Raw genomic sequence first — 56,581 nt, 5'->3', positions numbered from 1 at the left:
AAGTTGCAGGCTGCTGAAATAGCGGATGACTCGGTACGGATCGGGCAGGTAGGAAGCGGAATGATGAACATCGAACAGCGTCTGGCCGAAGCCATATCCATCACCGAAGCCGCGGCCCGCGTGGCGCTCGGGCATTTCCGCAGGGATCCCGATGTCGAGACCAAGGCCGACCAGAGCCCGGTCACCATCGCCGACCGCGAGACCGAACAGGCGATCCGCGCCGGGCTGGAGCGGGCCTTTCCGGGCGAGGCGATCTTCGGCGAGGAATACGGCCGCACCGGCGATGCCGCCGAGATGTGGATCATCGACCCGATCGACGGCACCCGCTCGTTCATCGCCGGCCTGCCATTGTTCGGAATGCTGCTGGGCCACCTTGCCGACGACGGGCCGCAGCTCGGGGTGATCCGGATGCCGGCGCTGGGCGAGGTCTATGCCGGCGGGCGGGGCCTGGGCGCCACCTGCAACGGCGCGCCGATTCGGGCGAGCAGCTGCAAGACGCTGGCCGAGGCGCGGCTGTTCCTCAATGAGGGCGACAAGCTGGCCGCGCGCGAACCGGCGGCCTTTGCCCGGATGATCCGCGCCGGCAGCCTGCGGCGGATGGGGGCCGACTGCTATCCTCACGCGCTGGTCGCGCGCGGGCTGGTCGACGCGGTGATCGACTTCGACCTGCAGCCCTACGACTACCTCCCCGTAAGCGCCGTGGTCGAGGCCGCCGGCGGGCTGATGACCGACTGGCAGGGGAGGCCGCTGTCGATGGAGTCTGACGGGCGCACGCTCACGGCGGCGACGCCCGAGCTGCTGGCCGAGTTGGTGGCGCTGGTGAACTGAGGGCGCGCCCCCTCACCCTGACCCTCTCCCCCGAGGGGAGAGGGAATCCGCCCACCCCAAAGCGCAACCTGTCCCCTCTCCCCCTGGGGGGAGAGGGCTAGGGTGAGGGGCTCACCCCGCTGAGGGGTTCACCCCCGCGCCACCGCCGCCACATGCCCCTCAAAGGCCGGGTCCTCCATCAGCGCCTTGCAGCGCTCGAACCGCCCTGTCGCATAGGCCCAGAAATCGTCCGCCGGGTTGCCGTCGGAATGCTGGATCAGGCCCCAGAGCGTCCAGAGCAGGTCGCACATCGCCTTGTAGATCACCATGCGCCCGGTCTCGCCCGCCGTCGGCGCGCGGCCGAAATAGGCGGCCATCAACTCGGCGTCCTGCGCGGCGTCCATATGGGCCTCGACCGAGAGGTCGCCGAGGTCCCAGAGCGGGTCGTTCATGCCGGAATATTCCCAGTCGACGATCCACATCTTCTCGCCGTCATCCAGGAAATTCTCGCAGAGGGGGTCGCAGTGGCAGGGCGCCAGCGGCGGATCGGCCTGCGCCAGCGCGGCCTTCACCGGCTCGGCGGCGGCGACCACGTCGTGATAGCCCTCGGGCAGGTCGACGTCGCGGGTCGACAGGACGCGGAGATACTCCTCGATCATCGCGAAGAGCTCGAAGCGGAACTCGAAGGTTTCGCCCGAACCGTGCAACTGGGCCAGCGCCCTGCCGGCCCGCGCCACCGCGCCCGCGCGGGACTTGAACAGCTCCGGCGTCATGGTCTCGATCCCCGGCACGGTGCGCGTCACCATCCGCCCGGTGTCGGGCTCGGCCAGCAGCACCTCGGGCGAGACCCCGGCGCGCTCGGCGGCGCGGGCGTTATGGGCCTCGACCGCGCGGTCGATATAGGCCTCGGTCCCCTCGCCGGGAACGCGCACGATGACGGAGGTTCCGGCAAGGTCGACCCGGTGCACCAGGTTGGTCAGCCCGCCCAGCCGGGTGATGCTGTCCGCCGCCGTGACCCCTTCGAACCCCGGCACCCGGTGCAGCGTGTCGAGAACACTTTCGGCTATTTCCGTCATCCTCCCTCCCTATCCTTTCAATGCAATGTTCTCGGGGTCGTGCAGCGGGCCCTCGACGCAGTCGATCGGGTGGCGCTCGCCGAAGACCTCGATCTCGAAGCCCTCGGCCCCCCAGTATTCGCGGGCGAGATAGCCGCGCAGGATGGTCTGTCCGACGGTGTGGCCGAATCCGACCGAGGTGGCGAGCGAGACGACGCGTCCGTCCAGCAGGATGGTCTCGCCGCCGGTCAGAGGCAGGTTCAGCGGGGTGACGAAGGTGCAGAGCTTGCGGCTCACGCCCTCGGCCTTCTGCTTCTCCAGCACCGCGCGGCCGAGGAAATCGCCCTTGGATTTCAGATGCACGCGGAAGCCGACACCGGCTTCGATGGGCGAATAGTCGGGCGTCACGTCGCCGGACCAGTAGATATAGCCCTTTTCCATCCGCAGGCTGTCGATCGCGCGATAGCCGACGTTGGCGATGCCATGGGCCTGACCGGCGGCCCAGAGCGTGTCGTAGACATGCAGGGCGAATTCGGTGGGGATGTGCAGCTCGTAGCCCAATTCGCCGACGTAACCGATGCGCGCCGCCCGCACCGGGGCCGCGCCGACGACGATCTCGCGCGCGGTCGAGAAGGGGATCGCCGCGTCGGAGACATCGCTCTCCGACACCGCCGCCAGCACCTCGCGCGATTTCGGGCCGACGATGTTGATGACGGCGGTGCCGCTGGTCACCTCGATCAGGTTTACCGAGCCGTCCTCGGGCAGGTGGCGGCGGATCCAGTCGGAATCATGCACGCCGAAGCCCGAGCCGGTGACCATGTAGAACCGCTCGGGGCCGAGGCGGATGAAGGTCACGTCGGCCTCGGTGCCGCCGCGCGCGTTGCACATCTGGGTGTAGATGATGCTGCCCACGGGCTTGTCCATGTTCGACACGCAGAGCTTTTGCAGCAGTTCCACCACACCCGAACCGATCAGCTCGAACTTGGCGAAGCTGGTCTGGTCGATCAGCGCCACCCGTTCCCGCACCGCGCGGTGCTCCTCGGCGGCGTATTGCTTCCAGCCGGGATTCAGGAAGTCGAGCTGGTCTACCGGCTCCACCCCCTTGGGCGCGAACCACAGCGGCCGCTCCCAGCCGTTCTTCGACCCATAGACCGCGCCCATGTCCTTGAGCCGCTGGTAGAGCGGCGAGAGCCGCAGCTGGCGGGCGGTCTCGTGTTCCTGGCCCGGATAGCGTTTCTTGTAGTGGTGGGCGTAATGTTCGACCGCGCGGGGATACATGAAGGCCCGCGTGCCGTGGTGCGGCCCGAACCGGCGCACGTCGAGGGGCCAGAGGTCGAGCGAGGGCTGCCCGTCGACCACCCATTCGGCGATCATCTCGCCCGCGCCGCCGCCCGCCGCGATGCCGTAGAGGAAGCCGGTCGCCAGCATCAGGTTCTTCAGCCCCGGCTGCCAGCCCATGACGAAATCGCCGTCCGCCGAATAGGGGATCGGCCCGTTGATGACCTGCCGGATGCCGACCTCGTTGACCACCGGCGTGACCTTGCCTGCCAGCTCCGCCAGCGGCAGGAATCGGTCCAGGTTCTCGGGCAGCAACTGGCGCACGAAGGCGCCCGGAATGCCTTTGTCGCCAAAGGGCAGGGTGTCGTCCTCATAGCCGCCGATCACCAGCCGCCCGCCCACGTCGGGCTTGTAGTAGACCAGCCGCTCGGGGTCGCGCAGGGTGGGGAAATGGCCGACCTCGGTGCCGGTCGATTCCGTGACGATATACTGGTGTTCGACCGCGCAGGCCGGGATCCGCAGGCCCAGCTTGGCACCGACCTCGCGGCTCCACATGCCGGTGGCGAGGATCACGGTATCGGCCTCCCAGGTGCCTTCCGTGGTTTCGACCCCGGTGATGCGCCCGTTGCTGACGGTGAAGTCCAGCACCTCCACCTTCTGGCGGATGTCCGCACCCTGTTTGCGCGCCGCCCCCGCCACCGCCTGGCAGAGCGAGGCCGGGTCGACATAGCCGTCCGATGGGATGTAGGCCGCGCCGTGCAGCCCCTTCTCGTCGATCAGCGGGAAGAGATCGCGGGCCTCCTCGGGCGAGATGATGTGCATCTCGAGATCGAAGCTGCGGGCCATGGTGGCGAGCCGTTTCGCCTCCAGCATCCGCTCGGCGGTGGCGGCGAGGCGCAGCGAGCCGGTCTTCTTCCAGTCGAACTGCATCCCCTCCTCGTTCTGGAGGCGGTCATACATCTCGACCGACTTCTTCAGCATCCGCGTGGTGTTGCGCGAGCTGCGCAGCTGGCCGACCAGCCCGGCGGCGTGCCAGGTCGCGCCCTCGGTCAGGCCGGCGCGTTCGAGCAGCACCACGTCCTTCTCACCGCGGCGGGTCAGGTGATAGGCGATCGAGCAGCCGAGAATACCGCCGCCGATGATCAGGTGTTTTGCCGCGTGCCGTGCCATGATGTCTTCCGCCTTGGGGTGATGCACGAGTCACCTTACCCAAGATCAACAACGCGGCAACGAAAATGTTGATTTTTGTTGATTTGAGTGGGATTGTGCCCCCCGAGGGCGCTTGTCCGGCGGTCACAATGGTGTAGGACAGGGCATATGTCGAAATACAAGGCACAGATCCTGCAGGCCGTCGACATGCGCGGCACAGTCTCGGTGATCGAGCTGTCGCGGATGCTTGGCGTTTCGGACCAGACCATCCGCCGGGTGTCGCAGCCGCTGGTGGAAAGCGGTGCGCTCTCCAAGGTGCATGGCGCGCTGGTGTCGAACCGGATGCCGACCGACCCGCCCTTCCTGGAACGGATGAACCTGAACCGCGAGGCCAAGGTCGCCATCGCCCGCGCGGCGGCCGAGCTGATCGGCGACAACGCCAGCGTGGCGATCGATACCGGCTCCACCTCGGGCTTCGTCGCCCAGGCGCTGCGGGCGCGCAAGGGTCTGACGGTGGTGACCAACTCGGCCTTCGTCGCCTCGACGCTGGCGATCATTCCGGGCAACAAGGTCTCGATGGCGGGCACCCAGCTGCGCGACCACGATGGCGCGGCCTTCGACCGCTCGGCCTTCGAGGTGATCGAGCGGATGCGGGTCGACTACGTCCTGCTCTCGGCCTCGATGGTCGATGCCGAGGCGGGGTTCCTGGTGCACGAACAATGCGAGGTGGATATCGCCAACGCCATGATGAAGAACGCCAAGCGGGCGATCATGGCGGTGGATCATTCCAAGTTCGAGACCCAGGACCGCCGGCCGGCGCTGCGCCAGCCGGAGTTGAAGCCGGGCGATATCGTCATCACCGACCGCGCCCCGCCGCCGGCCTTCGCGGACCTGTTGCAGGGACTCGACCTGCGGATCGCCTCCTAGGCGCCCTTGAGCCGCTTCAGCACCACATCACAGGCGCCGTCCCAGGCATCGAGCGCCTTGGCTTCGCGCAGGTGGGTCAGCCCGGCTTCGGTGATGCCGCCGGGGGTGACGAGGCTCTTCAGCAGCGCGCGCATCGGCTCGGGGCTTTCGGCCTGCATCCGCCCGGCGGCTGTGAAGGTGCGGGCGACAAGCTGGCGGGCGGTCTCTTCTGGCAGGCCCTGCGCCATGCTCCATTCCGCGCCGCGCGCGATCAGTTCCTGCGCCCAGCCGTAGATCGCGGCGCTGACTGTGGCTGTCTCGAAGGCGGCTTCGCTGGCGACGGGGATCGCGCTGCCGATGGCGTCGAGGAAGGGGTGGGCGGCGGGATGATCGGGCCAGACGACCGTGGGGCTGGCCCCGAACTCGGCGGCGGTGATCGGCATGATGCGCACCATCGCGGCCGGCGCGACGACCCCGGCGAGCGCGGCGGAAGGCACCCCGGCGCAGGCCGAGATCAGAACCTGCCCGTCGCGCCAGCCCAGCCCGGTGACCGCCGCCAGGGCATGGGCCGGGCGCACCGCCAGCAGAACGGTATCGCACCGCGCCACGATATCGGCATTGTCCCGCGCCAGCGCATAGCCGTGATCCTCCGCCAGTTCCGCCCCATGGCCGCGCGGCGAAAGCAGCACCTCGCCCGGCGGCCAGCCGGCCTTGCGCAGCCCTGCAAGCAGCGACATCGCTAGGTGTCCGACGCCGATGATCCCGATGCGCATCTCTTGTCTCTCCCGAAGCCTTCGCTAGTCTTGGCCCATCCCTCCGGCGGTTGAAACCCCGGATACCCTAAGGAGGCGCGCCGATGACCTCGCTGACTGCTCCGACGATGACCCCGGGCCGCGACCTGCTGGAGGCGGGGCGCAAGCTCGCCGGGACATGGACCCTCGGGCGCTGCGCCTTCCTCGAAGGCGAGGGGGTGACATCGGAAGCCGAATACAAGCGCCGCATGGCCGCCGAGGGGCGGATCATGCAGCACGCCCACATCGGGTTCCGCAACATGGACCGCACGGTCGGCGCGATCCGCGAGATCCAGGAGACCGCCGCCGCCGAGGGGGTGAAGGTCGACCGCTTCGGCATAACGCTAGACTGGACCATGGGCTATCCGCCCGACCGCCGCGACGCGGCGCAGCGGGGCACGGGAATCGTGCTCGACGGGCCCGAGGATTTTGCCCGCATCACCAATGCCTCGCCCGCGGCTTCGCATTTCGGTGATTTCATGCTCGGGATGCCGGGCGCGCTGCACAATGTTCAGGCGGCGCTGGCGGCGGGGGCGACCGCCATCGGCAACCTCGGCCAGTATTTCACCTTCCGCCTGCCCTATTGGGACGACGACGTCGCCACCACCGAGGCCACCGTCACCGCCATCGGCCTGATCGCCGCGCAGCCGGCCGAGGTGCTGATCCATTCCAACCTCGACGACGGCTTCGTGGGCCTCTACCGCGACATGACCTCCTCGCTGGGCACCGTGCTGATCGAGAAGCACATCGTCGAAGACCTGATCGGCGCGCGGCTGTCCTATTGCTGGGGCCACCACTTCTCGAACCCCGCCAGCCGGGCGGCCTTCCATGCCGCCATGGCGCGGGTGACGGATACGCCGGGCACCATGCTCTACGGCAACACGGTGGCCTACCGCCGCTCGCCCGCCGCCAATTACGCGAGCCTCGCCAGCTACCTTCTGGCTGACATCACCGCGCTGGGCCGCGCCCATACCGGCCACGCGATCAACCCGGTCCCGGTAACCGAGAACCAGCGCATTCCGGATGTCGAGGAGATCCTCGACGCGCAGCGGTTCGCCGCGCGGCTGGTGGAACATGCGCCCGAGCATGGCGCGCTGATCGACACCTCGAAGATCGACGCGCTGACCGACCGGCTGATGGAGGGTGGGTTGGCCTTCAAGCAACGCGCCATGCAGGGGCTTGCGGATCGGGGCGTCGACGTGACCGACCCCGCCGCGCTGATGCTGGCGATCCGGCGGCTGGGCGCGCATGGGATGGAGACGCTGTTCGGCAACCGCGCGACGAAGCCCGCCGTGCCGGTGGACTGGGCGCTGGAACTCGACCGCGACGCCGCCGCCTGGTGCGCCCGCCAGACCGCGCCCGCCGGGCTCTCCACGCTCAAGGTCGCGCTGGGCACCTCGGACGTGCACGAACACGGCGCCTACCTCGTGCGCGCGGCGCTTTCGGGTCTCGGGGTCGAGGCGGTCGAGGTCGGCACCTCGCTCGACGCCGAGGTGCTGGTCGACCGCGCGCTCGACGCCGGGGCCGAGGTGATCGCCGTTTCCACCTACAACGGCCTCGGCCTGCGCTATGCCCGCGCGGTGCTGGCGGCGCTGGAGCGGCGCGGCGCGCAGCTGCCGCTGCTGATCGGCGGCAAGCTGAACGAAATCCCCGTCGCCTCGAACACCGACCTGCCGGTGGACGTCACCGAGGAGATCCGCGCGACCGGCGCCTATCCCTGCGCCGATCTCGACGAGATGCTGGTCGCGCTTGGCCGGATCATGGAGCAGCGGCCCGCCAGGGCAAGCTGAGGCCCAACGCCCTCGTTTGAATCGCGAGGGCGTGATATATCTGGTTCCGTGAATGTCCTTCCACTGCCCGAGGGGGGTGGCGCGTGAGCCAGGGAGGCGGCAGCGATAGTCGGACGGCAAGAGTGGGTCGCGGCGGCGATATCTCCGCCGAGGCGATTGCGGCGCTGCAACGCCAGCTGACCGAAGCGCACGAGTTCCAGGCGGCCACGCGGGACGTGCTGGCGATCATCGCGAGCTCGCCCTCGAACGCCCAGCCGGTCTTCGAGGCCATCGCCGAAAGCGCGGCGCGGTTGACGGGGTCCTTCTACTGCAACGTCCAGCTCTTCGATGGCGAGGTGATCCGCCCCGGCGCCTCGATGAACTTCTCGTCGAAGGCGCTGAACAACGCCGCCTATCTCTCCGGCCCGCCGACCCGCAAGTCGCTGATCGGGCGGGCCATTCTCGACTGCGCCACGGTGCATTTGACGGATGTGACCAAGGACCCTGAATATTCCTCGGACTATGCCCGCAGCGGCGGCTGGCGCACGGCGGCGGCGGTGCCGATGATGCAGCACGGCAGGCCGCTGGGCGCCATCGCGGTGGGCAAGTTCGAGGCCGAGGCCTTCACGGATACCCAGCTGCGGGTGCTCGAAACCCTGGCCGACCACGCGGTGATCGCCATCGAGAACGTGCGCCAGTTCGAGGAGGCCCAGGCCCGCAACCGCCAGCTGCGCGAGTCGCTGGAGCGGCAGCAGGCGATGTCCGAGATCCTCGGCGTGATCTCCAGCAAACCGACCTCGCCCGAGCCGGTCTTCGAGGCCATCGCCAGGAACGCCCTGCACCTCTGCGACGCGCTCTTCGCCAATGTCTTCGTCTGGAAGGAAGGCCAGCTGCATTTCATGGCGAGCGCCCACAAGGACGTGCCTTTCGCCGAGCTGATGCGCGCCCGCTACCCGATGCGGCCGGATCGGACGCAGGTCTCGGGGCGGGTGATGCTTTCGGGCAAGGTGATCCGTATCGAGGACAGCGGCACCGACACCGAGTATGACCAGAGTTTTCTACCCACCGTGGGCCGCCGCCGGCTGATCGGCGTGCCGATGCTGCGCGAGGGCGAGACGGTGGGAGTCATCGTCATCGCCTGGAGTGAGCCGGGCGAGATCCCCGAGTCGAGCGAGGCGCTGCTCAAGAGCTTTGCGGACCAGGCGGTGATCGCCATCGAGAACGCGCGGCTGTTTCACGAGGTGCAGCTGCGCAACGCCGAACTGACCGAGGCGCTGGAACAGCAGACGGCGACCTCGGAGATCCTGACGGTCATCTCCAACTCGCTCTCCGACACGCAGCCGGTCTTCGACGCCATCGTCCGCAGCGGCTGCACCCTGTTCCCGGATGCCATCGTCAGCGTGGTGATGCCGAAGGAGGACAAGCTCCACCTGATCGCCGTCGCCGCCTCGGGCTCTGCGCGGGTCGAGAGCCTGCGCGGCCGCTTTCCGATCCCGATCTCGCGGGAATATCTGCATGGGGTCGCCATTCTCGACCGCACCTTCCTCGACGTGCCCGACGCGCGCGAGGTGCCCGCCCAGCTGAAACCCGGCGCGAACAGCTTCCTGGTCTCGGGCAACCGGGCGCTGGCGGTGATCCCGCTGCTGCGCGGCGCCGAGGCGATCGGCGCCATCAGCGTAATCCGGGCCGAGCCGGGACGGTTCAGCGACAAGCAGCGGGGAATCCTGAAGACCTTCGCCGACCAGGCGGTGATCGCCATCGAGAACGCCCGCCTGCTGAACGAGCTGCGCGAGTCGCTGCAGCAGCAGACGGCGACGGCGGACGTGCTGAAGGTGATCTCGCGCTCGGCCTTCGATTTGCAGGCGGTGCTCGACACGTTGGCGGAATCGGCGGCGCGGCTCTGCGAGGCGGAACATGCCTGGATCTTCCGCCGCCACGGCGATGTCTACCGCTTTGCCGCCAGCTTCGGCTTTGCCGCGGAACGGCACGAGCAGATCCGCGACTACCTGAAGTCCATGGACGTGGTGGCAAGCCCCGGTACCGCCATCGGACGTACCGCCATGGCGCGCGAGCCTGTCCAGATCGCCGACGTGCTGGCCGACCCGGATTACGGCTGGACCGCGCTGCAGGATATGGCGCAATACCGCTCGGTCATGGGGGTGCCGCTGCTGCGCGATGGCGAAACCATTGGCATTCTCGCGATGACGCGGGGCACCGTGCGCCCCTTCACCGACAAGCAGACCGAGCTGGCGACAACCTTCGCCGACCAGGCGGTCATCGCCATCGAGAACGCGCGCCTGTTCGAGGAGGTCCGCGCCCGCACCGCCGAGGTGCAGGAGGCGTTGGAATACCAGACTGCGACCAGCGACGTTCTGGGGGTGATCTCGCGCTCGCCCAATGCGATCCAGCCGGTGTTCGAGGCCATCGTCAGCACCGCCAAGCGGCTCTGCGAGGCGACCGATGCGCATATCTTCCGGCTGAACGGCGATACCTACGAACTGGTCGCCCACATGAAGAGCCCGCAGGCGCGGATGATAACCCAATACCTGCTCAAGACCCCGATCCGCGTCGGCCTGCGCGGATCGGTGACGATCCGGGCGGCCGAGGCCTTGAAGCCGGTGCATGTGCCGGATTCGACGCTCGATGCCGATTACGATGTCGGGCTGATGCGCCAGCTCGGGCGGCGGGCGATCCTGGCGGTGCCGCTGGTCCGCGACGGCGTGGCCATCGGCGTCATCACCATGCAGCGCCATGCCGACCGGCCGTTCAGCCAGAAGCACATCGACCTGGTCTCGACCTTCGCCGACCAGGCGGTGATCGCCATCAACAACGTCGAGCTCTTCGAGAAGGTCGAGACCCGCTCGCGCGAGCTGAACGAAGCGCTGCGCCAGCAGACCGCCACCGCCGACGTGCTGAAGGTCATCTCGCGCTCGGCCTTCGATCTGGAAAGCGTGCTCGGAACGCTGGTCGAGGCGGCCGCCCGGCTCTGCAACGCCGACCAGGGCACCATCGCGCGCGAGATCGGCGGGCGCTTCATGCGGGTGGGCAGTTTCGGCTTCTCGGCGGAATTCGATGCGCTGGTGCACGATGTCCCGGTCGAGCGGGAACGCGGCTCGGCTGCGGGGCGGGCCCTGAACGACGGCAAGATCGTCCATATCGCCGATGTCCTCGCCGACCCGGAGTATACCTTCGCCGAAGGCAAGCGGCTGGGCGGGTTCCGCTGCATCCTCGCCGTCCCGATGCTCAAGGAGGGACAGGCCAACGGTGTCCTCATCCTGACGCGGACCAGGCCCGAACCCTTCGCCGAGCGCGAGATCGAACTGGTGGCGACCTTCGCCGACCAGGCGGCCATCGCCATCGAGAACGTGCGCCTGTTCGAGAGCGCGGAGCGCCGCTCGCGCGAGCTGGCGCAGTCGCTGGAGGAATTGCGCGGCGCGCAGGACCGGCTGGTGCAGACCGAGAAGCTGGCCTCGCTCGGCCAGCTCACCGCCGGCATCGCGCATGAGATCAAGAACCCGCTGAACTTCGTCAACAACTTCTCCGCGGTCTCGGCCGAGCTGATCGACGAACTGGGCGAGGCGCTGGAGGGCGTCCCCCTGCCCGAAGCGGTGGCCGAGGAGATCACCGACTTGGCGGGTATGCTGAAGGGCAATCTCGACAAGATCGTGCAGCACGGCAAACGCGCCGATTCCATCGTGCGCAACATGCTCATGCACGCCCGGCAGGGCTCGGGCGAGCATCGGCCCACCGACGTCAACGCGCTGGTAGAAGAGAGTCTGACACTGGCCTATCACGGCGCGCGGGCCGAGAAGGCGGGGTTCAACATCACGCTGGAGCGCGACTTCGACGCCGAGGCCGGCGCGGTCGACCTCTACCCGCAAGAGATCACGCGGGTGCTGCTGAACCTCATCTCGAACGGTTTCTACGCCGCGACCAAGCGCAGGACCGCCGAGACCGATGCCTATGAACCGACGCTGCGGGTCGCCACCCGCAACCTGGGCGAGGCGGTCGAGATCACCATCCGCGACAACGGCACCGGGATTCCGCCCGAGGTGCGCGACAAGCTCTTCGCGCCCTTCTTCACCACCAAGCCGGCGGGCGAGGGGACGGGGCTGGGCCTGTCGATAAGCCATGACATCGTGGTCAAGCAGCATCGCGGGCAGCTCGGCGTTCGTTCGGAACCCGGCGCCTTCACCGAATTCCGCATCGTGCTGGCGCGCGACGCGGCAAGGGAGACCGAGACATGAGCCTGCTGATCCTGGTGGTCGACGACGAGGCCGACGTCGAGACGCTGTTCCGCCAGCATTTCCGGCGCGAGCTGAAGGCCCGCGCCTTCGACATGCAGTTTGCCCAGAGCGCCGAGGCGGCGCTGAGCGCCATCGACGGGGCGGTTGATGCAACGCTGATCCTGATCCTGTCCGACATCAATATGCCCGGCACCAGCGGGCTCGACCTGCTGACGAAGGCGCGGGTGGTGCGGCCCGACGTGCCGGTCATCATGATCACCGCCTATGGCGACGGCGAGACCCGGCGCAAGGCACTGGAGCGCGGGGCCGAGGGCTTTCTCACCAAGCCGATCGACTTTGCCCGGCTGCGCGACGAGATCCGCGCCCGCGTGGAGAAGGCCGCATGATCTCGCGCGTGCTCTTCGTGGACGACGAGGAAGACCTGGAGCCGCTGGTGCGCCAGAAGTTCCGTCGCCAGATCCGCGAGGGCGATGTCAGCTTCACCTTTGCCCGCGACGGCATCGAGGCGCTGGAATGCCTCAGCCGGGGCGAGGGGATCGACCTCGTCGTCACCGATATCAACATGCCCCGAATGGACGGGCTGACCCTGCTGGAAAAGCTGCAGGAGGGCGAACAGGGGCCCTCGACGATCATCGTCTCGGCCTATGGCGACATGTCCAACATCCGCACGGCGATGAACCGGGGCGCCTTCGATTTCCTCACCAAGCCGATCGACTTCGCCGACCTCGAAACCACCATCGCCAAGACCATGCGCCACATCGCTTTGCTGCGCGAGGCACGGCAGCGGCAGGCCGAGGCGGAACAGGCCTATGCGGCGCTCTCGCGCTATTTCTCGCCCAACCTGGCCGAGCGGCTGGCCTATGGCGCCGAGGCGGTGGAACTGGCCGGCCAGCGGCGCGAGGTGACGGCGGTCTTCACCGACATCGCCGGTTTCACCTCACTGGCCGAGACGCTCGACCCCTTCGTGCTGGGCGAGCTGCTGAACGACTATCTCAACGGCATGACCGCTGTGGTCTTCGCGCATGAAGGCACCGTGGCCAAGACCGTGGGCGATGCCATCCATATCCTCTTCGGCGCGCCGGGCGACCAACCCGACCATGCCGAGCGCGCGGTGGCCTGCGTGCTGGCGCTCGACGCCTTCGCCGAGGGCTTTCGCGCCACATGGGTGTCGCGCGGCGTGGCGGTCGGCCCGACCCGGATCGGCGCGCACAGCGGCCCGGCCATCGTCGGCAATTTCGGCGGCGGGCGGTTCTTCGACTACACCGCCTACGGCGACACCATCAATACGGCGGCCCGTCTCGAGGCCGCGAACAAGCATCTCGGCACGCGGGCCTGCGTCAGCGCCGACCTGGCGCAGCGGGTCGAGGGCTTCTCGGGCCGCCCGGTCGGCGCGCTGATGCTGCGCGGCCGCTCGGAGGCGCTGCCCGCCTTCGAGCCGCTGCGCCCCGCGGCCATGGCCGAACCCGCGACGCAGGCCTATCTCGCCGCCTTCGAGGCGCTGGAAGCGGGCGAGAGCGCGGCGCTCCCGGCCTTCGCGGCGCTGCTCGGCTCCAAGGCCGACGACGCGCTGGCGAGCTTCCACCTCAAGCGCCTGCTGAACGGCGCCAGCGGCAGCTGCATCCGCTTCGACTGACCTCACATCGGCGTCATTCCGCTTTGGCCGCGCTTGATCGGAAAGGCGCGGGAACATAATGTGAACATCATGCCCGCAAGAACCCTCTCTGAAAAGCTCGCCATCCTGTCGGATGCCGCCAAATACGACGCTTCCTGCGCCTCCTCCGGGGGGCAGCGCCGCGACTCGCGTGATGGCAAGGGGCTGGGGTCGTCGGGCGGATCGGGTATCTGCCACGCCTATGCCCCCGACGGGCGCTGCATCAGCCTGCTCAAGATCCTGATGACCAACTTCTGCATCTACGATTGCGCCTATTGCGTGAACCGCGCCACCAGCCGGGTCGAACGCGCGCGCTTCTCGGTCGAGGAGGTGGTGAAGCTGACGGTGGAGTTCTACCGTCGCAACTATATCGAGGGGCTGTTCCTGTCGTCGGGCATCATCCGTTCGCCCGACGACACCATGGCCGACATGGTCCGCATTGCCCGAACCCTGCGCGAGCAGGAGGGCTTTCGCGGCTATATCCACCTCAAGACCATCCCCGACGCCGCACCCGAGCTGATCGACGAGGCCGGGCGCTGGGCAGACCGGCTGTCGATCAACGTCGAGATGCCGACCGAGGCGGGGCTGAACCGGCTGGCGCCCGAGAAGGACGCCAAGGGCATCCGCAAGGCGATGGCCGAGGTGCGCCTGCGCCGCGAGGCCTCGCGCGAGGCGAGCTATACCGGCAAGCGCAAGGCGCGCTTTGCGCCGGCCGGGCAGTCGACGCAGGTGATCGTCGGGGCTGATGCGGCCGACGATCACGCGATCCTGTCGCAGTCGACCAACCTCTATGCCAATTACGGCCTGTCCAGAGTCTATTATTCCGCCTTCTCGCCGATCCCCGATGCCTCGAAGGTGCTGCCGCTTGCCCGCCCGCCGCTGCTGCGCGAGCATCGGCTGTACCAGGCCGACTGGCTGCTGCGCTTCTACGGCTTCGAGGTGGGCGAGATCGCGTCCAGGGGGATGCTCGACTTGGACGTCGACCCCAAGCTCGCCTGGGCGCTGGAGAACCGCGCCGCCTTTCCGGTCGACGTGAACCGCGCGGCGAAGGAGATGCTGCTGCGGGTGCCGGGCTTTGGCACCAAGACGGTGCAGCGGCTGCTGGCGGCGCGGCGGCACCGGACGCTGCGCTACGAGGATCTGGCGGCGATGGGCGCGGTGATGAAGCACGCCAAGCCCTTCATCGTGGCGGCGGGCTGGTCGCCACGCGGGCTGACCGATGCCGCGGCGCTGCGCGCCCGCTTTGCCCCGCCGCCCGAGCAACTGAGCCTGTTCTGACATGCGCGAGGTGGTGCTTCCGGTGATCGGCACCGTCGCCGCCTGGCGGCGCGAGGCGCGCGCGCTGGCGCGGGCCGGGGTTCGTCCCGAGGCCGTGGTCTGGAGCGTCGGGGCGGAGACGGGCGACCTTTTCGCGGGGGGACCTGTCGCGCCCGCCGCCGAAGGCCGCGAGCTGCGTCTGCCCCGCGCCGCCATCGAGACGATCGAATCCGCGCTCTGCCATTCCGACCCCGAACGCTTTGCCCGCGCCTATGCGACCGTTCTGCGCCTGACCGACGGCACGGTGCGCTGGGGCGACCGGAGTGACCCGGCGATCCGGCGCATCCTGCACCAGGCCAAGGCGGTGAGGCGCGACATCCACAAGATGCACGCCTTCGTCCGCTTCCGCGAGCTGCCCTCGGACAGGCCCCGCCGCGCCTTCGCCGCCTGGTTCGAGCCCGAGCATCCGATTGTCGAGGCGGCGACGCCCTTCTTCGCCAGGCGCTTCGGCGACATGGATTGGCTGATCGCCACGCCCTCGGTCACCGCGCGCTTCATCGGCGGCAGTTTGACCTTCACCGAGACCCTTGACGCCGCACCCCCGCCCGAGGATGCGACCGAGGATCTCTGGCGCACCTACTACGCCTCGATCTTCAACCCGGCGCGGCTGATGGTGCGGGCGATGCAGTCGGAAATGCCGAAGAAATACTGGAAGAACCTGCCCGAGGCCCGGCTGATCTCCGAGCTGATCCGCGAGGCGCCGCGCCGCGCCGCCGAGATGCAGGCCGCCCTGCCGACCGAACCGCCCGCCCGCCGCGCCCAGGTCGCGCGCGAGATGGCGCGGCGGGCCGAAGTGGTGCCGGTTGTGGGAACACTGGAGGAGGTGAAGGCCCAGGCCGACCGCTGCACCCGCTGCGCGCTGCATGGCCCGGCGACCCAGACGGTTTTCGGCGAGGGCCCGCAGGACGCCGCGCTGATGTTCGTCGGCGAGCAGGCGGGCGACACGGAGGACCTGTCCGGCCGCCCCTTCGTCGGCCCCGCCGGGCAGGTCTTCGAGACTGCGCTGCAGTCGGCGGGCGTGGAGTGCAGGGGCGTCTACGTCACCAATGCCGTAAAGCACTTCAAGTTCGTCCCGCGCGGCAAGCGCCGCATCCACCAGCGCCCCGACGCGGGCGAGGTGGAGGCCTGCCGATGGTGGCTCGACCTGGAACGCCGCCATGTCCGGCCCCGCCTGATCGTCGCCTTGGGCGCAACCGCCTGCGCGGCGCTGACCGGCTCGGGCAAGGACCTGCTCAGGCGGCGCGGGCGGATCGAGGCGGCGGGCGATGGCACGCCCGTCCTCGTCACGCTCCACCCCGCCTATATCCTGCGCCTGCCCGACGCGGCACAGCGCGCGGCCGCGCTGGCCGCTTTCCGCGCCGATATCGCCCTAGCGGCCGAAGCCGGCGGCGGTGGGCAGCCAGGTGGCCAGTTCGGGCACCAGGATCAGCACGCCCAGCCCGCAGATCATCAGCAGCACGAAGGGCGCCGCGCCGCGCACGATGGCGCTTAGCGGCGCATCGGTGATGCCCTTGATGACGAACAGGTTCATCCCCACCGGCGGCGTTATCAGCGCCAGTTCCAGGTTGATCATCAGCAGCACGCCATACCAGACCGGGTCGATGCCAAGGCTCAGCATCGTCGGCAGCAGGATCGGCGTGGTTATGAGGATGATGGCGATGGTCTCGAGGAACATGCCCAGGATGAAGATCAGCACCATCACCAGCAGGATGAAGGCAATCGGGCCAAGGCCGAGCGCGACAACCGCCTCGGTGACGCCAACCGGCAGGCGGATCAGCGTGATCGCATGGCCGAACATAGCCGCCCCGGCGATGATCATGAAGACCATCATCGAGGTGCGCATGGTGGCATAGGTGCAGTCCCACAGGTCGCGCAGCGAGAAGTTGCGGTAGACCAGCAGTGCGACAAGCAGCGCGTAGAGCGATCCGGCGGCGGCGGCCTCGGTGGCGGTGAAGATGCCGAAATAGATGCCGCCCATCACCACTGGCGGTGCCATCAGCGCCCAGGCGGAACGGCGGAAGGCGGCGACGGCGCGGGGCCAGCCGGCCCAGTCGGGCGACTCGACCCCGGTGCGCGCACGCGCCTGGATCATGCAGAAGATCGAGAAGACCAGCGCCAGCAGCAGCCCCGGCACCACACCGGCGAGGAACAGCGCGCCGATGGAAGCTTCCGAGACGATGGCATAGAGGATCATCGGCCCCGAGGGCGGGATAAGGATGCCCAGCGTGCCCCCTGCGGCGACCACGCCCAGCGCATCGCGCTCGGGATAGCCGAACCGCTTCATCTGGGGGATCGCGCTCGACCCGATCGAGAGCGCGGTGGCGACGGAAGACCCCGAGATGGCGGCGAAGATGGTGCAGGCCAGCACCGTGGCAACGCCGAGGCCGCCCTTCACGTGGCCAATCACGGTATGGGCGAAGGTGTAAAGGTCGTCGATCACCCGCGCGCGGATCATCACCTGCGCCATGAAGACGAACAAGGGAATGGCGCTGAGCGCCGGCTTGTTGAGGTGGACGTAGACCGCGTCGCCCAGCCCGTCGATGTCACCCTCGGCCAGCCAGAGCACGGCGCTCGCGGTCAGGCCGAGCGCGGCGAAGATCGGGATACCGGTCAGCAGCAGCAGGATCAGCGCGCCGAAGACGAGGAGAATGGTCATTGGCGCACCTCAACGATGGTCCGGAACAGCCGCAGACCGGCCGCGAGGAACAGCAGCACCGCGCCGATCAGCACCGGCACCTGCGGGATCCAGGTCTGGATCTCGATATAGCCCACCGAATAGGACCCGAAGGAGCGCGCGAAGGAGATCGAATCCCAGATCGAGAAGCCCACGACCACCGCAAAGCCCATGACCGACAGGCTCGCCAGCGCCGCCTGAAGCCGCGCCGCGCCGGGGGTCAGCCGCGAGGTGACAAGGTCGATCGAGATATGGTCGCCCCGCCGGAACGCCTCGGCCGCGCCCAGCATGACGATGGCGACCAGCAGATAGCCGATCATCTCGTCATTCCACTGCAGGGGCCGGTCGAAGATATAGCGGCGCACCACCGCGACCACGATCTGCCCCAGCACCCAGAGGATCAGCAGGGTGCTCAGCGCGCCGCAGAGGCGGACCAGCCCGGTGATCAGGCGGTCGGGAAAAAAGGGGGCATTGCCTGCCCCCTCATCCTGTTGCGATCCGTGCATCCGACGGTCACATCTTGCCGAGAAGTTCGAGCAGCTTCTGGCTGTCCGGGTCGCCTTCGCCGAAGGACTTGTCGAACGCCGGGCGCATCACCGCTTCCAGCGCCGAGATTTCCTCGGGCGTCGCGATATGCACCTTCACGCCCTTCTCCTTCAGCTGCTCGGGACCGGCGCCGCCTGCCTCGACCGAGGCTTCGATCGCCCATTCCGACGCGGCGAGACCGGCCTGTTTCAGGGCTTCCTTCGACTTGTCCGACAGGCCGTCATAGAACTTGGGGTTCAGGTAGCCATGCAGATAGGCCGAAAGGACCGGTACCACGGTAAAGGCGTCCTGCACCTCGTAGTATTTCCGCGACACGGCAGCGGCCACGTCGGTGACTGCGCCGTCAACCACGCCGGTGGCCAGCGCCTGGTAGACCTCGGAACCCGGCATCGCGGTCGGCGTCGCGCCAAGCGCGGCAATTGCGGCGTCGAAGGGCGGGGTCAGGCCGCGCATCTTGAGGCCCTTGAAGTCCTCGGGCTTGACCAGCGGCTCGCCCTTGGTGGTGAAGACCGAGGTATTGGTCTGGAACATCCAGACCACGTTCTTCACGCCCTTCTCGAGCAGTTTCTCTTCCAGGAAGGCGGCTGCCTCGGAGGTCGGCCACTTCTTCCAGATCTCGATATCGCCGAAGGCAAAGGGCGCGACGGTGACGTTCATGATCGGCAGCGTCTTGCCCCACTGGAAGTTCAGCGAGAAGGCGCATTCGATGTCGCCCTTGGCGGTCGAGACGATGTTCTCGCGCGCGCCCACCAGGCTGTCTGCGCCGAAGACCTGCACGTCGAGCTCGCCTTCCGACAGCTTCTCGACCTCGGCGGCCCAGCGGTCGACGACCTTGGCAATGTGGTGGCCCGGAGGCAGCTGGTGGCTGCAGCGCATCTCGGTGACGGCCAATGCGCTGGTCGCCGAAGCGGCCAGGAATGCTGCGCCGATGGCAGCGGAAGTCAGGACTTTCATGTTCAGGTTTCCTCCCTAGTGAATTCTCAGGCCATGGCCCGCCACCGCGCGTTGGCCGGCGCTCCCGCCCGCGCCAGCGCGCCGTGAAACTGTTCGCCCGGCATCGCCTCCTCAGCGATGGCGCGGGCCTGCTTCAGGCCGTCCAGGTCAATCCCCGTCGGGTATCCCATGGTTTCGGCCAGATAGACAACATCTTCGAACACGACATTGCCCGTGGCACCCGGCGCAAAGGGGCAGCCGCCCAGCCCGCCGAGCGAGGCGTCGATCACCCGCGCCCCGTTGTCCAGCGCGGCGGCGGCATTGGCGATGCCCATCCCGCGGGTGTCGTGCAGGTGGATGATGAAGGGCCGCCCGGCGCAAAGCCGCTCCATCCGCGCGCAAAGCGCGCCGACCTGGCGCGGCCCTGTATAGCCCACGGTATCGGCCAGCCCGACGATGTCGGCACCTGCCTCAAGGCAGGCCTCTGCCAGGGCGATCACCTGGTCCGGGTCCACGTCGCCCGAGATCGAGCAGCCAAAGGCCATGGCGATCCCGGCATTGACGATCTTGCCCGGCGCCTCGGCATCGCGCCGCGCCGCGACGTGGCGCACCAGGTCGACCGCCGCCGCACGCGGGCGGCGCATGTTGGCCTGGCTGTGCTCCTCGGTGGCCGAGACCACGCAGACCATCTCGCCGATACCGGTCTGCAACGCCGCATCCGCACCGCGTTCGTTCAGGGTCAGCCCGGCGGTATGCACGCCCAGCCGCGCGCCCACCGCCAGCATCTCGGCAATATCGGCGAATTGCGGGAAGCGTTCGGCGGGCAGGAAGGACCCGACCTCGTAGTGCCGCACGCCCGCGCCGGTCTCGCGCTCCAGCCAGGCGGTCTTGGCAGCGGTCGAGGGCAGCGCCTTGGCCAGTTGCAGCCCGTCGCGAAGCCCGACTTCGCGCAGGGTGACGCGGTCGGCGGGGTAGATGGCGGCGAGGCGGCTCATGCGGCGGCCCCCGTCGCGGCGGCGATCTCGGCCTCGGAGAGCCCCGCCTCGGTTAGAACCGCCCGCGTATCGGCTCCGATCGCGGCGATATCGACAGCACCGCCGGCAACAGCGCCGCCGTCCACCTCGAAGGGAAGGCCGGGGGCGCGGAAAACTGTCCCCTCGGGCAGGCGCGAGGAGATCAGCCCGCCGGGGCGCAGCACATGCGGGTCGTCGTACATCTCGGCCGGTCGATGGATCGGCGAGAAGGGGATGCCGGCGTCCTCGAACTTGGTCACCAGTTCGTCGAAGGTGAAGCGGCGCACCGCCTGCGCCACGATGGGAATGGTCCAGTCGCGCGCGTTGATCTGGTCCATGCGGTTCTGCAGCTGCGGGTCGGCCTTCAACACGTCGAGGTGCAGCAGGGTGCAGAGCGTCACCCATTGCCCCTCGGTCACCGCCCCGATGAAAACCTGCCGGGCATCGCCGGTCTCGAAGATGTCATAGACCGGCCAGCTGAACTCGCGTTCGGGCATCGGCGGCGCCTCTCGTCCCTCGATGTCGAATTGCACCATGTGCTGAGCGACAAGGAACAGGCAGTTCTCGAACAGACCGGTGCGCAGCGCGTGGCCCTTGCCGTCGCGCCCGCGCTCCAACAGCGCCGCCAGCACCGCGAAGGCGCCGAACAGCCCGCCCATGATGTCATTGGCCGACGACCCGATGCGCAGCGGCCGCCCGGTCGGGCCGGTCATATAGGCCATGCCGGTCATCATCTGGACGACCTCGTCCATCGCGGTGCGGTTCTCGTAGGGGCCTTTCAGGAACCCCTTGAGCGAGGAGACGATCAGGCGCGGGTACTTCTCGCGCAGCACCTCGGGGGCGAAACCCATCTTCGCCAGCGACTGGTCGCGGAAGTTCTCGACGAAGACATCCGCCGTCTCCAGCAGCCGGTGCATCGCCGCCTTGCCCGCCTCAGACGTCAGGTCCAGCGTGATGCTCTTCTTGCCCCGGTTGAAGGTCGGGTAGAAACCGCGCCCCATGCCGGTCAGCGCGCGGGTCTTGTCGCCCTCGGGCGGCTCGACCTTGATAACCTCGGCGCCCAGAAGGCCCAGGAACATGCCGCAGGACGGCCCCATGATCATATGCGTCATCTCGACAACGCGCAGCCCGGCGAGCGGCCTGAAATCCTCGGTCATGCGGTAGTCCTCCCGACGCGCACCATAGCCAAGCATTCCCCACTCGAATATTATAATGTCTATAAGCAACCCTTCTGGAATCCAGAATGCTCGACACACGCCAGCTCCAGTATTTCGCGACGATCTACGAGGCCGGATCGCTTGCCCAGGCCTCGCAGGTGCTGCGGGTGGCCACCTCGGCGCTCAGCCACCATCTGGCCCAGCTCGAACACCGGGTGGGCGAGGCGCTGTTCCTGCGCAAGCCGCGCGGGATGGAGCCAACCGCCAGCGGCCACCGGCTCTACGAACACGCTCGCTCGATCCTGCGCTCGCTCGCGGCGGCCGAGGCCGACCTGCGCGACCGCGCGGGACAGGTCTCGGGGCAGGTGGCGGTGGGCATGTCCTTCTCGGCGGTCAAGGCGATCGGCGTGCCCTTCATCTCGCAGGTGGTGCGCGACTATCCCGAGGTGCAGCTGGTGCTGACTGAAAGCCTGTCCGCCTCGGCGCTGCCGCACCTGCTGGCCTCCGAGGTCGATCTCGCGCTGGTCTACAACCCGCCGCCCGACCTCGCCGTGCGCACCGAACCGGTTCTGGAAGAGCGCATGGTCTGCGTCGGCCGCCCCGACATCATCGGAGACACCGAGGAACCGATCACCTTTGCCGAACTGCTGGAACTGCCGATCATCCTGCTGCGGCAGGGCGTTTCTGCGCGGGCGATCATGGACGACATCTCGCTCCTGAAGAAGATCGAAGCGCGGGCGCGACTGCAGATGAACTCGGTCCAGGCCATCGCCGGCAGCATCGAGGCTGGGCTGGGCTGCGTCATCGGAACAAGGCTGTTCATGCAGGACCAGTTGCAGCGCAAGACGGTCCATGCCCGGCCCATCATCGCGCCGGAACTCTCGCGCACGCTGCACCTCTGCCATTTCGCGGCGCGCCCGCCGACCTTCGCCAACGAGGCGATCCGCGAGGTGCTGCTGGACAACGTGCGCGCGGCGGTCCGCGAGGGCAGGTGGGAGGCGCAGATCCTGCTGCCTCCCGAAGCGTGACTTACGCCACGTTCTCCAGCCGGACCCGTGGGGTGATCCCCAGCGCGTGGCAGACGTCGCGGGTCATCTCGGGGCGGTTCAGCGTGTAGAAGTGCAGCGCCTCGACACCCTCGTCCAGCAGGTTCGAGCAGAGCTCGGTGCAGAGCGAGGTGGCCAGCAGGTCGTGCCGGTCGTCGCGGATCGCCTTCTCGAAGGCTTCCTCGACCCAGGCGGGGATCTTGGTGCCGCAGCGGCGGGCAAAGTTCGCCGCGCCCTTCCAGTTCTCGATCGGCAGGATGCCGGGCGTGATCACCTTGTCGATGCCGGCCTTGGCGCAGGCATCCCGGAAGCGCAGGAAGGTCTCGGCCTCGAAGAAGAACTGGGTCAGCGCCTCGGTCGCGCCGGCGTCGAGCTTGGCCTTGAGCCAGTCGACATCGGCCTGGGCATTGGCCGCCTCGGGGTGCGGGTCCGGGTAGGCGCCGACGCGGATGGTGAAATCGCCGGTGGCGGCCAGCGCCTCGATCAGCTCGACCGAATTGGCAAAACCCTCGGGGTGGGGCACAAAGCCGCCCGCGCCCTTCGGCGGGTCGCCGCGCAGCGCCACGATCTCCTTCACGCCCGCCTCGGCAAAGCCGCGGGCGATGGCCAGCGTCTCCTCGCGCGAGGCGTTCACGCAGGTCAGATGCGCCGCCACGTTCAGCCCCGAGGACTTGTGCAGCGTCGCCACCGCGTCGCGCGTCAGGTCGCGGGTGGTGCCGCCGGCGCCATAGGTCACCGAAACGAATCGCGGGTCGAGCGGGGCCAGCGTCTGCACGGTGTCCCAGAGGCGGAACGAGGCCGCGAGGTTCTGCGGCGGGAAGAATTCGAAGGAAACGGCTGGGGTCGTCATGGCGGAGTGATCCTTTAGATTTCATCCCTTGTTGCATGACGCGCGTTGTGAGACAATTTCATAATACTCAAGAACAACATGAGCCGCGCCGCAGGATGCACCTGGAATTCCGCCATCTCCGCACCATCAAGGCAATCCATGACGCCGGCGGCCTCGCCCGCGCGGCGGATCAGCTGAACATCACGCAAAGCGCGCTCTCGCATCAGATCAAGGGGCTGGAAGACCAGGCCGGGGTCGAGCTCTTCCTGCGCCGCTCCAAGCCGATGACGCTGTCGGCCGCCGGTTTCCGCCTGCTGCGCCTGGCCGAGCAGATCCTGCCCCAGGTCGAGGCGACCCTGGCCGAATTCGACAACCTGCGCGACGGCAAGACCGGGCGGATGCATATCGCCATTGAATGCCACGCCTGTTTCGAATGGCTGTTCCCGGTGCTCGAAGGCTTCCGCAAGACCTGGGCCGATGTCGACGTCGACATCCGCCCCGGCCTTGCCTTCGATGCCCTGCCGGCGCTGCAGAAGGAGGAGGTCGACCTGGTCGTCTCCTCCGACCCCGAGGACCTGCCGGGCGTCGAGTTCATCGAGCTCTTCGACTATGCCCCGGTCTTTGTCGCCTCGGCTCAGCACCCGCTGGCCAGCAAGCCCTTTGTCGAGGCGGTGGACTTTCGCGGCGAGACGCTGATCACCTACCCGGTCGAACGCACCCGCCTCGACGTGTTCAGCCAACTGCTGATCCCCGCCAAGGTCGAACCGGCGGCGATCCGGCAGGTCGAGCTGACGGCGGTGATTCTCCTGCTGGTCGCCTCGAACCGGGGCGTCGCGGTGCTGCCCGACTGGGTGGTGCGCGAGGTCAAGTATTCCTCGGATTACGTCACCCGGCCGCTGACGGCGCAGGGCATCACCCGCAGGCTCTACGCGGCGATCCGCAGCGAGGACCGCGAGAAGCCCTTCATGCGGGACCTGATCGGACTTGCGCGCACCGAAGCGCGCAAGCTGCAGGCCGTCTGATGCGGGTCGTGGTGGTCGGCATCGGCGCGGTTGGGGGCACGATTGCCGCCGCGCTCTCGCTCGCGGGCGTCGAGGTGGCGGGTATCGCGCGCGGCGCCCAACTGGCTGCGATCCGGGCCAACGGGCTGCACCTGCGCACGCCGGACGGCGCGCATTTCGCCCATTTCCCCTGCTACGCCGATCCCGCCGAGGCCGGGCTGCGCCCCGATGACCTGGTAGTGCTGACGGTCAAGTCGCAGGACAGCGCCGCCGCCCTGGCACAGCTGCGCGCGGCGGGGATGACCGACCAGCCGCTGTTCTGCGCCCAGAACGGCGTCGCGAACGAGGCGCTGGCGGCAAGGGTGCTGCCCAACGTGCACGGCATGACGGTGATGCTGCCGGCGGATTACACCACGCCGGGCGAGGTCATCACCTACGGCGGCCCGCGTTGGGGCATCTTCGATCTCGGCCGCTGGCCCTCGGGCACCGACCAGGCCGACGCGGCGCTGGCCGAGGCCCTGAACCGCGCCAATTTCGCCGCCTTCCCCAGCGGCGAGGTGATGCAGAGCAAATACGGCAAGCTGCTGCTGAACCTGCACAACATCGTCGACGCCGCGATTGGCCGCGGAGCGCTGTTCAAGAAGATCCAGCCGCTGCTGACGGCCGAGGGCGAGGCGGTGCTGCGCGCCGCCGGCATCGCCTGGCAGGACGTCGGCATCGACGACCCGCGCCGCGAATCTCTGATGCGCTTCGCCAAGGTGACAGGCGCGAACCGCGCCGGCAGCTCGACCCTGCAAAGCTTCGCCCGCGGCGCCGGTTCGGTCGAGACCGACTTCCTCAACGGCGAGATCGTGATGCTGGGCGCGCAGCACGGCGTGCCAACCCCGGTGAACGGTTGGTTTTGCCGCCTCGCCGACCGGATGCTGCGCGAAGGCATCGCGCCGGGCGCCATCGACCCGACCGAGGTGGAGCGCGCCCTGGGGCTCTGAGCGGCGCCGTTTTCCGTCACGGAAAACGGCCGAATTCCTCGAAGGAATTCGGCCCTTGGCCGGGGTCAGATCACCTTGACGATCTGCTTGCCCATGTTGCCGCCCTTCAGCAGCGCCATGAAGGCCGCAGGCGCGTTCTCCAGCCCCTCGGCGACATCCTCGACATAGGCGATCTCGCCGCTCGCCACCTTCGGCGCGACCTGCGCCATGAAGGCGGGGAAGCGGTCGAAATGGTTCGAGATGATGAAGCCGTTCACCGAGAGGAACTTCACGAGGATATTGCGCCACAGCGCCGGCGCGGTGATATCCGGGTCCGAGGCCCCGGCACCAAGTCCGCCGGCGTTGTACCACGAGATCATCCCGCAGATCGGGATCCGGCCGAAGTTGTTCATCAGCGGCACAACCGCCGAGAGCACCTTGCCGCCGACGTTCTCGAAGTAGATGTCGACCCCGTCCGGGCATTCCGCCGCCAGCGCCTGGCGCAGGTCGGCCGCCGTGGCATAGGCGCGGTGATCGAGGCAGGCGTCAAAGCCGAAGGTCTCGACCGCCAGCCTGCACTTGTCCGCGCCGCCGGCGACACCGACCGCGCGCAGCCCGAGGCTCTTGGCGACCTGGCCCACCATCGAACCGACCGGACCGGTCGCCGCCGCCACCACCAGTGTCTCGCCCGCCTTCGGCTTGCCGAGCTCGGTCAGGCCGAACCAGCCGGTGAAGCCGGGCATCCCCAGCACCCCGAGCGAGGTGGTGATCGGCACCTGGGTGGGGTCGACCTTGCGCAGCAGGTTCGCCTTCAGGCAGCCATGGGTGGCCCAGCCGAACATACCGAAGGCGAAATCGCCGGGCTTGAAGGCGGGGCTGTTCGAGGCGATCACCTCGCCCACCGCGCCGGCCTCCATGGTCGCGCCGATCTCCACAGGCTTGGCATAGGACTTGGCGTCGTCCATCCGGCCGCGCATGTAGGGGTCGAGCGACATGTAATGCACCCGCACCAGCACCTCGTTCTCGCCGGGAACCGGCATCGGGCGGGCCTCGTAGCGGAAATTCTCTGCCGTCGGCGCGCCGCTCGGGCGGCTGGCGAGGGCGACGTGATACATCTGGTCGGTCATCTTGATCCTCCTCTGCGGGTCGCCGCCGACCGTGGCCCGGCGCGCGCGGCATGGCAAGCCCGCCATTCCGCTGACGTGGCGCCACACCCCGGTTTTGCGAGACCCCGCCCCCGGCTTCTCTTCTTCCCAAATATCTCCGGGGGGGCTGCGCCGAAGGCGCGGCGGGGGCAGCGCCCCCAACAGCCCGCGGCGCCCGCGCCTCGGCGGGGCGAGGCGCCTTCCGCGATTGCCCCTTGATCGCGCCGCCCTGGCGGGCTCCACTGCATCCACCCAGCAGGAGCCCGCCCATGACCATTCCGCCCGACGCCGAGGCCCGCCGCGCCATCCGGCCCGTGATCTGCTATCCGAACGAGACGCTGCCGGTCCCCGACCTGGCGCTCTACGCCCGCGCCCGCGCCGGGGCGGTGAAGGTCTCGGAAACCCTGGCCCCGCCCCGTGACGCCGCCTGTTTCGAGGTGCCCGCCGGCCATTTCTTCCGCATCAGCTCGGTCGAGGGGCCGCAGGTCGGCGACCTGAACCTGTGGAACCGCGACGACCTCTCCGAACGCTTCTATTCCGGCAAGACCCGCGCGCTGCACGGCACCCACCTGACCACGGGCGAGCGGATGTGGTCTACCTTCCCCAACCTGCGCCCGATGGCGACGATCACCGCCGATACGCTCGGCTGGTACGGCATCGACAGCTTTGGCGGCTCGGTGCATGACGTGATCGGCACCCGCTGTGATCCCTATACCGGCAACCTGCTTGCGGGCACGCAGTATCACCACTGCTGCCACTCGAACCTGACCCGCGCGCTGGCCGCCCATACCGGGATGTCCCTGCACGAGGCGGAACCCCATGTGCATGACGTGCTCAATGTCTTCATGTGCACCGGCTTCACCCGCGACACCGGCCAGTATTTCATGAAGGCGAGCCCGGTGCGGCCCGGTGATTACCTCGAGTTCTTCGCCGAGATCGACCTGCTGGGCGGCCTCAGCGCCTGTCCGGGCGGCGATTGCAGCGCCGAGCATTCCAGCGATACCGCCGCCTGCCATCCGCTGCTGGTCGAGGTCTTCGCCCCGGCCCCCGGTGCGCTGGAAGGCTGGCAGGTGCCGGCCCGCAATGGCTATGACCGCAGCCACGGGGCCTGACCCCGCTGGGGGGCAGGGCGCGTGGCCTGGCGCAGGCGTCAGTTCGGGCAGCGATAGGCCGACCCGGTCGCCGTCTGGATCGCGCCGCCCGAATTGAGCGAGCCCCAGACCACGTGGGTTGCGCCCACGCGCGCGGCGCTGGCGAGGACTTTCTCCTGGGCTTTCCTAAGCCCGCTGCCGGCAAACAGCATGCCGGAATACCGGCTCTCGGTGATCGAGGACAGGAAGGTGCATTTGGCGACGGAGTTCTGATCGACGACCCGGACGGAGCCGGAGGCCGTTTGCGCCGTCGCGGCACCGCAGGTCAGGGAAAGGGAGAGAGCGAGAATGAGGTTCTTCATGGGAAAAGTCCTTTGTCAGGGCAAGCAAAAAGGCACAGTTCAATGGGCAATCGTTTCGTCCACTGCGGCGCAGTCTGGCCGCCCGAGCGTGCGCGGTCTGTGAATTACCCCACACCCGAAGGTGAAGCTGACCCCGTGGACAGCCTTCCCGTCAAGTCGGAATTGGATGCAGCCGCGCGGTGGCTATCCCGCGCGGCGATCCGGGCGCGTCAGGCGAAGGCCGCTTCCAGCGCGATCTCGACCATGTCGCCGAACGAGCGTTCCCGCTGGTCCGAGGGCAGTGCGTCGCCGGTCAGCAGGTGGTCCGACACCGTCAGAACCGCCAGCGCCCGCCGGCCATGCCGTGCGGCCAGCGTGTAGAGCTCGGCTGCCTCCATCTCGACCCCGAGGATGCCGTGGCGGGTCATCTGCTCGTTGAGGTCGGGACGTTCGTCATAGAAGGTATCCGAGGAATAGATGCCGCCCACATGCAGGGCGGTGCCCTTCGCCTCGGCCGCCGTCACCGCCGCGCGCAGCAGCGACCAGTCGGCACAGGGCGCGAACTGCAACTCGCGGAAGATCCCGCGCGAGGGGGTGGAGATGGTGCTCGCCGTCATCGCCAGGATGACGTCGCGCACCTTCACCTTTTCCTGCATCGCCCCGCACGACCCGATCCGGATCAGCGTCTGCACGCCGAAGTCCCGGATCAGTTCGTTGGCGTAGATCGAGAGCGAGGGCATTCCCATGCCCGAGCCCTGGATCGTCACCGGATGGCCTTTCCAGGTGCCGGTATAGCCCAGCATCCCGCGCACCTCGTTGACCAGCCGGGGCTCGGTCAGGAAGGTCTCGGCCGCCCAGCGGGCGCGATAGGGGTCGCCCGGCATCAGCACGGTTTCGGCGATGTCGCCCGGGCGCGCCCCGATATGTATCGTCATGAAACGCCCGCTTCAGATCTCGAGCGTCGAGAGATCGGTCCCGTTGGCAATTGCCTCGTGGATCCACTGAGGTTTTCGACCCATGCCAGTCCAGGTTTGTTTGGGATCAGCCGGGTTGCGATACTTCGGGCTCGACTTCGCGCGGCGGTCCCGCGCGGTGCCGCGTTTGTTCCCCGAAACACCCAATTCACCCAGCGAGAAACCGAATTTTGCGACGGCTTCTTCAGCTGCTTTCAGCGCATCGCGACGCTCACGCTCTTCTGCGGCGACGAGTTCCTTGTCGATGTCGTCGCGCAGCTTCATCAGCTCTTTGCGCGACATGCTGGTCAGGTTCATTCCCTATTTTTCCTTTTTTGCCTGGTTTGACGCTAATTAGCGTCAGGGTTGCACAGTTCTGTATCATTACTTGATTATGCCAGAAATAGCAGCCCCCTATTTTGTGTCGACCTATTGGGCGGCGATTAATTCCGGGTTAACCAGAGCAACAATGTCCATCATGATAGTGTTTAGTTCGAAATCTTTCGGTGTGTAGACCCGCGCCACGCCCATTCCGGCAAGTTTCCGCGCATCCTCTTCCGGAATGATGCCTCCGACGATAACCGGAATCTCGGCAAGTCCGGCGGCCTGCATCCGTTTCATCACCTCTTCGGCCAGCGGAACATGGCTGCCCGAAAGGATCGAAAGACCGACGACATGGGCTTTGTTTTCCTGGGCGGCGGAAACGATTTCCTCGGGCGTCATGCGAATTCCGTCATAGGTGATATCCATGCCGCAATCGCGGGCCCGGCAGGCGATCTGCTCGGCGCCGTTGGAATGGCCGTCCAGGCCCGGTTTGCCGACCAGGAATTTCAGCCGCCGCCCCAGCGCATCGCTGGCCGCGTCGACCGCGGCGCGGATCTCGTCCAGCCCCTCGGTCCGGTTCGAGGGCGAGCCGGAAACGCCGGTCGGGCCGCGGTAGGTGCCGAAGGCCTGGCGCATGACTTCCGCCCATTCTCCGGTGGTTACGCCCGCCTTGGCCGCCGCGATCGATGGTGCCATGACGTTGGCGCCGTTCACCGCCGCCTCGCGCAGGGCCGCAAGGGCCGCGCGCACCGCCGCGCCGTCGCGCTGGGCGCGCCAGTCGTTCAGGCGGGCAATCTGTTCCTGTTCAACTGCCGGATCGACAACCAGAATTCCGCCATCCCCGGTCAAAAGCGGCGAGGCTTCGGTGGTGGTGAACTTATTCACGCCGACCACCGTGGTCTGCCCGGCCTCGATCCGGTTCAGCCGTTCGGCATTGGAATCGACCAGCCGCGATTTCATGTATTCGATCGCCGAAACCGCGCCGCCCATGCTGTCGAGATTGGCCAGCTCCGACCGTGCGCCCTCTTTCAGCGCCTCGACCTTGGCAGCGACAACCGGGCTGCCGTCGAAGAGATCGCCGTATTCCAGCAGGTCGGTTTCATAGGCCAGGATCTGCTGCATCCGCATCGACCATTGCTGGTCCCAGGGGCGGGGCAGGCCCAGTGCCTCGTTCCAGGCCGGCAGCTGCACCGCGCGGGCGCGGGCATTCTTGGACAGCGTCACCGCCAGCATTTCGAGCAATATTCTATAGACGTTGTTTTCCGGCTGCTGTTCGGTCAACCCGAGCGAATTGACCTGAACGCCATATCTGAACCGACGCATTTTAGCGTCAGTGATGCCATATCGGGTTTCGCAGATTTCATCCCAGAGTTCGACAAACGCCCGCATTTTGCACATTTCGGTGATGAATCGAATGCCGGCATTTACGAAAAATGAAATTCTACCGACCAGTACGGGAAAATCATTTTCCGGAACGCGATCCTTCAATGCATCCAGAACCGCCTGTGCCGTTGCCAATGCAAATGCCAGTTCCTGTTCCGGAGTCGCACCCGCTTCTTGCAGGTGGTACGAACAAACGTTCATCGGATTCCACTTGGGAACGTTGGTATAGCAATACTCGGCCACGTCCGCGATCAGCTTGAGCGACGGTTTCGGCGGGCAGATATAGGTGCCCCGGCTGAGGTATTCCTTGATGATGTCGTTCTGCACGGTGCCCTGCAGCCTGTTGACATCGGCGCCCTGTTCCTCGGCCACCGCGATGTAGAGCGCCAGCAGCCAGGGCGCGGTCGCGTTGATCGTCATCGAGGTGTTCATCTGTTCCAGCGGGATCTGGTCGAACAGGGTGCGCATGTCGCCCAGGTGCGCCACCGGAACCCCGACCTTGCCCACCTCGCCCCGCGCCAGCACGTGGTCGCTGTCATAGCCGGTCTGGGTCGGCAGGTCGAAAGCCACCGAAAGGCCGGTCTGCCCCTTGGCCAGGTTGCCGCGATAGAGGGCGTTCGAGGCCTTGGCGGTGGAGTGCCCGGCATAGGTGCGGATCAGCCAGGGTTTGTCCTTCTGGGTCTGGGTCATCACGGAGGCCTTTCGACTGGATGGGTAATTTTATTGCGCTGAGAGCTTCTAAGCAGAAATGATCGGTAAATGTCAATTCGCTGCGCTGCGGCATGACGGGGCTGCCCGGAATCCGTCCAAAGCTTGAGCGATAATGGTTTACGGCGCCTGCGCCCCTTGCAACAAACGCATATGGCCACCACCGTCGAAGTCCCGCTCTGGCTCTTCATCCTGATCCTGCTCTTCGCGGCGGTGACATTCGCCTCGCATTTCCTCTTTCCCTCGGTGCGCTGGTTCTTCCGCCGCCGGCTCGAACGTGTGGTGGCCCGGCTGAACCAGCGGCTCGAACGGCCGATCCAGCCGTTCAAGCTGGCGCGGCGCTATGACATGATCCAGCGGTTGATCTACGACCCGCAGGTGATGCAGGCGGTGGCCGATCATGCCCATGCCGAGGCGATCCCCGAGAACGTCGCCGCCGAACAGGCCCGCGCCTATGCGCGCGAGATCGTGCCCTCCTTCTCTGCCTCGGCCTATTTCGGCGTGGCGATCCGGCTGGCCCGCTTCCTGTCGAATGCGCTCTACCGGGTGCGGCTGGGCCATTACGCGGGCGACCGGCTGAAGGATATCGACCCCAAGGCGACGGTGATCTTCGTGATGAACCATCGCTCGAACATGGATTACGTGCTGGTCACCTATCTCGCCGCCGAACGCTCGGCGCTGTCCTACGCGGTGGGCGAATGGGCGCAGGTCTGGCCGCTGTCGCGGCTCATTAGCGCGATGGGGGCCTATTTCATCCGCCGCAAGTCGCGCAACGAACTCTACCGCCGGGTGCTCGCCCGCTATGTGCAACTGGCGACCGAGGCCGGCGTGACCCAGGCGATGTTCCCCGAGGGCGGCCTCTCGCGCACGGGGGCCTTGCTGGAGCCGAAGCTCGGCCTGCTGAAATACATCCTCGACGGCTTCGATCCGGCGAAGCGCGACGTGGTCTTCGTGCCGGTCGGCCTGAACTATGACCGGGTGCTGGAGGATCGCAACCTGATCGCCGCCGCAAATATTCCCGGCCACCGTTTCAACACCGGGCTGGGCGTGGTGACACGGAACGCCCTGCGCCAGCTCTGGCTGCGCGTCACCGGGCGCTATCGCCGCTTCGGCTATGCCGCCGTCAGCTTTGGCGCGCCGCTCTCGCTCGCTGGCTACGAGGGGCTCGCCGCAGCCGACGCCCCCGAGGTGCTGGCCGCCGAGCTGATGCAGCGGATCGGCGCCATCGTCCCGGTGTTGCCGGTGCCGGCGGTCTGCACCCTGCTGCTGCGCCACGGGCCGATGTCGCGGGGTGAACTCGAAACCCTCTTCGCCGCGCTGGTCGACACGCTGCCGGGCGCGCATGTCCACATCCCGCGCGACAGCGAGGCCTATGCCGCCGAATACGGGCTGCGCCTGCTGCTGGAACGGCGACTCGTCACCGAAGAGTCGGGGCTTGTCGCGCCTGTCGAGGCCGAACGCGAGGTACTGGTCTTCTACGCCAACTCGATCCGGCATCTGCTGCCGTCGGGGCAGGCGCACTTTTCTGCGCCTGCAAAGTAACTTTCTGCATCCGCTGGGTCATAAAATTTCAAACAGAGCCAGTCATACTATTGCAATGTTGCGTGACTGTCAGTATCTCGGGCAAAACGCCGCATGATTCTGCGTTGCGGCACAACAGCGAAGGACTAGGAACCGGCATGGCACTGGATACGCATCCCGATATCGCCCCCTACGAGGCGCCCCAGAAGGACCTCTACGAGATGGGAGAGATCCCGCCGCTCGGTTTCGTGCCAAAGCAGATGTACGCCTGGGCGATCCGCCGCGAGCGTCATGGCGAGCCGAATACCGCGATGATCCAGGAAGTCGTCGAGGTTCCCAAGCTCGACAGCAACGAGGTCCTGATCCTCGTCATGGCCGCCGGCGTGAACTACAATGGCGTCTGGGCCGCGCTCGGCCAGCCGATCAGCCCGTTCGACGGCCACAAGCAGCCCTATCACATCGCCGGTTCCGACGCCTCGGGCATCGTCTGGGCGGTTGGCGACAAGGTGAAGCGCTGGAAGGTCGGCGACGAGGTCGTGGTTCACTGCAACCAGGACGACGGCGACGACGAGGAATGCAACGGCGGCGACCCGATGTATTCGCCGAGCCAGCGGATCTGGGGCTATGAAACCCCCGACGGCTCCTTCGCCCAGTTCACCCGGGTGCAAAGCCAGCAGCTGATGCCGCGCCCCAAGCACCTGACCTGGGAGGAAAGCGCCTGCTACACGCTGACGCTCGCCACCGCCTACCGGATGCTCTTCGGCCACCCGCCGCATGACCTGCAACCGGGCCAGAACGTGCTGGTCTGGGGCGCCTCGGGCGGTCTCGGTTCCTATGCGATCCAGCTCATCAACACCGCCGGGGCCAATGCCATCGGCGTGATCTCGGACGAGGACAAGCGCCAGTTCGTGATGGACCTGGGCGCCAAGGGCGTCATCAACCGCAAGGACTTCAAGTGCTGGGGCCAGCTGCCCAAGGTCAACTCGCCGGAATACGCCGAGTGGCTGAAGGAAGCGCGCAAGTTCGGCAAGGCGATCTGGGAGATCACCGGCAAGGGCGTGAGCGTCGACATGGTCTTCGAACACCCCGGCGAAGCGACCTTCCCGGTCTCGTCGCTGGTGGTCAAGAAGGGCGGCATGGTCGTGATCTGCGCCGGCACCTCGGGCTTCAACTGCACCTTCGACGTCCGCTACATGTGGATGCACCAGAAGCGCCTGCAGGGCAGCCACTTCGCCCACCTCAAGCAGGCCAGCGCCGCCAACAAGCTGATGCTCGAACGCCGCCTCGATCCCTGCATGTCCGAGGTCTTCACCTGGGCCGACCTGCCGCAGGCGCACATGAAGATGCTCCGCAACGAGCACAAGCCCGGCAACATGTCGGTGCTGGTCCAGTCGCCGCGCACCGGCCTGCGGACCCTCGAAGAGGTGCTCGACGCCCGCCGCTGATCCTTCCGGATCGCGAACATATGCCCGCGAATCGCTTTGTCGGTTCGCGGGTTTGTTTTATTGGTGCATTCGGTATACACTTTTCAGCAGGTTAGACTCTGGCCGCCCCGCTATTTCTGGGGAGGTGAAACCGGCGAATATTTTGAAATGTAAAGCTGTGATACCTTGTTGCTTAACCACTTGTTAATCATTTCCGGGGGACTCTGGACATGCAATGCGACTGGATACTCGACGTTCTGGCAGACCTGAAGGCCTTCGCAGAGGCCAACAACCTGGCGGCCCTGGCCGAACAGCTTGCCGATACGACTTTGGTCGCAGCTGCTGAAATATCGTCTCGGGCAGGACAACACCAAGTATATGGCGAACTCGGAGAAGCTGGATCAGATTCTAGGGCAGTTGGAGCAGGCCAACGCGCTTGAGGACCTTTTCCGCATTGTTTACGCGATCCGCGACGTGTTCCGGATCGATCACGTGGTCTATCACTGGGTAGATGCGAAGGGCGAACAGTATGGCTGCGGCACCTATTCGCTGGCCTGGGCAGACCGCTACCTCAGTCTCAACTACATCCGCATAGACCCGGTTGTCATCGGCTGCTTCAAGCGCTTCCACCCGGTCGACTGGAAGCGGCTGGACTGGTCCTCGAAGGCGGCGCGCGAGTTTCTGCGCGATGCACACGAGCACGGGGTGGGCAACCAGGGCTATTCGATTCCGATCCGCGGGCCGAACGGCCAATTCGCGCTGTTCACCGTCAATCATACCAGCGATGACGAGACCTGGGCGAAATTCATCGAAATGCACAGCCGCGACCTGATCCTGCTGGCGCATTACATGAATCGAAAAGCCCTGGAATTCGAACCGACCCGCACGCCGGAACAATCGCGCCAGCTTTCCCCGCGCGAGATCGACGCGATGACGCTGCTGGCGATGGGCTACAATCGCGCCCAGGTGGCCGATGCGCTGTCGATCTCGGAACACACGCTGCGGGTCTATATCGAGAGCGCGCGTTTCAAGCTCGGCGCGCTCAACACCACCCATGCCGTGGCCCGCGCCATCGGCTTCGGCCTGATCGTTGTGTGAACCGCCTCCGAACAGGCCGACCGCCCTGCGCAGCCGCCGTTAAGCCCGGCCGTCTATCGGTGTCCCGCCCGGAACCGAAAGGCGCGCCATGCTCCGCTATCTCTACGCCGATCAGTTTGCCAGCCATCCCCGGCTGGCGCAGTCCATGTTCGCCGACCGTGCCACTCAATTCGCAGGGCGGCTTGGCTGGCCGGTCACGGTGGATGCCAAGGGCGAGGAGCGCGACCTCTACGACAGCCTCAACCCGCTCTACGTCATCTGGGAGGAACCGGGCGGCCGCCACGGCGGCTCGATGCGCTTCCTGCCGACGACGGGCCGGGTCATGGTCAACGACATCTTTGCCCACCTGACCGGCGGCGCCATCACCAGCCCGCTGATCTGGGAATGCACCCGTTTCTGCCTGGCGCCGGAGGTCGGGCCGCGCGTTGCGGCGGCGCTGATGCTGGGTGGCGGCGAGATCATGGCGCGCTTCGGCGTGCGCCATTTCGTCGGCGTCTTCGATGCCCGGATGGTGCGCATCTACCGCGCCATCTGTGCCTCGCCCGAGGTGCTGGGCAGCACCGGAGAAGGCCGCGAGCAGATCAGCGTCGGCCCTCTGGTCCTTCACCGAGACGGCCCGCCGCCAGGTCGCCCGCCGCGCCCGCATCTCGCTCGAGCTGTCGCGCCTCTGGTTCGACCGCTCCTTCGGCGCGCCGACCCCGCTCGCCCGTCTCGCCGAGGGCTGAGGCAAGGCCACTGGCGGAGCCGGGCGCGCGCCTGTAGGGTCGCGCCATGTCTGCACCGACCGTTACCTTTTCCGACGACCAGGCCAGCGCCTTCGACAGCGTCACCGAGATGCTCCGCGGCGTCGGCATCAATCTCGACGATGCCCTGCTGATGCCGCCTGCCGCCGCCGGAGGCGGCGTGATGGCGGTGATCGGCAAGGCCGGCTCGGGCAAGACGCTGCTGCTGGCCGAACTCTACAAGGCGCTCCAAGCCGCCGGCCTCGACGTGGTCTCGGGCGACTGGGAGGGGCGACGGCGCAAGGACCGCCGCACGCTGGCCATCCTCGCGCCGACCAACAAGGCCGCCTCGGTGCTGCGCCTGCGCGGCGTGCCGGCGACGACGATCCACCGCATTCTCTATACCCCGGTCTACGACCCCGAATACGAACGCATAGCCGCCTGGCTGGCGGGCGAGGGCGAGCGGCCCGAGGTCGAGGGGCTGACTGAAACCGCGCTCGACCGCGCCTTCGCCTTCTTCCAGGGCAACAAGTCGATCCCCGGCGCGCTGGCCGCCGCCGGGCTGCGCGGCTCGGACTTCATCACCGGCTGGAAGCGGCGCGAGGAGCCGCTGGACATCGGCTTCGTCGACGAAGCCTCGATGCTCGACGAGAAGCAGTTCACCGACCTGCAGGAGATCTTCCCGACCCTGCTGCTCTTCGGCGACCCGGCGCAGCTGGCGCCGGTGAACAGCCCCGGCGGCATGGTCTTCGACAAGCTGCCCGCGCCGCGCCGGCTGGAACTGTCGCGCATCCACCGCCAGGAGGCCGGCAACCCGATCCTCGACCTCGCCCATGCGCTGGCCGACCCCGATCTGGGCTTCGAGCAGTTCGAGCGGATGATCGAGGATGTGTCGCTCAAGGACGACCGGGTCGTCTGGGGCCAGCGGGTCGAGGTCGACCTGATGGCGCGCTCGCCCGTGCTGGTCTGGCGCAATGCCACCCGGATCCGCCTCATCAACGCCTTCCGCACCGTCTACGGCGCGCCCGAGGATGCGCTGCTGCCGGGCGAGCCGCTGATCTGCGACGGGATCGAGCTGCCGATCAAGCACCGCAAGAAGCGCCTCGACCTCGAGGCGCGCGGCCTCATCAAGGGGGCGCAGGTGATCTACCTCGGTCCCGGCCGCAAGCCCGGCTTCTCGCGCCTGCACGTGATCGGCGCCGAGGAGCCGCAGGTGTCGGCGGCCTCGATCGTGCAGATCGAGAAACCGGACGAGGAAGAGCCCTTCATCCCCTTCGCCGCCCGCATGGGCGCGACCTTCCTGCACGGCGCGGCCTGCACCATCCACAAGGCGCAGGGCTCGCAATGGGAGAACGTGCAGGTCTTTGCCCCCGACCTCTATGCCGCAGCCCGCACCGGCCGCAGCGAGGCCGGTCAACCGCTGTGGAAGCGGCTTGCCTATGTCGCCATCACCCGCGCCTCGGACCGGCTGTTCTGGGTGGTGCGCAACCGTCTGTCCAAACCCACCGAGGGCCTGCGCATCGACGACCTGCGCAGCGGTCCCGCCAACCTGGTCCTGGAAAGCGAGGAAATATGAAGACGATCCTGATCACCGGCGCGAGCTCGGGCATCGGCCGCGCCACCGCGGAACTCTTCCTCTCCGAAGGCTGGCGCGTCGGCATCCTCGCCCGCAGCGAAGGCCCGCTGAAGGAGATCGCCGCGCAGCACGGCAACGCCGTGCCGCTGGTGGCCGATGTCACCGACGCGCAGGCAGTGCAGGCGGCCTTCGACAGCTTCGTGCAGCAGGTCGGCCGGCTGGACGTGCTGTTCAACAACGCCGGCATCTTCACCGCCCAGGCCCCGATCGACGAGATCCCGGTCGAGGACTGGCACCGCGCCGTCGCGGTCAATTTCACCGGCATGTTCCTTGCCGCCCGCTGCGCCTTTGCCGCCATGCGCCGGCAGGATCCGCAGGGCGGGCGCATCATCAACAACGGCTCGATCTCGGCCTATGTGCCGCGCCCCGGCTCGGTCACCTATACCGCGACCAAGCACGGGATCACGGGGCTGACCCGCACCATCTCGCTCGACGGGCGGCCGTTCAACATCGCCTGCGGCCAGATCGACATCGGCAATGCCGAGACGCCGATGGTGGCCGACCTCAAGGCCCGCGCCATTGCCACCGGGCAGCAGCCGCCCGAGACGATGGACGTGGCCAACGCCGCCCAGGGCGTGCTGCACATGGCCAGCCTGCCGCCCGAGGCGAACGTGCAGTTCATGACGGTGATGGCGACGAAGATGCCCTACATCGGGCGCGGCTGAGGCCAGTGGCGGCTCAGGCCGCCGCCCGGTTCCACTCGGGCAGCGGGAACAGCCGGTCGTAGGCCCAGTTGAAGATCAGCGCGTAGACCATGTAGAAAACCGCGAAGGACAGGTCCATCACGAAGGCCTGCCAGAGCGAGATCGACAGATACCAGGCGATGAAGGGCATCAGCACCACCAGCAGCCCGCATTCGAACAGCACGGCATGGAGCACGCGGACCAGCCCCGACTTGAGCGTCGTGCCGGTGCTGCGGCGCAGCGCCAGGTCGAAGAGGTAGTTGTAGAGCATGTTCCACAGCGTCGCGATCGTCGCGCTGACGATGCCGACGACGCCGATGTCCTGCATCGGCATGTGAAAGGCGGCCGCGCCCAGGGGAACAATCAGCAGCAGGGCGATGATCTCGAAGCTCAGGGCGTGGCGAAGACGGTCTAAAGGAGAGCGCATGGCAACCTCGGTTCCGGTGCCGGGCCGTCCCGGGCTTTGGTCCAAAATGGGGAGGTCGTCCTCGCGGGGGCGATATGGCACGCCCGGCGCGCGTTTTCAAGCGGGAGGGTGGTTCAGCTCTGCCGCAGCAGCCGGAAGGCCTCGGACGCGCCCCAACCGGCGGCAATCGCGATGGCCAGCGACATCAGCCCGTAGAGCAGCGCGTTCTCCTGCGCCATGCCGTAGAGCCAGCGCTCCATGCCCACCTTGTTGACCACGATGACGGTCCGGTAGGACGACACCACCCGCCCCTCGCGGGTCAGGAAGATGCGCGTCTCGTAATCGCCTTCCACCAGGTTCGACGGCAGCTCGATGGCGGTGCGGAACAGCGTCTGCTCGTCCAGCGCCACCTCGCCCTCGAGCTGCTGATACAGCCCCTGGTCCTGGCGGATGCGGATTACCGCATCGGTGAAGCTGGCCGAATCCATGATGTTCATCGGCGCCCCGACCGAGCGGATCACCCGGTCGATGCTGATCTTCTGGCGCAGGTCCTCGACGTCCTTCAGTACTTCCTTCATCGGCCCTGTCGTCGCCACCGCGTAGAAGCTCGGCGCCGAGTCCACCTCCACCGCATCGCGGTTGATCCAGATGCCGTAGGCCTTCTCCTTGCGGCGCACCAGCACCGGCGCCATCGGCCCGGTGACGGTGATCAGCACCTGCAGCGGCGGGCCCTCCGGGATCGGCGTCTCGCGCTTGACCGCGCCGAAGATCAGGATGTCGGAGCCATCGAAGCTGGTGGTGATCGAGACCTTGTCCTTCGACAGGCCCAGCACGACCTCCTCGCTGCCCAGGGCCAGCCCCGGCAGCAGCATCAGGAAAGCCACGAGCAGCGCGCGCATCAGTGTCCTCCCGGCCGGGTGAGGGAATAGAGTTCCGACGGCATCAGCAGCAGCTCCAGCGCCAGCTTGCCGCAGACCAGCAGCACCAGCAGCGCCAGCAGCACCCGCAGCTGCTCGGCCTTGAGGCGCATGGCGAACTGGGTGCCGAACTGCGCCCCGATCACCCCGCCCAGCAGCAGCAGCACGGCGAGCACCGTGTCCACCGTGTGGTTGGTGACGGCGTGCAGCATGGTGGTGAAGGCGGCCACGAAGATGATCTGGAACAGCGAGGTGCCGACCACCACCTTGGTCGGCATCCCCAGCAGGTAGATCATCGCCGGCACCATGATGAAGCCGCCGCCGACCCCCATCACCGCCGCCAGCGCGCCCACCAGCAGGCCGATCAGCAGCGGCGGGAAGACCGAGATGTAAAGGCCCGAGGTGCGGAACCGGATCTTCACCGGCATCGCATAGATCCAGCTCTTGTGCCGCCGCGACGAGGGCTTGCGCGGCCCGATCGGCTGGCGGCTCTTGCGGATGGCGTTCACGCTCTCGATGAACATCAGCAGGCCGACGACGCCGAGAAAGAGCACGTAGCAGAGCCGCACCATCAGATCGACCTGGCCGATGCTCTTGAGATAGTTGAACAGGATGACGCCCAGGCCCGAACCGACGAGGCCCCCCGCCAGCAGCACCATGCCCATCTTGAGATCGACCGTCTTGCGCCTGAAATGCGCGAGGATGGCCGAGAAGGAGGAGGCGACGATCTGGTTGGCCGAGGTCGCCACCGCCACTGCCGGCGGGATGCCCACGAAGAACAGCAGCGGGGTGATGAGGAAGCCGCCGCCGACGCCGAACATCCCCGACAGGATGCCCACCAGCCCTCCCAGCCCCAGAATGAGGAACGCGTTGACCGATACCTCGGCGATGGGAAGGTAGATCTGCATGTTCGTTCCTAGCCCCCGCACTCCGGGCCAATCAATACGTGTTTCGCAACCGCCGCGAACTGGACCGATACCCCGATGGAATCTGGCCACAATCGGGCCGGCTGCCTGTGCCTTACCGCTCCTTCACATAGGGCTCGCCGCCCGCACGCGGGGCGATGGCCTTGCCGACGAAACCGGCCAGGATCACCACCGTCAGCACATAGGGCAGGGCGTCCATGACCTGCACCGGGATGGTGATCTCGCCCAGCCGGATGTTCTGATAGCGCAGCGCGATCGCCTGCAGGACGCCGAAGAGCAGGCAGGCCCACATCGCCTGCCAGGGCCGCCACTTGGCAAAGATCAGCGCCGCCAGCGCGATGAAGCCACGCCCCGCCGTCATCTCCTTGACGAAGCCGGCCTGCAGCGCGGTCGACAGGTAAGCCCCGGCAATGCCGCAGAGCAGCCCGCAGATCGCCACCGCGGCAAAGCGCAGCCCGACAACCGATATGCCGGCGGTATCCACCGCCGCCGGGTTCTCGCCCACCGCCCGCAGCCGCAGCCCGAAACGGGTGCGGTAGAGCACCCACCAGGTCGCCGGCACGGCGGCCACGGCGAGGTAGACCAGGATCGAATGGCCCGAGATCAGCTCGGCATAGACCGGCCCGATCACCGGCACGCCCGCCAGCGCATCGGCAAAGGGCAGGGTCAGCCCGGTGAACCGCGCATCGCCCCCCAGCGAAGGCGTGCGCCCGCCCTGGGCGAACCAGTCCTGCGCCACCAGCACGGTCAGCCCCGAGGCCAGGAAGTTGATCGCCACGCCCGAGATCAGCTGGTTGCCCCGGAAGGTGATCGAGGCGAGGCCGTGCAGCCCCGACAGCACCATCGAGGCGGCAATCCCCGCCAGCAGCCCCAGCCAGACCGAGCCCGTCACCGCCGCCACCGCCGCCGAGAGGAAGGCCGCCGCCAGCATCTTGCCCTCAAGCCCGATGTCGAAGATCCCCGCCCGTTCGGAATAGAGCCCGGCCAGGCAGGCCAGCAGCAGCGGCGTGGCCAGCCGGACGGAACTGTCGAGGATCTGCAGGATGGTCAGGAAATCCATCAGCCCCGCCCCCGCCGCGCCGCCAGGAAGATCCGCTCCAGCGGCGCCCGCACCATGTTGTCCAGCGCCCCGGTGAACAGGATCACCAGCGCCTGGATCACGGTTATCATCTCGCGCGGGATCTTGGTCCAGAGCGCCAGCTCGGCCCCGCCCTGGTAGAGAAAGCCGAAGAGGATCGCCGCCAGGAAAACCCCGAACGGATGGCTGCGCCCCATCAGCGCGACGGCGATGCCGATGAAACCGGCGCCCTCGGTCGCGTTCAGCACCAGCCGCTCTGCCTCGCCCATGACGTTGTTGATCGCCATGCAGCCCGCCAGCGCCCCCGAGATCACCATCGAGATCAGGATGATCCGCACCCCCGAGATCCCGGCATAGCGCGCGCCCGGCTCGGACTGGCCATAGGCGCGGATCTCGTATCCCAACCGCGTGCGCCAGATCAGCGCCCAGACCAGCACGCAGGCGGCAACCGCTACCAGCAGCGAGACATTGGCCGGCGCCGCCTTCGAGAAGTTGATCCCCAGCGGCGCCAGAAGCTCATGCAGCGTCGGCAGGTGCACCGCCTCGGGAAAGCGGGCACTGGCCGGATCCTGCGAGCCCTTGGGCTTCAGCAGGTTCACCAGGATGTAGTTCAGCGCCGAGGCGGCGATGAAGTTGAACATGATCGTGGTGATGACGACATGGCTGCCCCGCTTCGCCTGCAGCCAGGCCGGGATCAGCGCCCATCCCGCGCCGAACAGCCCGCCCGCAAGGATCGCGCCCAGCAGCCCCAGCGACCAATGCGGCCAGGGCACGTAGAGACAGGCCAGCGCCACCCCCAGCCCGCCGATCATCGCCTGCCCCTCGCCGCCGATGTTGAACATCCGCGCATGGAAGGCCACCGCCACCGCCAGCCCTGTGAACATGAAGTTGGTCGCGTAATAGAGCGTGTAGCCCCAGGCATAGGTCGACCCCAGCGCGCCCTCGACCATCATCTTGACGGCCGCCACCGGATCCTCGCCGATCGCCAGGATCACCAGCGCCGAGAGGATCGCGGCCAGCAGCAGCGAGATCAGCGGCACGAGGATCACCTCGGCCCATTTCGGCATCACGTCCACGTCGCGCCCCCCGGACCCGGTGCGCGCCGCGCCCCTGATTTCTCTTCTTTCCAAATACCTCCGGGGGAGTCGCGCCGCAGGCGCGGCGGGGGCGGCGCCCCCAGGGATCGGATCGCGCAGCGATCCGAGGCCACGACCCCTCCACTCATGCCGCCGCCTCCGACATCCCGGCCATCAGCAGCCCCAGCTCGGTCTCGTCGGTCTGCCCCGGCAGCCGCTCGCCCATGATCCGCCCGTCGAACATCACCGCGATGCGGTCGCTCAGCGACAGGATCTCGTCCAGCTCGACCGAGACCAGCAGCACCGCCGCCCCGGCGTCGCGCAGCGCCACGATCTGCTTGTGGATGAACTCGATCGCGCCGATGTCCACGCCCCGCGTCGGCTGCCCCACCAGCAGCAGCGCGGGGTTCTGCTCGATCTCGCGGGCCACCACGATCTTCTGCTGGTTGCCGCCCGAGAAATTCTTGGCGGCCAGCCAGGGGTCCGGCGGGCGCACGTCGAAGCGCTCCATCTTGGCGGCGGTGTCCTCGCGCAGGGCGCGGTTGTTCATGAACATGCCGGAACGATAGCGCGCATCGTCGTGATAGCCGAAGGCGACATTCTCCCAGGCGTGAAAGCCCATGATCAGCCCCTCGCGCTGGCGGTCCTCCGGGACATGGGCGATGCCCATGGCCCTGCGCGCCTTGCCGTCGGCGCCGGGGTCCATGACCTGGCCCCGCATCCGCAGCACCCCGCGGCCCGAGCGCATCCCGCCCAGCACCTCCAGCAGTTCCGACTGGCCGTTGCCCGCCACCCCGGCAATGCCCAGGATCTCGCCGGCGCGCACGTTCAGCGAGATGCCCTTGACCCGCTCGACCCCGGCCTCGTCGACCACCCGCAGGTTCTCGACCTCCAGCACCGGCGCGCCGGGCTTCGCCGGCGCCTTGTCGACGCGCAGCAGCACCTTGCGGCCCACCATCAGCTCGGCCAGCTGTTCGGGCGAGGTCTCGGCGGTCTTCACCGTCGCGGTCATCTCGCCGCGCCGCATCACGCTCACCGTGTCGGTGATCTCCATGATCTCGCGCAGCTTGTGGGTGATGAGGATGATCGTCTTGCCCTCGGCGCGCAGCCGTCCGAGGACGCGGAACAGCTGGTCGGCCTCGGCGGGGGTCAGAACGCCGGTCGGTTCGTCCAGGATCAGGATCTCGGCGCGCCGATACAGCGCCTTCAGGATCTCGACCCGCTGCTGCTTGCCGACGCCGATCTCCTCGATCACCGCGTCCGGGTCGACGTTCAGCCCGTATTCCCTTTCCAGCTGCACCAGCTCGGTGCGCGCCTTGGCCATCGAGCGGTTGAGCAGCGCGCCGTCCTCGGCGCCCAGGATGATGTTCTCCAGCACGGTGAAGTTCTCGACCAGCTTGAAATGCTGGAACACCATGCCGATGCCGGCACTGATCGCCGCCTGGCTGTCGGGGATCTCGGTCTTCCTGCCCTTGATGAAGATCTCGCCCCGGTCGGCCTTGTAGAAGCCGTAGAGAATGCTCATCAGCGTGGACTTGCCCGCGCCGTTCTCGCCGATGATGCCGTGGATGGTGCCGGGCATCACGCGGATCGAGATGTCCCTGTTGGCCTGCACCGGGCCGAAGGCCTTGGAGATGCCCTTCAGTTCGATGGCCGGAGCGGCGGTCTCCCGCCGCTCCGAAAGGGTTGCCCCGGTCATGCTCAGAAGCTCAGCGCCGGGCAGCTGTCGTTGGTGTAATAGCTTTCGACCTTGAGCGAGCCGTCGATGATCTTGGCCTTGGCCTCCTCGACCTTGGTCTTCATCTCGTCGGTGACCAGCGCGGCGTTGTTCTCGTCCATCGCATAGCCGACGCCATCCTCCTTGAGGCCCATGGTGAAGACGCCGGTCTCGACGTTCTCGCCCGCCGTCATTGCCTCGTAGACGGCGACATCGACGCGCTTGAGCATCGAGGTCAGGACCTTGCCGGGGTGCAGGTGGTTCTGGTTGCTGTCGACGCCGATCGACAGGATGCCCTCGTCGGCGGCGGTCTGCAGCACGCCGACGCCGGTGCCGCCCGCGGCGGCATAGATCACATCCGCGCCCTGGCTGATCTGCGCCTTGGTCAGCTCCGAGCCCTTCACCGGGTCATTCCAGGCCGCCGGCGTGGTGCCGGTCATGTTGGCGACGATCTTGACGTCCGGGTTCACCGCCTTGGCGCCCTGGGCATAGCCGCAGCCGAAATGGCGGATCAGCGGCACGTCCATGCCCCCGATGAAGCCGACGGTGCCGGTCTTCGAGGCCATCGCCGCCAGCATCCCGACCAGGTAGCTGCCCTCATGCTCGGCAAAGCTGACCTGGCGCACGTTCGGCAGGTCCAGCCAGTTGACGTCGATGACCACGAATTTGGTGTCGGGATAATCGGGCGCCACCGCGCTCAGCGGGTCGGCCATGGCAAAGCCCATGGTGACGATCGGATTGGCGCCGCTCTCGGCGAAACGGCGCAGGGCCTGCTCGCGCTGGGCCTCCGACTGCATCTCGATCTCGCGGTAGGTGCCGCCGGTTTCCTTGGCCCATTTCTCGGCGCCGTTGAAGGCGGCCTCGTTGAACGACTTGTCGAACTTGCCGCCCAGGTCGAAGATCAGGGCCGGTTCGGCCATCGCGGCGCCAGCGGCAAGCGCAAGGCCGGCGGCGGCTCCGAGGAGCGTTTTCATCATGGTCATGTCGGTCTCCCGTTGTTGTCGTTGGCCGGGCGCGGGCGGCAGGTCGCCACCGGCCCGGTCGGTTGCGCCCCTGCGGGCGTATTGCACCGATTAAGGCCGCAGCAACCCCTTGGGGTCAACCGGATTCTGTCGCGCCGGAAGGTCAGGCGCCCGCTTGCCCGTGCGTCAGCGGGCGGCTCATCAGAAGGGCATCGGCAGGCGGTGCGCCACGCCGCTCGTAATAGCCCTTGCGGCGCCCGTCCTCGCGGTAGCCGCAGGAGAGGTAGAGCGCCTGCGCCGCCCCGTTGTCCGCCGCCACCTCCAGCAGCGCGCGGGTCGCGCCCATCGCGGCGGCCTGCGCCTGCCAGTCCTCCATCAGCCGCCGGGCGAGGCCCTGGCGGCGATGCTCGGGATGGGTGGCGATGGTCAGCAGCTCGGCCTCGTCGAACAGCACCCGGACCAGGGCGAAGGCACGGGCATCGCCGGTGACGAACACCCCCTTCGCCCCCATCAGCCCGGCGAATTCCGTCGCGCTCCAGGGCCGGTCGTCATAGGCGGCCCGATGCAGCCGCGCCATCTCCTCGGGCGTCATCAATCGAGCAGCACCGGAGGCCGGTCCGACGAAGGCGCGGCATCGGCGGGCCGGATGTAGAGCGGGGCAGGGGCCGGCGCCGCCGCCGGCCAGCGCACCGCCGCCAGCCGCGCGATCGCCTCGGCCAGCGCCTGCGGGTCGGGCTCCGGCGGCAGGTCCTCGGGCCGCTCGACCAGTTCCGCCGCCGCGCCGGAGAGCGAGAGATAGACCTGCTCGCGCGGGGCAGGGACGCCCACTGCACCCGTCACGCCCAGGGCCTCGCGCCGCGCGGCAAACCCGTCGATGCCATAGGCCGGCACGCCCAGCCCCAGCGCCAGCCCCCGCGCCGCCGAGACCGAGATGCGGATGCCGGTGAAATTGCCCGGCCCAATCCCGACCGCGATGGCGTCGAGACCCTTCCAGTCCGTGCCACCCTCGGCCAGCACCTCCTCGAGCAGGCCCATCAGCCGCTCGGCCTGCCCCTTGCTCATCGCCTCGGCCCGCGCGGCCTGGATGCGCCCGCCGCGCAGCAAAGCGGCCGCGCAATGCGCGGCCGATGTGTCGAAGGCGAGAATGGCAGGGCTGTCGCTCATCCGGTGTCGATCCGCGTGGAGGCGCAGGTTTCAGGATTTGTCCCGCCCGGCGGCACGCCGGGCAGCGCCTGCCTGCCCCCCGGCAGGCGCTTTCAACGTCTCAACAGGCGACAGCGTCGCAAGCCGGGCGAGCGGCCCGCTGCCGAAGCCGTCGCGCACCGGCGCCCGCCCAGGCAGGCGCTGCCCGGCGCGCCTCAGACGGCAACCGGCCGCACCTCGGTCACTTCCGGGATGTAATGGCGCAGCAGGTTCTCGATGCCCATCTTCAGCGTCAGCGTCGACGAGGGGCAGCCGGCGCAGGCGCCCTGCATGTGCAGATAGACCACGCCCCGGTCGAAGCCGTGGAAGGTGATGTCGCCGCCATCCTGCGCCACGGCGGGCCGCACGCGGGTGTCCAGCAGCTGCTTGATCTGGCCGACGATCTCCGAGTCCTCGCCGGAATGCTCGGCATGGCCAGAGTCCATCTTCTGGCCTTCGCCCATCACCGGGGCGCCCGACTGGTAATGCTCCATCACCGCGCCGAGGATCGCCGGCTTGATGTGGTCCCACTCGACCGCGTCGGCCTTGGTCACGGTCACGAAGTCATTGCCGAAGAACACGGCCTCGACCCCGTCCACCGCGAAGATGCGCGCCGCCAGCGGCGACTTGGCGCCCGCCTCGGATGTCGGGAAATCGGCGGTGCCGACCTCCAGCACGGTCTGGCCGGGCAGGAATTTCAGCGTTGCCGGGTTCGGCGTGGATTCGGTCTGGATGAACATGATCGGGTTCCCTACGGTTCCACTCGGATATGCGCCTCGCGGGCGGGCAAGTCAAGGATTGGAACCATTCTAATCTGGTCGCGCGGCCGAAGCGAGCCGACAGGGGAGGGAAGAATGGAGACCACAACGACACGGGCGCGGCGCCTTCTCGCGGCGCGCGACAGCGGCGCCACGCTGCCGCCGCTGACCGATGCCGACCCCGGCTTCGACCTCGCTGCCGGCACCGCCGTCTCGGCCGAGATCACCCGCCTGCGCGCCGACAGGGGCGAGCGCATGGTCGGCCGCAAGATCGGCTTCACCAACCGCCGCCTCTGGGAGGAATACGGCGTGCACGCGCCGATCTGGGGGCCGGTCTGGGACAGCACCTGCCATGACGCCGCCGCGCCGCTGCCGCTGGATGGTCTGAACGAACCCAAGATCGAACCCGAGATCATCTTCCGCATCGGCGCCACCCCGCGCCCCGGCCTGGCGCCCGAGGCGCTGCTGGCCTGCCTCTCGGGCCTGGCTTTCGGCTTCGAGGTGGTCACCTCGCCCTTTCCCGGCTGGCGCTTCCGTCCGGCCGATACGGTGGCCTGCGGCGCGCTGCACGGGGCGCTGCTGCCGGGGGGCTTCCACCCGGTCGCGCCGCTGGCCCGCCAGCTCGACGGCTTCCGCGTCACGCTCTGGTGCAACGGCGCGGTGGCCGGGCACGGCGACAGTTCCGACGTGATGACGCATGGCCCGCTGGCCGCGCTCGCCCACCTGGTGGAGCTGCTCGCCGAGGAGGGCAGCCCGCCGCTGGCGCCGGGCGAGATGGTCTCCACCGGCTCGCTCACCCGCGCCTTCGACGTCGCGCCTGGGCAGGTCTGGCGCGCCGAACTCGACGGCCTCGACCTGCCGCCCGCCGAGGCGCGCTTTGCCTGAGGTCAGGTGATCGCTTCCAGCTTTTCCTTGGAGATGTCGCCGGGCACGATGGTAATCGGGATCGGCAGCGAGCCCGAGGACCGGCTCATCTGGGTGACCAGCGGGCCGGGGCCCTTCTTGTCGGTCCCGGCGCCCAGCACCAGCACGCCGATCTCCGGGTCATCCCGGATCTGGCCGAGGATCTCGGTCACCGGGTCGCCCTCGCGGATCACCAGTTCCGGGTCGACCCCCTGCCGGTCGCGCATCCACTTGGCGAAGACCTCGAAATGCGCGGTGATGCGCTCCCGCGCCTCCTCGCGCATGATGTCGCCGACGCCGATCCAGTGGTTGAACTCCTCGGGCAGGATCACCGCCAGGATGGCAACGCCGCCCCCGGTATGCGACGCGCGCATCGCCGCAAAGCGCATCGCGTTGAGGCATTCGCGGCTGTCATCCAGAACCACGAGGAACTTGCGCATGATGGTCTCCCTTGTCCGGCGGGATCATGGCGCAAGGGCCGGGGCCGCGCAATAGAGAGGCGCAGCCGAGACTTTCGGCGCCAAAAGGGCGCCCCCCGCACCGCTTCCACCAGGCGCACCGCCAGACAGGCGCGCCGCCCTCCCTGGCTTCTCTTCTTCAAAAATACTCAAGGAATTCCCGTCCTCACCGCCAGCGCACCGCCACTCGTAAAGCGCCCCCGCACCCCTCCCTCCAGGCGCACCGCCAGGCAGGCGCGCCGCCCCCCAGGCTTCTCTTCTTCAAAAATACTCAAAGAAAATCCCGACCTCACAGCCGGCGCACCGCCAGCCGGAACGCGCGCCCGCCCAGCCAGCCTGCCAGCGCCAGCAGGGCCTGGAGCGCCGTCGCCCAGATCAGCAGCGCCGCCGTCAGCGCGAGGTCGGAGAGCCGCACCAGCGCGCGGAAGACCCGGTTCTTGCCCAGCACCTCGAACAGGCCGCGCGTCCTCGGTCCCGCCACCTCCGAGACCTTGGCCAGCCGCGCCGCGTCCTCGGCGCTGTCGACGTGGCGCAGCAGCAGCACGCCGTCGCCGACCGAGGTATTGCCGGCCACGCGGGCCAGGTCGCCGGCAACGCCTTCGATCCGGGCCAGCTTCGCGGTGTCGACCACCTCGTCGAGCCGCGCCGCCCCGCGCGCATAGGGCAGCAGCAGCGCCGGCTTCAGATCGACATCGGCGAGCCGTGTCAGCAGCCGCAGGAACTCCGGCGTCACCGTGCCGAGCCGCCGACCCACGCGCAGCACCGTCGCCCCCGCCTTCACCGTGGTCGAGGTGCCGCCCGAGACCAGGATCGCCGCCGTCGCGCCAAGGCCGACCACGGCAAGCGTCACCTCCAGCCGGTCGACTTCCTCGCCCTCAAGCATGGCCATGCCGGCGCGGCGCAGGGCATTGGCGTCGCCCAGCGGCGTCAGTTCGAAGGGCATCCCGCAGGCCATCATGTGGGAAACCGAGGGGCAGGCGGCGATATCGGCCATGCAGAGGCCGCAGGTCCCGGCCTGGGCGAGCCAGCCGCTCCGCTCGGCCTTCAGCGCCGCCACCCGCTCCGCCTCGGGCAGCGCCAGCCCGACATCGCCGGCCACCAGTTCCAGCGTCTCGACACGGTCGAGATCGCCGGCCTCCAGCGCCGCCGCCATCTCCGTTTCGAGCCAGGCAGGGTTGACCCGTGCGGTAAGCGCCCGGTTCAGGGCGCGCTCGGCCTGCACGGCCGTGGCCTGCACCAGCGGCTCGGCGAAGGGGCTCTGGGCCAGGGCCCAGAGCGTGAGCCCCAGCGACGCCGCGAAGGGCGTCAGCCGGAGCAGCCGTCCGATCACCTATTCCGCCGCGTCGGCATAGGCCTCCATCGGCGGGCAGGTGCAGGTCAGGTTGCGGTCGCCCCAGACGTTGTCGACGCGGTTGACCGGCGGCCAGTATTTGTCGACCCGGAAGGCCCCCGGCGGGAAGCAGCCCTGTTCGCGGCTATAGGGCCGGTCCCAGTCGCGCACGAGGTCTTCCATCGTGTGCGGCGCGTTCTTCAGCGGGTTGTTGGCCTTGTCGATCTTGCCTTCCTCGATCTCGCGGATCTCCTCGCGGATCGCCAGCATGGCGGTGCAGAAGCGGTCGAGTTCGGCCTTGGTCTCGCTCTCGGTCGGCTCGATCATCAGCGTGCCCGCCACCGGCCAGCTCATCGTCGGCGCGTGGAAGCCGTTGTCGATCAGACGCTTGGCGATATCGTCCACCGTCACCCCGGCGCTTTCGGCGAAGGGGCGGGTGTCGATGATGCACTCATGCGCGACCCGGCCCTGCTTGCCGCGGTAGAGCACCTTGTAGGCTCCCTCCAGCCGCCGCGCGATGTAATTGGCGTTCAGGATCGCCACACGCGTCGCCTGGGTCAGCCCCTCGCCGCCCATCATCAGGCAATAGGCCCAGCTGATCGGCAGCAACGAGGGCGACCCGAAGGGCGCCGAGGAGACCGGCCCCTCGGTGCCGCCGGTCTCGGGGTGGCCCGGCAGGTGCGGCACCAGGTGCGGCTTCACGCCGATCGGTCCCATGCCGGGGCCGCCGCCGCCATGCGGGATGCAGAAGGTCTTGTGCAGGTTCAGGTGGGACACGTCGCCACCCAGGTCGCCCGGCCGCGCCAGCCCGACCATCGCGTTCATGTTGGCGCCGTCGATATAGACCTGGCCGCCGTGGGCATGGGTGATGTCGCAGACCTCCTTCACCGTCTCCTCGAAGACGCCATGCGTCGAGGGATAGGTGATCATGCAGCCCGCCAGCGTCTCGGCGTATTGCTCGGCCTTGGCGCGGAAGTCCTCGAGGTCGATGTCGCCGTTCTCGGTCGACTTCACCGGCACCACCTTCCAGCCGACCATCTGCGCCGAGGCCGGGTTGGTGCCATGCGCGCTGGTCGGGATCAGGCAGACGTTGCGATGCCCGTTGCCCTGCGCCTCGTGCCAGGCGGCGATGGTCAGCAGCCCGGCATATTCCCCCTGCGCGCCCGAGTTCGGCTGCATCGAGATCGCCGCATAGCCGGTGATGTCGCAGAGCTTCTGGCTCAGGTCGCCGATCAGCTCGGCATAGCCTTCGGCCTGGTCGGCCGGAACGAAGGGGTGCAGCTGGCCGAACTCGGGCCAGGTCACCGGCATCATCTCGGCGGCCGAGTTCAGCTTCATCGTGCAGGACCCCAGCGGAATCATCGCCCGGTCCAGCGCCAGGTCGCGGTCGGCGAGGCGGCGCATGTAGCGCATCATCTCGGTCTCGGCCCGGTTCATGTGGAAGATCGGGTGGGTCAGATAAGCCGATTGCCGCAGCAACCCGTCGGGCAGGCGGTAGTCGGGCGTGAAATCCTTGTCCTCCAGGATGATCCCGAAGGCGCGCCAGACCGCCTCGATCGTCGCGGGGCGGGTCAGCTCGTCGAGCGTGATGCCCACCTTGGTCTCGCCCACGCGGCGCAGGTTCACGCCCTCGCGCACCGCCGAGAGCAGCACGCCCTGCTGCAGCAGGCCCACGTCCACAGTGATGGTGTCGAAGAATTCCTTCGGCTCGACCTTGAAGCCCGCCGCCTCCAGCCCGCGCGCCAGCCTCACGGTCTTGCGGTGGATGCGCTGGGCGATGGCGCGCAGCCCCTCGGGGCCGTGGAAGACGGCATAGAACGAGGCCATCACCGCCAGCAGCGCCTGCGCGGTGCAGACGTTCGAGGTCGCCTTCTCGCGGCGGATGTGCTGTTCGCGGGTCTGCAGCGACAGGCGATAGGCGCGGTTGCCGTGGCTGTCGATGCTGACGCCGACCAGACGGCCCGGCATGGAGCGCGCATACTGCTGCTTGGTCGCCATATAGGCCGCGTGCGGCCCGCCATAGCCCATCGGCACGCCGAACCGCTGGGTGCTGCCAACGGCAATGTCGGCCCCCATCGCGCCCGGCTCCTTCAGCAGGCAGAGCGCCAGCGGATCGGCCGAGACCACGCCCACCGCGCCCGCGGCGTGCAGCGCCGCGATCTCGTCGGTGAAGTCGCGCAGGTGGCCGTGGGTGCCCGGATACTGGAAGATCGCGCCAAAGACCTTGCTCGCGTCAAGGTCATCCGGCGCGCCGACAATCACCTCGATCCCCAGCGGCTTTGCCCGCGTCCGGATCACCGCGATGTTCTGCGGGTGGCAGTTCTCGTCGACGAAGAAGGCGTTGGCCTTCGACTTGGCGACCCGCTGCGCCATGGTCATCGCTTCGGCGCAGGCGGTGCCTTCGTCGAGCAGCGAGGCATTGGCGATTTCCAGCCCGGTCAGGTCGCTGACCATGGTCTGGTAGTTCAGCAGGGCTTCGAGGCGGCCCTGCGAAATCTCGGGCTGATAGGGCGTATAGGCGGTGTACCAGGCCGGGTTCTCCAGGATGTTGCGCTGGATCGCCGGCGGCGTGACCGTGCCGTGATAGCCCTGGCCGATCAGCGAGGTCAGAACCTTGTTCTTCTTGGCCACCTGCGCCATGTGCCACAGCAGTTCGCGCTCGGACTTGGGCTTGCCGAAGTCCAGCGGCTCCACCTGCCGGATCGAGGCGGGCACCGTCTCGTCGATCAGCTGGTCGAGATCGCGCACCCCCAGCACCGCGAACATGTCCTCCATCTCGGCCGGCGAGGGGCCGATGTGGCGGCGGTTGGCGAAATCATAGGGCAGATAGTCGGTAGGGGTATAGGTCATGATCCGATCCCAGTTCAGCGGTCGCTTGGCGCCGGTGCGGTCTTGCGACCTCCGGCAGGCTTGAAAATCACGGGCGCCCCAGAGGCGCTTCGAGATGACGCGCGAGGTTGGCGAGCGAGGCATTCAGCCCCGCCGCGTGATCCTCGGCGCTTATCCCCGGTGGCACGTTCTCGGCGGTGACGGTGACGCGCGTGCCCGCGCCCTCGGGGACAATGTCCCAGGTCATCCGCATGGTGCCGGAATAGGCCGGGTCGTCGCTGACGAAATCCATGTCCTGCACGACCCGCCGTCCCGGCTCCAGGGCCACGAAACGGCCGCGCACCACGTCCCGGTCCGCGCCGCTCTTGGCATTGGTTGGATCCGCCCCGACGTAGGTGAGCACCATCTCGACGGCGCCGCCCGGCCGCGGCTCCAGCCGCTGCACTTCCAGCGCCATCCCGTCGGGGGGCAGCCACTCCGCCAGCGCGCCCGGATCGAGCTGCGCCGCATAGGCCGCCGCCGCCGGGGCCGCCACAAGGCGGCTTGCGCTGTCGGTGCGCCCGGTCATTCGCCGATGAAATCCTTGTAGGCGGCGTCGTCCATGTAGTCCTTCATCGGCGACAGGTCCGCCGGCTTGATCTTGAAGAACCAGCCGTCGCCCATCGGGTCCTCGTTCACCTTGGCCGGGTTGTCGACCAGCGCCGAGTTCACCTCGACGATTTCGCCGTCGAGCGGCGCGAGGATGTCCGAGGCGGCCTTGACGCTCTCGATCACCACGATCTCGTCGTCCTTGCTGACCTGTGTGCCCTCTTCGGGCAGCTCGACGAAGACGATATCGCCCAGCTGCTCGGCAGCGTATTCGGTGATGCCGACGACGATCAGATCGCCTTCCTCGAGCAGCCACTCGTGTTCCTCGGTGAACTTCATCTGGGATGTCCCTCTCTTTTGACTATCGCTTGAACCCGGCCGCCACGAAGGGCAGCTTTTCCACCACCGCCGGCAGGCGCTTGCCGCGCACTTCGCCGAACAGCCTCGTTCCCGGCGCGGCCAGCCGCGCGGGGACATAGCCCATGGCCACCGGCGCGCCCACCGTCGGCCCGAAGCCGCCCGAGGTGATCCGCCCGACGGCCTGTCCGCCGCTCTCGGCCTCGAACAGTTCGACGCCCTCGCGCATCGGCGCGCGCCCCTCGGGGCGCAGTCCGACGCGCCGCCGCTCGGGGCCATTCTCGATCTGCGCCAGCACCGCCTCGGCGCCGGGGAAGCCGCCGGCGCGCTTGCCGCCCGAACGGCGCACCTTCTGGATCGCCCAGGTCAGCCCGGCCTCGGCCGGCAGCGTGTCGCCGTCGATGTCGTGGCCATAGAGGCAAAGCCCCGCCTCCAGCCGCAGGCTGTCGCGCGCCCCAAGGCCGATCGGCATCACGTCCGGATGCTCCAGCAGTCGGCGCGCCAGCGCCTCGGCGGCGGCCTCGGGCACCGAGATCTCGTAACCGTCCTCGCCGGTATAGCCCGACCGGCTCACCCAGCACTCCGCGCCGTCGATCTCGACCGTGGCCACGTCCATGAAGGTCATGCCCGCCACCGCCGGCGCCAGCGCCGCCAGCACCGCCTCGGCCGCCGGCCCCTGCAGCGCGATCAGCGCGCGGTCGGTCACGGGGGTCACGGTGACACCCTTCAGATGCGCCGTCATATGGGCGATGTCATCGGCCTTGCAGGCCGCGTTCACCACCACGAACAGGTGGTCGCCCCGGTTGGCGAACATCAGGTCATCGAGAATGCCGCCGTCGGGATCGGTGAACAGCCCGTACCGCTGCCGGCCCTCGCCCAGCCCCAGCACATCCATCGGCACCAGCGTCTCGAAGGCCGCCGCAATCTCTTCCCAGGATTTGCCCGAGAGGATCACCTGGCCCATGTGGCTGACATCGAACAGCCCGGCCTTGGCACGCGTGTGCTGGTGCTCGGCCATGATCCCGGCCGGATATTGCACCGGCATGTCATAGCCGGCGAAGGGCACCATCTTGGCCCCCAGTTCAAGGTGAAGCGCGTGCAGCGGCGTCGTCAGCAAGTCGGTCATGACCAATCCAAAGCCAAGCCCGGCATGATTCTCAAGGAAACATTCCGGCATCCCAAATCCCGCGACCTTTCGGTGCGCGGCAGCGATGCCCCCTCTGTCCTTTCGCCTGAGATCGTTATCCCTTCGGCGCCCCTCGCGGGGTCTCTCCAGAGTTCCGATGCGAGATGCGGTCCATTCGCCTGAGAGTTTCCGGGGCGGTTGCTCCTTCGGCACCGGTCTCTCGGCCGGTTCTCCCACATTCGCGCCGCCTCGATAGCAGCGAGGTGGAAACCCGGCAAGCCCCTTCGACGCGAAACGACAGGTCTCGCGTCGAAGGGGCAAGGGCTGCTGCCCGCGGCTCAGATCGCCGCTTCGATCGCCAGCGCCAGCTTGTCGGTCAGCTCGTCCAGCTGCGCGTCCTCGATGATGAAGGGCGGCGCCAGCAGCACGTGGTCGCCGGTCTTGCCGTCGATGGTGCCCGACATCGGGTAACAGATCAGCCCGGCCTCGAAGGCCGCTTTCTTGATCTTGCCCGCCACGCCCTTCCCAGGGTCGAAGGGCGCCTTGGTATCGCGGTCGGCGACCAGTTCGATGCCGCGGAACATGCCCCGCCCGCGGATGTCGCCCACATGCGGGTGCTGGCCGAACCGCTCGGTCAGCTTGCGCATCAAGGTCTCGCCCTGGCGGGCGGCCCGGCCGACCAGCCCGCGCCCCAGCAACGCGCGCACCACCGCCAGCCCCGCCGCCGTCGCCACCGGATGGCCGATATAGGTATGCCCGTGCTGGAAGAAACCCGACCCGGCGGCCAGGGTGTCATAGATATCGGCGGTGCAAAGCATCGCCCCCACCGGCTGGTAGCCCGCGCCCAGCCCCTTGGCGATGCAGAGGATATCCGGCGCCACCCCGTCCTGCTCGCAGGCGAAGAGCGTGCCGGTGCGACCCATGCCGCACATCACCTCGTCGAGGATCAGCAGCACGCCATACTTGTCGCAGATCTCGCGGATTCGCCTGAAATAGCCAGGCGCCGGTGGCACCGCGCCGGCGGTCGCACCGACCACCGGCTCGGCCATGAAGGCCATGACCGTCTCGGGGCCCAGCCGCAGGATCTCGTCCTCCAGCGCCTGGGCGGCGCGCAACCCATAGGCTTCGGCGCTCTCGTCGTCACGGCGCAGGCGGTATTCATAGCAGGGGTCGATGTGCGAGACGTCCAGCAGCAGCGGCCCGAACTGCGCGCGCCGCCATTCGTTGCCCCCCGCGCTCAGCGCGCCGATGGTATTGCCGTGGTAGCTCTGCTTGCGCGCGATCAGCTTGCCGCGCTTGGGCTCGCCCTTCTCGACGAAATATTGCCGTGCCAGCTTGATCGCCGCCTCGGTCGCCTCGGACCCGCCCGAGACGAAATAGACCCGGTCCAGGCCAGCCGGCGCATGTTCGATCAGCAGGTCGGCCAGCGCCTCGGCGGGTTCCGAGGTGAAGAAGCCGGTATGGGCGAAGGCCAGGGTGTCGATCTGCGCCTTGATGGCGGCGGCGACCTCCTTGTCGCCATGCCCCAGGCAACTCACCGCCGCGCCGCCAGATCCGTCGAGATAGCGCTTGCCGGTCGAGTCGATCAGGTAGCAGCCCTCGCCGCCGACGGCGACGGGCGGGTTCAGCTTGGAATGGCGGGGAAAGACGTGGGACATGTGGGGTCTCCTGTGTTGCCGCGGAGACTATGCCTGGTGCGGTGGCATGTTAACCCCAATTTCCACGCAGGCGTCGAGGTCGCATCGGGGGCGCTGCCCCCGCCGCGCCTGCGGCGCGACTCCCCCTGTCTATTCCGGCCTGTG

48 protein-coding genes, 2 pseudogenes and 1 riboswitch are annotated in these 56,581 nt (G+C 67.8%); of the genes and pseudogenes, 19 read left to right on the top strand and 31 right to left on the bottom strand.

Annotated elements, in window-relative coordinates; genetic code table 11:
- The first annotated feature begins 63 nt into the window (after positions 1–63).
- On the top strand, positions 64–828 hold the full coding sequence (locus IE266_RS19705; protein WP_189681836.1) for an inositol monophosphatase family protein: 765 nt from the start codon (positions 64–66) through the stop codon (positions 826–828).
- Between the two features lie 128 nt (positions 829–956).
- On the opposite strand, the gene IE266_RS19700 is transcribed toward IE266_RS19705, so the two are convergent.
- Positions 957–1,883 carry a choline/ethanolamine kinase family protein gene (locus IE266_RS19700; RefSeq protein ID WP_189681835.1) on the bottom strand — a complete coding sequence of 309 codons (927 nt, stop codon included), beginning with the start codon at positions 1,881–1,883 and terminating at the stop codon, positions 957–959.
- 9 nt (positions 1,884–1,892) lie between these two features.
- A complete protein-coding gene (locus IE266_RS19695; RefSeq protein WP_189681834.1) occupies positions 1,893–4,310 on the bottom strand; it encodes a GcvT family protein in 2,418 nt (805 codons plus the stop codon).
- 147 nt (positions 4,311–4,457) lie between these two features.
- Between IE266_RS19695 and IE266_RS19690 the strand changes: the two genes are divergently transcribed.
- Positions 4,458–5,216: a DeoR/GlpR family DNA-binding transcription regulator gene (locus IE266_RS19690; RefSeq protein WP_189681833.1), complete on the top strand. Its 759-nt coding sequence runs from the start codon at positions 4,458–4,460 to the stop codon at positions 5,214–5,216.
- On the opposite strand, the gene IE266_RS19685 is transcribed toward IE266_RS19690, so the two are convergent.
- Positions 5,213–5,968, bottom strand: a complete 756-nt coding sequence (locus IE266_RS19685) for a pyrroline-5-carboxylate reductase family protein (protein WP_189681832.1) — start codon at positions 5,966–5,968, stop codon at positions 5,213–5,215. The two genes, IE266_RS19690 and IE266_RS19685, sit on opposite strands and share 4 nt — an antisense overlap.
- 83 nt (positions 5,969–6,051) lie before the next feature.
- Between IE266_RS19685 and IE266_RS19680 the strand changes: the two genes are divergently transcribed.
- From IE266_RS19680 to IE266_RS19655, 6 genes are all read left to right on the top strand, one after another.
- A complete protein-coding gene (locus IE266_RS19680; RefSeq protein ID WP_189681831.1) occupies positions 6,052–7,776 on the top strand; it encodes a cobalamin B12-binding domain-containing protein in 1,725 nt (574 codons plus the stop codon).
- Positions 7,777–7,898: 122 nt separating this feature from the next.
- Positions 7,899–12,002 carry a GAF domain-containing protein gene (locus IE266_RS19675; protein ID WP_189681830.1) on the top strand — a complete coding sequence of 1,368 codons (4,104 nt, stop codon included), beginning with the start codon at positions 7,899–7,901 and terminating at the stop codon, positions 12,000–12,002.
- Complete coding sequence (locus IE266_RS19670; RefSeq protein ID WP_189681829.1) at positions 11,999–12,388, top strand: response regulator; 390 nt, start codon at positions 11,999–12,001, stop codon at positions 12,386–12,388. The genes IE266_RS19675 and IE266_RS19670 overlap by 4 nt, the downstream gene beginning before the upstream one ends.
- Entirely contained in the window at positions 12,385–13,635 is a 1,251-nt protein-coding gene (locus tag IE266_RS19665) for an adenylate/guanylate cyclase domain-containing protein (protein ID WP_189681828.1), read from the top strand. Before IE266_RS19670 ends, IE266_RS19665 begins: the two co-directional genes overlap by 4 nt.
- Positions 13,636–13,704: 69 nt before the next feature.
- Positions 13,705–14,931: a putative DNA modification/repair radical SAM protein gene (locus IE266_RS19660; RefSeq protein ID WP_189681827.1), complete on the top strand. Its 1,227-nt coding sequence runs from the start codon at positions 13,705–13,707 to the stop codon at positions 14,929–14,931.
- A 1-nt stretch (position 14,932) separates the two neighbouring features.
- Positions 14,933–16,462 (top strand): UdgX family uracil-DNA binding protein, encoded by a 1,530-nt coding sequence (locus IE266_RS19655; protein ID WP_189681826.1) that lies wholly within the window; start codon positions 14,933–14,935, stop codon positions 16,460–16,462.
- On the opposite strand, the pseudogene IE266_RS19650 reads toward IE266_RS19655, so the two are convergent.
- From IE266_RS19650 to IE266_RS19630, 5 genes and pseudogenes are all read right to left on the bottom strand, one after another.
- Positions 16,424–17,626: pseudogene (locus IE266_RS19650) on the bottom strand (TRAP transporter large permease); the annotation flags it as partial. The gene IE266_RS19655 and the pseudogene IE266_RS19650 overlap by 39 nt on opposite strands.
- Positions 17,623–18,150, bottom strand: coding sequence for a TRAP transporter small permease (locus tag IE266_RS19645; RefSeq protein ID WP_189681825.1), 528 nt, complete (start codon positions 18,148–18,150; stop codon positions 17,623–17,625). The gene IE266_RS19645 and the pseudogene IE266_RS19650, both read right to left, overlap by 4 nt.
- Before the next feature lie 7 nt (positions 18,151–18,157).
- The gene (dctP, locus tag IE266_RS19640; protein ID WP_189681824.1) at positions 18,158–19,144 is read right to left on the bottom strand and encodes a TRAP transporter substrate-binding protein DctP; all 987 of its coding nucleotides are present in this window, start codon (positions 19,142–19,144) and stop codon (positions 18,158–18,160) included.
- A gap of 26 nt (positions 19,145–19,170) precedes the next feature.
- Positions 19,171–20,118, bottom strand: a complete 948-nt coding sequence (locus IE266_RS19635) for a hydroxymethylglutaryl-CoA lyase (protein WP_189681823.1) — start codon at positions 20,116–20,118, stop codon at positions 19,171–19,173.
- Positions 20,115–21,293 carry a CaiB/BaiF CoA transferase family protein gene (locus IE266_RS19630; protein ID WP_189681822.1) on the bottom strand — a complete coding sequence of 393 codons (1,179 nt, stop codon included), beginning with the start codon at positions 21,291–21,293 and terminating at the stop codon, positions 20,115–20,117. The genes IE266_RS19635 and IE266_RS19630 overlap by 4 nt, the downstream gene beginning before the upstream one ends.
- Positions 21,294–21,379: 86 nt before the next feature.
- Here IE266_RS19630 and IE266_RS19625 point away from each other — a divergent pair, with 86 nt between their 5' ends.
- Positions 21,380–22,321: a LysR family transcriptional regulator gene (locus IE266_RS19625; protein WP_189681821.1), complete on the top strand. Its 942-nt coding sequence runs from the start codon at positions 21,380–21,382 to the stop codon at positions 22,319–22,321.
- Between the two features lies 1 nt (position 22,322).
- On the opposite strand, the gene metF is transcribed toward IE266_RS19625, so the two are convergent.
- On the bottom strand, positions 22,323–23,189 hold the full coding sequence (gene metF, locus IE266_RS19620) for a methylenetetrahydrofolate reductase [NAD(P)H] (RefSeq protein ID WP_189681820.1): 867 nt from the start codon (positions 23,187–23,189) through the stop codon (positions 22,323–22,325).
- A gap of 95 nt (positions 23,190–23,284) precedes the next feature.
- Between metF and IE266_RS19615 the strand changes: the two genes are divergently transcribed.
- Both IE266_RS19615 and IE266_RS19610 read left to right on the top strand, forming a co-directional pair.
- Complete coding sequence (locus IE266_RS19615; RefSeq protein WP_189681819.1) at positions 23,285–24,190, top strand: LysR family transcriptional regulator; 906 nt, start codon at positions 23,285–23,287, stop codon at positions 24,188–24,190.
- On the top strand, positions 24,190–25,158 hold the full coding sequence (locus IE266_RS19610) for a ketopantoate reductase family protein (RefSeq protein ID WP_189681818.1): 969 nt from the start codon (positions 24,190–24,192) through the stop codon (positions 25,156–25,158). The genes IE266_RS19615 and IE266_RS19610 overlap by 1 nt, the downstream gene beginning before the upstream one ends.
- A 65-nt stretch (positions 25,159–25,223) precedes the next feature.
- Here IE266_RS19610 and IE266_RS19605 read toward each other — a convergent pair whose 3' ends face one another.
- A complete protein-coding gene (locus IE266_RS19605) occupies positions 25,224–26,264 on the bottom strand; it encodes an NADP-dependent oxidoreductase (protein ID WP_189681817.1) in 1,041 nt (346 codons plus the stop codon).
- A gap of 287 nt (positions 26,265–26,551) precedes the next feature.
- On the opposite strand from IE266_RS19605, the gene IE266_RS19600 reads away from it, so the two are divergent.
- Entirely contained in the window at positions 26,552–27,394 is an 843-nt protein-coding gene (locus IE266_RS19600) for an urea carboxylase-associated family protein (protein WP_189681816.1), read from the top strand.
- Between the two features lie 38 nt (positions 27,395–27,432).
- On the opposite strand, the gene IE266_RS19595 is transcribed toward IE266_RS19600, so the two are convergent.
- From IE266_RS19595 to IE266_RS19580, 4 genes are all read right to left on the bottom strand, one after another.
- Entirely contained in the window at positions 27,433–27,735 is a 303-nt protein-coding gene (locus IE266_RS19595) for a hypothetical protein (protein ID WP_189681815.1), read from the bottom strand.
- A 209-nt stretch (positions 27,736–27,944) separates the two neighbouring features.
- Positions 27,945–28,649 (bottom strand): purine-nucleoside phosphorylase, encoded by a 705-nt coding sequence (gene deoD / locus IE266_RS19590; RefSeq protein ID WP_189681814.1) that lies wholly within the window; start codon positions 28,647–28,649, stop codon positions 27,945–27,947.
- A gap of 12 nt (positions 28,650–28,661) precedes the next feature.
- Positions 28,662–28,985, bottom strand: a complete 324-nt coding sequence (locus tag IE266_RS19585; protein ID WP_189681813.1) for an H-NS histone family protein — start codon at positions 28,983–28,985, stop codon at positions 28,662–28,664.
- Between the two features lie 111 nt (positions 28,986–29,096).
- Entirely contained in the window at positions 29,097–31,064 is a 1,968-nt protein-coding gene (locus IE266_RS19580; RefSeq protein WP_189681812.1) for an ethylmalonyl-CoA mutase, read from the bottom strand.
- A 171-nt stretch (positions 31,065–31,235) separates the two neighbouring features.
- On the opposite strand from IE266_RS19580, the gene IE266_RS19575 reads away from it, so the two are divergent.
- The 6 genes and pseudogenes from IE266_RS19575 to IE266_RS19550 all read left to right on the top strand — a co-directional run bounded on the left by IE266_RS19575 (position 31,236) and on the right by IE266_RS19550 (position 38,148).
- Entirely contained in the window at positions 31,236–32,624 is a 1,389-nt protein-coding gene (locus IE266_RS19575; RefSeq protein WP_189681811.1) for a 1-acyl-sn-glycerol-3-phosphate acyltransferase, read from the top strand.
- Positions 32,625–32,761: 137 nt separating this feature from the next.
- On the top strand, positions 32,762–34,048 hold the full coding sequence (gene ccrA / locus IE266_RS19570; protein WP_189681810.1) for a crotonyl-CoA carboxylase/reductase: 1,287 nt from the start codon (positions 32,762–32,764) through the stop codon (positions 34,046–34,048).
- 357 nt (positions 34,049–34,405) lie between these two features.
- The gene (locus tag IE266_RS19565; protein WP_189681878.1) at positions 34,406–35,125 is read left to right on the top strand and encodes a helix-turn-helix transcriptional regulator; all 720 of its coding nucleotides are present in this window, start codon (positions 34,406–34,408) and stop codon (positions 35,123–35,125) included.
- 88 nt (positions 35,126–35,213) lie between these two features.
- Positions 35,214–35,850 (top strand): annotated as a pseudogene (locus tag IE266_RS19560) (acyl-homoserine-lactone synthase).
- 46 nt (positions 35,851–35,896) lie between these two features.
- Positions 35,897–37,423, top strand: coding sequence for an ATP-dependent DNA helicase (locus IE266_RS19555; protein WP_189681809.1), 1,527 nt, complete (start codon positions 35,897–35,899; stop codon positions 37,421–37,423).
- A complete protein-coding gene (locus tag IE266_RS19550; RefSeq protein WP_189681808.1) occupies positions 37,420–38,148 on the top strand; it encodes an SDR family oxidoreductase in 729 nt (242 codons plus the stop codon). Before IE266_RS19555 ends, IE266_RS19550 begins: the two co-directional genes overlap by 4 nt.
- Positions 38,149–38,161: 13 nt before the next feature.
- Here IE266_RS19550 and IE266_RS19545 read toward each other — a convergent pair whose 3' ends face one another.
- The 10 genes from IE266_RS19545 to IE266_RS19500 form a co-directional block, all read right to left on the bottom strand.
- Positions 38,162–38,593, bottom strand: a complete 432-nt coding sequence (locus IE266_RS19545) for a PACE efflux transporter (RefSeq protein WP_189681807.1) — start codon at positions 38,591–38,593, stop codon at positions 38,162–38,164.
- A 113-nt stretch (positions 38,594–38,706) separates the two neighbouring features.
- Positions 38,707–39,471: a TIGR02186 family protein gene (locus tag IE266_RS19540; protein WP_189681806.1), complete on the bottom strand. Its 765-nt coding sequence runs from the start codon at positions 39,469–39,471 to the stop codon at positions 38,707–38,709.
- Positions 39,471–40,397: a sulfite exporter TauE/SafE family protein gene (locus IE266_RS19535; protein ID WP_189681805.1), complete on the bottom strand. Its 927-nt coding sequence runs from the start codon at positions 40,395–40,397 to the stop codon at positions 39,471–39,473. Before IE266_RS19535 ends, IE266_RS19540 begins: the two co-directional genes overlap by 1 nt.
- Before the next feature lie 112 nt (positions 40,398–40,509).
- Positions 40,510–41,475, bottom strand: a complete 966-nt coding sequence (locus IE266_RS19530) for an ABC transporter permease (RefSeq protein WP_189681804.1) — start codon at positions 41,473–41,475, stop codon at positions 40,510–40,512.
- The gene (locus IE266_RS19525; protein WP_189681803.1) at positions 41,475–42,569 is read right to left on the bottom strand and encodes an ABC transporter permease; all 1,095 of its coding nucleotides are present in this window, start codon (positions 42,567–42,569) and stop codon (positions 41,475–41,477) included. The genes IE266_RS19530 and IE266_RS19525 overlap by 1 nt, the downstream gene beginning before the upstream one ends.
- A 145-nt stretch (positions 42,570–42,714) precedes the next feature.
- Positions 42,715–44,268: an ABC transporter ATP-binding protein gene (locus IE266_RS19520; RefSeq protein WP_189681802.1), complete on the bottom strand. Its 1,554-nt coding sequence runs from the start codon at positions 44,266–44,268 to the stop codon at positions 42,715–42,717.
- A gap of 2 nt (positions 44,269–44,270) precedes the next feature.
- A complete protein-coding gene (locus IE266_RS19515; RefSeq protein WP_189681801.1) occupies positions 44,271–45,269 on the bottom strand; it encodes a BMP family lipoprotein in 999 nt (332 codons plus the stop codon).
- A gap of 142 nt (positions 45,270–45,411) precedes the next feature.
- Positions 45,412–45,840 carry a GNAT family N-acetyltransferase gene (locus IE266_RS19510; RefSeq protein WP_229864317.1) on the bottom strand — a complete coding sequence of 143 codons (429 nt, stop codon included), beginning with the start codon at positions 45,838–45,840 and terminating at the stop codon, positions 45,412–45,414.
- A complete protein-coding gene (gene tsaB, locus IE266_RS19505) occupies positions 45,840–46,412 on the bottom strand; it encodes a tRNA (adenosine(37)-N6)-threonylcarbamoyltransferase complex dimerization subunit type 1 TsaB (RefSeq protein WP_189681800.1) in 573 nt (190 codons plus the stop codon). The genes IE266_RS19510 and tsaB overlap by 1 nt, the downstream gene beginning before the upstream one ends.
- A 194-nt stretch (positions 46,413–46,606) precedes the next feature.
- Entirely contained in the window at positions 46,607–47,170 is a 564-nt protein-coding gene (locus tag IE266_RS19500; RefSeq protein WP_189681799.1) for a NifU family protein, read from the bottom strand.
- A 114-nt stretch (positions 47,171–47,284) separates the two neighbouring features.
- Between IE266_RS19500 and IE266_RS19495 the strand changes: the two genes are divergently transcribed.
- Positions 47,285–48,073, top strand: coding sequence for a 2-keto-4-pentenoate hydratase (locus IE266_RS19495; RefSeq protein WP_189681798.1), 789 nt, complete (start codon positions 47,285–47,287; stop codon positions 48,071–48,073).
- Positions 48,074–48,075: 2 nt separating this feature from the next.
- On the opposite strand, the gene IE266_RS19490 is transcribed toward IE266_RS19495, so the two are convergent.
- The 7 genes from IE266_RS19490 to IE266_RS19460 form a co-directional block, all read right to left on the bottom strand.
- A complete protein-coding gene (locus IE266_RS19490) occupies positions 48,076–48,531 on the bottom strand; it encodes a universal stress protein (protein WP_189681797.1) in 456 nt (151 codons plus the stop codon).
- A 307-nt stretch (positions 48,532–48,838) separates the two neighbouring features.
- Entirely contained in the window at positions 48,839–49,879 is a 1,041-nt protein-coding gene (locus tag IE266_RS19485) for a hypothetical protein (protein WP_229864306.1), read from the bottom strand.
- Entirely contained in the window at positions 49,880–52,729 is a 2,850-nt protein-coding gene (gene gcvP / locus IE266_RS19480) for an aminomethyl-transferring glycine dehydrogenase (RefSeq protein WP_189681796.1), read from the bottom strand.
- Between the two features lie 67 nt (positions 52,730–52,796).
- Positions 52,797–53,276, bottom strand: coding sequence for an SRPBCC domain-containing protein (locus IE266_RS19475; protein WP_189681795.1), 480 nt, complete (start codon positions 53,274–53,276; stop codon positions 52,797–52,799).
- Positions 53,273–53,635, bottom strand: coding sequence for a glycine cleavage system protein GcvH (gcvH, locus tag IE266_RS19470; RefSeq protein WP_189681794.1), 363 nt, complete (start codon positions 53,633–53,635; stop codon positions 53,273–53,275). Before gcvH ends, IE266_RS19475 begins: the two co-directional genes overlap by 4 nt.
- 22 nt (positions 53,636–53,657) lie before the next feature.
- Complete coding sequence (gene gcvT, locus IE266_RS19465) at positions 53,658–54,779, bottom strand: glycine cleavage system aminomethyltransferase GcvT (RefSeq protein WP_189681793.1); 1,122 nt, start codon at positions 54,777–54,779, stop codon at positions 53,658–53,660.
- A 157-nt stretch (positions 54,780–54,936) separates the two neighbouring features.
- Positions 54,937–55,025: riboswitch (glycine riboswitch) on the bottom strand.
- A gap of 92 nt (positions 55,026–55,117) precedes the next feature.
- The gene (locus IE266_RS19460; protein ID WP_189681792.1) at positions 55,118–56,437 is read right to left on the bottom strand and encodes an aspartate aminotransferase family protein; all 1,320 of its coding nucleotides are present in this window, start codon (positions 56,435–56,437) and stop codon (positions 55,118–55,120) included.
- Positions 56,438–56,581 lie beyond the last annotated feature (144 nt).

The sequence above is a fragment of the Seohaeicola zhoushanensis genome, assembly GCF_014656415.1.
In the GTDB taxonomy this organism is placed as follows: Bacteria; Pseudomonadota; Alphaproteobacteria; order Rhodobacterales; family Rhodobacteraceae; genus Seohaeicola_A; species Seohaeicola_A zhoushanensis.
Note: the sequence above shows the minus strand (reverse complement) of the source record. Positions and strands in the feature narration are given on the sequence as shown.

Bases quoted from the DNA above. Each gene is read 5' to 3' on its own strand.
- IE266_RS19540 (WP_189681806.1), bottom strand. From the start codon at position 39,471: ATGCGCGCGCTGCTCGTGGCTTTCCTGATGCTGCTGCCGGGGCTGGCC.
- IE266_RS19500 (WP_189681799.1), bottom strand. From the start codon at position 47,170: ATGTTCATCCAGACCGAATCCACGCCGAACCCGGCAACGCTGAAATTC.
- IE266_RS19680 (WP_189681831.1), top strand. From the start codon at position 6,052: ATGACCTCGCTGACTGCTCCGACGATGACCCCGGGCCGCGACCTGCTG.
- IE266_RS19600 (WP_189681816.1), top strand. From the start codon at position 26,552: ATGACCATTCCGCCCGACGCCGAGGCCCGCCGCGCCATCCGGCCCGTG.
- IE266_RS19520 (WP_189681802.1), bottom strand. From the start codon at position 44,268: ATGACCGGGGCAACCCTTTCGGAGCGGCGGGAGACCGCCGCTCCGGCC.
- ccrA (WP_189681810.1), top strand. From the start codon at position 32,762: ATGGCACTGGATACGCATCCCGATATCGCCCCCTACGAGGCGCCCCAG.
- IE266_RS19685 (WP_189681832.1), bottom strand. From the start codon at position 5,968: ATGCGCATCGGGATCATCGGCGTCGGACACCTAGCGATGTCGCTGCTT.
- gcvP (WP_189681796.1), bottom strand. From the start codon at position 52,729: ATGACCTATACCCCTACCGACTATCTGCCCTATGATTTCGCCAACCGC.
- IE266_RS19545 (WP_189681807.1), bottom strand. From the start codon at position 38,593: ATGCGCTCTCCTTTAGACCGTCTTCGCCACGCCCTGAGCTTCGAGATC.
- IE266_RS19490 (WP_189681797.1), bottom strand. From the start codon at position 48,531: ATGCGCAAGTTCCTCGTGGTTCTGGATGACAGCCGCGAATGCCTCAAC.
- IE266_RS19670 (WP_189681829.1), top strand. From the start codon at position 11,999: ATGAGCCTGCTGATCCTGGTGGTCGACGACGAGGCCGACGTCGAGACG.
- IE266_RS19550 (WP_189681808.1), top strand. From the start codon at position 37,420: ATGAAGACGATCCTGATCACCGGCGCGAGCTCGGGCATCGGCCGCGCC.
- tsaB (WP_189681800.1), bottom strand. From the start codon at position 46,412: ATGAGCGACAGCCCTGCCATTCTCGCCTTCGACACATCGGCCGCGCAT.
- deoD (WP_189681814.1), bottom strand. From the start codon at position 28,649: ATGACGATACATATCGGGGCGCGCCCGGGCGACATCGCCGAAACCGTG.
- IE266_RS19655 (WP_189681826.1), top strand. From the start codon at position 14,933: ATGCGCGAGGTGGTGCTTCCGGTGATCGGCACCGTCGCCGCCTGGCGG.
- IE266_RS19555 (WP_189681809.1), top strand. From the start codon at position 35,897: ATGTCTGCACCGACCGTTACCTTTTCCGACGACCAGGCCAGCGCCTTC.
- IE266_RS19460 (WP_189681792.1), bottom strand. From the start codon at position 56,437: ATGTCCCACGTCTTTCCCCGCCATTCCAAGCTGAACCCGCCCGTCGCC.
- gcvH (WP_189681794.1), bottom strand. From the start codon at position 53,635: ATGAAGTTCACCGAGGAACACGAGTGGCTGCTCGAGGAAGGCGATCTG.
- IE266_RS19690 (WP_189681833.1), top strand. From the start codon at position 4,458: ATGTCGAAATACAAGGCACAGATCCTGCAGGCCGTCGACATGCGCGGC.
- IE266_RS19580 (WP_189681812.1), bottom strand. From the start codon at position 31,064: ATGACCCAGACCCAGAAGGACAAACCCTGGCTGATCCGCACCTATGCC.
- dctP (WP_189681824.1), bottom strand. From the start codon at position 19,144: ATGAAAGTCCTGACTTCCGCTGCCATCGGCGCAGCATTCCTGGCCGCT.
- IE266_RS19510 (WP_229864317.1), bottom strand. From the start codon at position 45,840: ATGACGCCCGAGGAGATGGCGCGGCTGCATCGGGCCGCCTATGACGAC.
- IE266_RS19565 (WP_189681878.1), top strand. From the start codon at position 34,406: ATGGCGAACTCGGAGAAGCTGGATCAGATTCTAGGGCAGTTGGAGCAG.
- IE266_RS19645 (WP_189681825.1), bottom strand. From the start codon at position 18,150: ATGCACGGATCGCAACAGGATGAGGGGGCAGGCAATGCCCCCTTTTTT.
- IE266_RS19515 (WP_189681801.1), bottom strand. From the start codon at position 45,269: ATGACCATGATGAAAACGCTCCTCGGAGCCGCCGCCGGCCTTGCGCTT.
- IE266_RS19530 (WP_189681804.1), bottom strand. From the start codon at position 41,475: ATGGATTTCCTGACCATCCTGCAGATCCTCGACAGTTCCGTCCGGCTG.
- IE266_RS19700 (WP_189681835.1), bottom strand. From the start codon at position 1,883: ATGACGGAAATAGCCGAAAGTGTTCTCGACACGCTGCACCGGGTGCCG.
- IE266_RS19595 (WP_189681815.1), bottom strand. From the start codon at position 27,735: ATGAAGAACCTCATTCTCGCTCTCTCCCTTTCCCTGACCTGCGGTGCC.
- IE266_RS19475 (WP_189681795.1), bottom strand. From the start codon at position 53,276: ATGACCGGGCGCACCGACAGCGCAAGCCGCCTTGTGGCGGCCCCGGCG.
- IE266_RS19535 (WP_189681805.1), bottom strand. From the start codon at position 40,397: ATGCAGATCTACCTTCCCATCGCCGAGGTATCGGTCAACGCGTTCCTC.
- IE266_RS19630 (WP_189681822.1), bottom strand. From the start codon at position 21,293: ATGACCGAGGATTTCAGGCCGCTCGCCGGGCTGCGCGTTGTCGAGATG.
- IE266_RS19665 (WP_189681828.1), top strand. From the start codon at position 12,385: ATGATCTCGCGCGTGCTCTTCGTGGACGACGAGGAAGACCTGGAGCCG.
- IE266_RS19615 (WP_189681819.1), top strand. From the start codon at position 23,285: ATGCACCTGGAATTCCGCCATCTCCGCACCATCAAGGCAATCCATGAC.
- metF (WP_189681820.1), bottom strand. From the start codon at position 23,189: ATGACGACCCCAGCCGTTTCCTTCGAATTCTTCCCGCCGCAGAACCTC.
- IE266_RS19610 (WP_189681818.1), top strand. From the start codon at position 24,190: ATGCGGGTCGTGGTGGTCGGCATCGGCGCGGTTGGGGGCACGATTGCC.
- IE266_RS19605 (WP_189681817.1), bottom strand. From the start codon at position 26,264: ATGACCGACCAGATGTATCACGTCGCCCTCGCCAGCCGCCCGAGCGGC.
- IE266_RS19635 (WP_189681823.1), bottom strand. From the start codon at position 20,118: ATGAGCCGCCTCGCCGCCATCTACCCCGCCGACCGCGTCACCCTGCGC.
- IE266_RS19660 (WP_189681827.1), top strand. From the start codon at position 13,705: ATGCCCGCAAGAACCCTCTCTGAAAAGCTCGCCATCCTGTCGGATGCC.
- IE266_RS19585 (WP_189681813.1), bottom strand. From the start codon at position 28,985: ATGAACCTGACCAGCATGTCGCGCAAAGAGCTGATGAAGCTGCGCGAC.
- IE266_RS19695 (WP_189681834.1), bottom strand. From the start codon at position 4,310: ATGGCACGGCACGCGGCAAAACACCTGATCATCGGCGGCGGTATTCTC.
- IE266_RS19705 (WP_189681836.1), top strand. From the start codon at position 64: ATGAACATCGAACAGCGTCTGGCCGAAGCCATATCCATCACCGAAGCC.
- IE266_RS19495 (WP_189681798.1), top strand. From the start codon at position 47,285: ATGGAGACCACAACGACACGGGCGCGGCGCCTTCTCGCGGCGCGCGAC.
- IE266_RS19625 (WP_189681821.1), top strand. From the start codon at position 21,380: ATGCTCGACACACGCCAGCTCCAGTATTTCGCGACGATCTACGAGGCC.
- gcvT (WP_189681793.1), bottom strand. From the start codon at position 54,779: ATGACCGACTTGCTGACGACGCCGCTGCACGCGCTTCACCTTGAACTG.
- IE266_RS19575 (WP_189681811.1), top strand. From the start codon at position 31,236: ATGGCCACCACCGTCGAAGTCCCGCTCTGGCTCTTCATCCTGATCCTG.